The organism is Planomonospora alba, from assembly GCF_039534085.1.
GTDB lineage: Bacteria > Actinomycetota > Actinomycetes > Streptosporangiales > Streptosporangiaceae > Planomonospora_B > Planomonospora_B alba.
In genome coordinates, this window is record NZ_BAAAUT010000024.1 from 1 (window position 1) to 55,745 (window position 55,745).

Sequence of the window (55,745 nt, forward strand, 5' to 3'; positions counted from 1 at the left end):
GGCCGGCTCCGGCGCCGGGACCGGGGCGGCGCCCGTCCCGGCGGCGCCCCCGGCCCGGACGCCGGGGAACCCGCCCGCGCGGGGCGGGACCGCGCCGAACTGGCTCCAGCCCTCGCCGCCGGACGCCGCCTCGGCCGGGGTGGTGCCCTGCTCGTTCTTCTTGTCGTCCATCTCGTCCATCCCCCAGGTGCTACGTCCCTCCGTGGACACCACGGCGACGACCGGTTTCCCCCGGTGCGTCCCATCCTGCGCGAGAGGGCGTAAGAGCTGGTTAAGGGCGTGATCGGGATGGTCCGCACCCCCTGACAGCGGCTTTATCCGCCGTGGTCAGGGGGTGCGGCGCGGCCTCGGCGGGACGGGAAAAATCATGGTTCGGCGGGCCAGTACTCGTCGCGGAGGAGCCGCTTGTAGAGCTTGCCCGTGGGATGCCGGGGAAGCTCCGGGCGGAAGTCGACCGACTTCGGGCACTTGTAGGCCGCGAGCCTGGAGCGGCAGTAGGCGATCAGCTCGGCCTCCAGCCCCGGCCCGGCCAGCTCCATGGAGACCGGCTCCACCACGGCCTTGACCTGCTCGCCCATCTCCTCGTCAGGCACGCCGATGACCGCCACGTCGGCCACCTCGGGGTGGACGGCGAGCACGTTCTCGGCCTCCTGGGGGTAGATGTTCACCCCGCCCGAGATGATCATGTAGGAGCGCCGGTCGGTGAGGTAGAGGAAGCCCTCCTCGTCGAGGTAGCCGATGTCGCCCAGGGTCGTCCAGCCCCGGCCCTGCGGGTCCCGGGACGCCTGCGTCTTGGCCTCGTCGCCGTGGTAGACGAACGCCGGCCCCTTGTCGAAGTAGACCGTGCCGTGCTCGCCCGGCGGCAGCTCGTCGCCGTTCTCGTCGCAGATGTGCACCACGCCGAGGAGCGGCCGGCCCACGGTGCCCTTGTGCGCCAGCCAGTCCTGCGGGCCGGCGTAGAGGAATCCGTTGCCCTCGGTCCCCGCGTAGTACTCGTGGACGATCGGGCCCCACCAGTCGATCATCCGCTCCTTGACCGGGACCGGGCAGGGCGCCGCGGCGTGGATCGCGCACGTCAGCGAGGACAGGTCGTACTTCGCCCGGGTCTCCTCCGGGAGCTTGAGCATCTTGATGAACATCGTCGGCACCCACTGGGAGTGCGTCACGCCGTACCGCTCGATGAGCGCGAGCGCCTGCTCGGCGTCGAAGCGCTCCATCACCACGACGGTCGCGCCCAGGCGCTGGAAGCTCATGCAGTAGCGCAGGGGGGCGGCGTGGTACAGCGGCGCCGGGGAGAGGTAGACGCTCTCGGCCGACGGGGCGAACAGGAACTGGATGAGCTGGAGCAGCGGGCCCGGCTCGTCGAGGGGGGCCATGCTCAGGGCCGGCTTGACACCCTTGGGGCGGCCGGTGGTGCCGGAGGAGTAGAGCATGTCGGCGCCCTGGCACTCGTCCTCGACGGGCGTCACCGGGTGGGCGGCGACCGCATCCTCGTAGGAGGCGAAGCCGGGGGCGGTGCCGTCCAGCATGAGCCTGGCCTCGACCCGGGGGGTGGCCTCGGTGATCGAGGTGGCGACGCCGGCGAGCGCGGCGGAGGAGATGAAGACCCTGGCCTCGCAGTTGTCCACGATGTAGGCCAGCTCCTCGGTCGTGAGCCGGGAGCTGATCGCGGTGTAGTAGAGGCCCGAGCGGTGCGCCGCCCAGGCCACCGCCAGGAAGAGCGGGTGGTTCTCCAGCATGAAGGCGACGTGGTCGCCGGGGCGCAGGCCCGCGGCGCGGAAGAGGTGGGCGAGGCGGTTGGACTCCTCGTCCAGCTCGCGGTAGGTGACGACCCTCCCGGAGCCCGCCATGATCACAGCGGGCTTGCCGGGCGAAACTGCTGCGATGGCTCCCGGATGCATAACCGAACGCTACTCGGTTCGATGATCCCCGGGAAGTGCTCACTTACCCGTCATCGTGGTAGGGACATCAAGAAGACGGGAGGATCGGGCGGCGGACGGCGCAGCCCCCGCACGGAAAAGGGCCGCGACCCCCCGGGGAGGTCGCGGCCCGCTTCACCGGCCGCCGCAGGACGGCGCCGTCGCGCCGTCAGGAGTGGCTGTAGATCTCGTGCCAGCCGGCGTAGCCCTTGGGCCCGTGGTGGTTGCCGCGGCCGACCTTGACGTAGATCGCCTCGGCGTTCTCACCGCTGAAGGAGTGGTACTCCGTGCCCTTGCCGCAGTTCCTGGCGCTCTCGAAGGAGACCGAGCCGTCGAAGCCCACGATCCGGAAGGTCTCCCACGCGCAGCGGTACTTCGGGTCGCCCCACCACTTGTAGTTGGTGAGCTTGCTGTTGACGGTGTAGTGGTAGGTGTGCTCCCACTTCCAGACCCACTTCTTCTTCCAGGTCTTGATCCAGGAGCACTTCTTCTTGCCGTCCTTCCACCAGCACTTCTTGACGGTCACCGGATACTTCTTCCAGTAACCCTTCTTCTCCGACTTCTTGTGGACCTTGACCGTGCCCGAGGCCTTGGCCTTGTGGTCACCGGAGAAGTAGGGGCCCCAGTGGTCGAAGGAGGAGGACGAGGCGCCCGCGGGAGAAGTGGTGTGGGTGTTGACCGGCTCGGCGGCCGATGCACTGGCGGCGACCGGGGCGCCCACCGCGAGGAGGGTGGCCGCGCCGGCGCCGACGAGGATACGGGTGGCGATTCGCATCTGAGGGGTCCTCTCGGGAATGAGGATTTCTTGACGCTCCCTTTGTAGGTCCCGGCGATTGCCACCCGCTTACAGCCCGCTTAAACGGCGAGGTCGCGCCGGAGATCCGATAAGCGGTTTTTCCCGATATATCGGTTCACCGCGAAAAAGGATCACCGGCGCGGCCTCGCCGCCTCCCGCCCCGTTTCTCAGCCGGCGTTCGCGGCGATGACGGAGCCGCCGTAGGTGCGCTCGATGTACTGCTTCACCTCGGCCCCGCCCAGCAGCTTGGCGAGCTTGACCACGCGCGGGTCCTGCTCCTGGCCGGCCTTCACGACCAGCCCGTTGGCGTAGGGGTTGCCCTCGGCCTTCTCCAGCACCAGCGCGTCGGAGGCCGGCTTGAGGTCCGCCTCGATCGCGTAGTTGCCGTTGATGACGGCGGCGTCCACGTCCTCCAGGGAGCGGGGCAGCTGCGCGGCCTCCAGCGGCTGGAACTTCAGGTTCTTCGGGTTGCCGGTGACGTCCCGCTCGGTGGCGGCGGTGCCGACGCCCTCCTTCAGGGTGACCACGCCGTTGTCGGCCAGCAGCTTCAGCGCCCGGCCGAGGTTGGTGGCGTCGTTGGGCACCGCGACGGTCGCGCCGTCGGCGAGCTCGGTCACGGCCTTGATCTTCTTGGAGTACAGGCCCAGCGGCTCCAGGTGCACGTCCTGGACGTAGACCAGCTTGGTGCCCTTGGAGGAGTTGAAGTCGTCGAGGTACGGCCGGTGCTGGAAGAAGTTGGCGCCGAGCTGCCCCTCCTCGAGCTGCACGTTCGGCTGCACGTAGTCGGTGAACTCGACGATCTCCAGGTTCAGGCCCTCGGCGGCGGCGAGCTCGTCCTTGACGAACTTCAGGATCTGCCCGTGCGGGACGGGGCTGACGCCGACCTTGAGCACCTCGCCCGCGGCGGGCGCGGCGGACGTGCTCTCGGCGGCGTCGGATCCGGTCGAGCCGCAGGCCGCCAGCGACAGGACGAGGGCGGTGGCGGCGGACGCGACGGCGAACAGCTTTCGCACTGTGCGCTCCTTGATCTCGATATAAAACATGGTTAATTGATAGGAATTATATGAATAATGCCGGCGGCGGGACGCCAGGGGGGGTGGCGGGCGCTCAGCGGCGCGAGAGCCTGCGGGCGACGGCGTCGCCCAGCATCTGCACGAGCTGCACGATGACGACCAGCGCGACGACCGTGACGATCATGAGTGTGGTCTCGAAGCGCTGGTAGCCGTAGCGGATGGCCAGGTCGCCGAGGCCGCCGCCGCCGATCGCCCCGGCCATCGCCGAGTAGGAGATCAGCGCGACCACGGTGACGGTGAGCCCCGCCACCAGGCCGGGCATCGCCTCGGGGAGCAGGACCTTGCCCACGATGGTCCACCGGCCGGCGCCCATGGCCTGGGCGGCCTGGACCGTCTCCCGGTCGACCTCGCGCAGCGCCGTCTCCACCAGCCGGGCGAAGAACGGCGCCGCCCCGAGGGTGAGCGGGACGACGGTGGCGGCCGTGCCGATGGTGGTGCCCACGATGAGCCTGGTCAGCGGGATCACCGCGATCATCAGGATGATGAAGGGCAGCGACCGGCCGATGTTGACGAGCAGGCCGAGCACCCGGTTCAGCACCCGGGACGGCAGCAGCCCGCCGTCGTCGGTGACGACCAGCGCGACGCCGAGCGGCAGCCCGAACAGCACCGTGAACAGCGTGGACACCAGGACCATCTGCGCGGTCTGCCCGGTGGCCTCCCACAGCAGGGGGCCCATCTCCTCCCACGTCATGCCGCCACCTCCACCAGCAGGCCGCGCTCGGCCAGGTAGCCGAGGGCCGCCTCGCGCTCGCCGCCGGTCAGGTGCACCCGCAGCCGCCCGGCGGAGATCCCGGCCACCTCCTCCACGGCGCCGCCGAGGATGTTCACGTCGACGTCGAACCTGCGCACGATCTCCGAGACCACCGGCTCGTCGGCGCGCCCGGTGAAGGTGATCGTGACGTTCCCGGGCTCGGGCGCGGGCAGCGGGAACAGCTCCGCGGCGAGCCGGGAGCCGGGACGCGCGACGAGCTCGGGGATGGTCCCGGACTCCTCGACCCGGCCGTCGCGCATGACGGCCACCGAGTCGCAGATCCCCTTGACGACGTGCATCTCGTGGGTGATCAGCAGGATGGTCAGCCCCAGCTCGCGGTTGAGGCTCTTCAGCAGGGCCAGGATCGACTGCGTGGTGGCCGGGTCGAGCGCCGAGGTGGCCTCGTCCGACAGCAGCACCGCCGGGTTGCCGGCCAGCGCGCGGGCGATGCCGACCCGCTGCTTCTGCCCGCCGGACAGCTGCGCCGGGTGCGCCCCGGCCTTGTCGGCCAGTCCGACCAGCTCCAGCAGCTCGGCGACCCGCCGGGCCCGCTCGGCCCGCCCGACGCCCATCACCTCCAGGGGGAAGGCGACGTTCCCGGCGACCGTGCGGGACGACAGCAGCGCGAAGTGCTGGTGGATCATCCCGATCCGGCGGCGGGCGCGGCGCAGCTCGGCCTCGCCCAGCGCGGTCAGCTCCTGCCCGGCCACCCGGACCGTCCCCGCGGTGGGCCGCTCCAGCAGGTTCACGCAGCGCAGCAGCGTGCTCTTGCCCGCACCGCTCTGCCCGAGCACGCCGTAGATCTCACCCTCGCGGACGCGCAGGTCCACGCCCTCCAGCGCGACGACCTCGCGCCCCCGGTCCCGGTAGACCTTGCGCAGGCCCGACACCTCGATCACAACACTTCTCCCCAACACGACCGGCCATCAGCGACGGAAAAACCTCAGGCGGGTGCGGCTAGCGCGTGCCGGGATGGAAGGGCAGGTGGCTCAGACGGCGCAGGACAAGGGTGTCCGCGGGGCAGCTCATGATCGCAGGGCCTTCTTCGACGGGGGGAGGGACGGGAGGGGCGGGACTTCAGAGTGCGCGGGGCGTCCCTGAGCCCCCGCGCATCCGGCGCATTCGCACGCCACGACAGGCGGCCCGGCCCTGCTGCTGGGTCGCCTCGGTGTCGTGTGCCGCGTTCATGTCGGCGGTAACACGCCCCTCATGTCACTTCATTCCCGTCACATCCTGTGATACCGGTCACATCCGGAGCCGGACCGGCATCTCCTTGATCGAGTTGACGAAGTTGGAGCGGAGCCGCCGGGCCGTACCGGCCGGGGCGATGCCGGGGGCGCGCTCGGCCAGGACCTCGAAGAGCACCCGCACCTCCATGCGGGCCAGGTGGGCGCCGAGGCAGAAGTGCGGGCCGCCCCCGCCGAAGCCGATGTGCGGGTTGGGGTCGCGGCCGATGTCGAAGACGTCGGCGTCCGGGAAGACGTCGGCGTCGCGGTTGCCCGACGGGTAGTAGAGCACCACCTTGTCCCCCGCCGGGATCGTCTTGCCGCCGAGCTCGGTCTCGGTCAGCGTCGTGCGGCGCATGGTGACCACCGGCGACACCCAGCGCACGACCTCGTCGGGGAGGGTGCGCAGCAGCGACCGGTCCGCCAGCAGCCGCTCCCACTGCTCCGGGTGGTCGAAGAACGCCTGCAGCCCGCCGGAGGCGGCGTTGCGGGTCGTCTCGTTGCCCGCGACGGCCAGCAGCACCACGAACACGCCGAGGGCGAGGTCGTCCATGCCGGAGCCGTCCTCGCCGGAGGCGACCAGCTTGCTGACGATGTCGTCGCGCGGCTCGGCGCGCCGCTGCGCGCCGAGCGCGACGGCGTAGTTGATCAGCTCGAAGATCGGCTCGGTGTCCTGGGTGGCGAAGTCGGGGTCGTCGGCGCCGATGAGCGCGTTCGACCAGGTGAAGACCTTCTCCCGGTCCTCGGCCGGGGCGCCGAGCAGCTCGCAGATCACGTACAGCGGGAGCGGGGCGGCGATGTCGGCGACGAAGTCCACCGTGCCGCGGGCCAGCGCGGCGTCGACGAGCTCCCGGCAGATGTCGCGGATGTGCTCCTCCAGCTTGCCGATCATCCTGGGCGTGAAGCCCCGGTTGACGACGGCGCGCGTGGCGGTGTGCTCGGGCGGGTCCTGGAAGAGCATCATCAGCCGGTTACGGGACAGCTGCTCCTCGGTCGGGTCGGGGACCATGACACCGCCCGCGGCCGAGGAGAAGACCTCCGGGCGGCGGGAGACGTACTGGATGTCGGCGTGGCGCATCACCGCCCAGAAGCCGGGACCGCCGGGCTCGGCGTGCCGGTGGACGGGGTCACCGGAGCGGAGCCGGGCGTACCGGTCCCAGGGCATGCCGGCCTCGTACAGCGAGGGGTCGTAGATGTCGGTCTCAGGGCTCATGGGATGTTCTCCGCTCGGTTCGCGTCCGCCGACCAAGATTCTTTCAACTCCCCGGCCCGGACGGGACTCCGTACGGCAAATCGTGATCTTCCCGGCGGTCCTGTACGGCCGCCGCCTCCCGGCTCCCCCCGGCGGGTACGGCCCCGGGCGCCGCACCGGGCACGGCCCCCGACGCGGCGCGGCCCGCGCTCCCCCCTCATGGAGCGCGGGCCGCGGGAGGCGGACCCGGCGCAGGCCGGCTCCGCCCCGTCCGGGGGTCAGGCCGCCGCGGGCTCGGCGACCTTCGCCGGGGTGAGGGCGATCTCGAGGACCTCCCGCACGTCGCTCACCGTGTGGATGGTGAGCTCCTCGCGCACGGACTCGGGGACGTCGTCGAGGTCGGGCTCGTTGCGGGCCGGGATCAGCACCGTGGTGATGCCCGCCCGGTGGGCGGCCAGCAGCTTCTGCTTGACCCCGCCGATCGGCAGCACCCGGCCGGTGAGGGAGACCTCGCCGGTCATCGCCACGTCCGCGCGGACCGGGCGGCCCGACAGCAGCGAGGCCAGGGCCGTGGTCATGGTGATGCCCGCGGAGGGGCCGTCCTTGGGGACCGCGCCGGCCGGGAAGTGGATGTGCACCGAGCGGTCCTTGAGCGAGGCGACCGGCAGCTCCAGCTCCGCGCCGCGCGAGCGCAGGTAGGAGAGCGCGATCTGCGCCGACTCCTTCATCACGTCGCCGAGCTGGCCGGTCAGGGTCAGCCCGGTGGGGCCGGTCTCCGGGTCGGCCAGCGACGCCTCCACGTAGAGGACGTCGCCGCCCGCGCCGGTGACCGCCAGGCCGGTGGCCACGCCCGGCACCGCCGTACGCTGGCGGGACTCCGGCAGCGAGGACTCCGGGACGTGCCGCGGCCGGCCGAGGTAGGCGACCAGGTCGTCCGCGGCCACCGTCACCGGCAGCCCGGCCTCGCCGAGCGCCGCCTGCGCGGCGACCTTGCGCAGGACCCGGGCGATCGAGCGCTCCAGGGAGCGGACCCCGGCCTCCCGGGTGTACTCCCCCGCGATGCGGCGCAGCGCGTCGTCGCCGACCGCGACGTCCTCGGCGGTCAGCCCGGCCTTCTCCAGCTGGCGCGGGAGCAGGTGGTCGCGGGCGATCGCGACCTTCTCGTCCTCGGTGTAGCCGTCGAGCGTGACGACCTCCATGCGGTCCAGCAGCGGGCCGGGGATCGCCTCCAGCACGTTGGCGGTCGCCAGGAAGAGCACGTCGGACAGGTCGAGCTCGACCTCCAGGTAGTGGTCGCGGAAGGTGTGGTTCTGCGCGGGGTCGAGCACCTCCAGCAGCGCCGCGGTCGGGTCGCCCCGGTAGTCGGAGCCGACCTTGTCGATCTCGTCGAGGAGCACCACGGGGTTCATCGAGCCGGCCTCGCGGATCGCCCGGACGATCCGGCCGGGCAGCGCGCCGACGTAGGTGCGGCGGTGGCCGCGGATCTCGGCCTCGTCACGCACGCCGCCGAGGGCGACCCGGACGAACTTGCGGCCCATCGCGCGGGCGACGGACTCGCCGAGGGAGGTCTTGCCGACCCCGGGAGGGCCGGCCAGGGCGAGCACGGCGCCGCTGCGCCGCCCGCCCACCGCGCCGAGGCCCTTGGCGGCGCGGCGGCCCCGGACGGCGAGGTACTCGATGATGCGGTCCTTGACGTCGTCGAGACCGGTGTGGTCGGCGTCGAGGACCTCGCGGGCCGCGGCGATGTCGTAGGAGTCCTCGGTCCGGGTGTTCCACGGGATGTCGAGGACGGTGTCGAGCCAGGTGCGGATCCAGCCGGTCTCGGGGGACTGGTCGGAGGTCCGCTCCAGCTTGGCGACCTCCTTGAGCGCGGCCTCGCGCACCTTCTCGGGCAGGTCGGCGGCCTCGACGCGGGCGCGGTAGTCCTCCTCCTCGGTCTCCGGGGAGGAGCCGTTGAGCTCGGCCAGCTCCTTGCGGACCGCGGCGAGCTGCTGGCGGAGCAGGAACTCGCGCTGCTGCTTCTCCATGCCCTCCTGGACGTCCTTGCGGATCGTCTCGGCCACGTCCAGCTCGGCCAGGTGCTCGCGGGACCACTCGATCAGCATCGCCAGGCGCTCGGCCGGGTCGGCGGTCTGGAGGATCTCGACCTTGCGCGCGGTGGTGAGCCAGGGCGCGTAGCCGGAGTTGTCAGCCAGCAGCGACGGGTCGTCCATCTGGTTGAGCGCGTCGACCACCTGCCAGGCGCCCCGCTTCTGCAGGATCGTGGTGGCCAGCGCCTTGTACTCCCTGGCGAGCTCCTGGGCGCGCTCGCCCGCCTCGACGGGGTCGATCCTGCTCGCCTGCACCCACAGCGCCGCGCCGGGGCCGGTGGTGCCGGCGCCCACGCGGATCCGGTCGACGCCGCGCACCACGGCCACGGGCTCGCCGCCGGGCAGCCTGCCGATCTGCTCCACGACCGCCCGGACGCCGACGGCGCCGTAGTGCCCGTCGATCCGCGGGACGAGGAGGACCTCGGGGGTGTTCTCGTCGAGGGCCCGGGCCGCGTCGATCGCGGCCCTGACCTCGTTCGCCGACAGGTTCAGGGGGACCACCATGCCCGGCAGCACGACCTCGTCGTCGAGCGGAAGGACCGGGAGGTTCAAGCTCTCACTCATCTGCGCTCCATGGGGTTGAGTTATACCGACTCAATTAACAGGAGCCTCCGAATGTTCCCGGACTTGAGTCTTTTCGCTGTGAGCGATCGTAATCCTGTAATCATCACCCCGTGGAGGGACGCGGCGAGCCCCTCCACGGGGTGATGCGGGGCGATGATCACCGTCCCTAGACTGGCCGGATGACCTCCCCTCCCGCCCCGCGGGACCGGGCCCGCAGCCCGCTGGCCCGGCTGGCGCACGCGCTCGCCGCCGCGCTGTGGAAAGGCAGGGCCGACCCTCCGCATCCCCGCTCCCGGTGGCTGGCCCCCCGCGTGCCGGGCTTCCTGGGACTGCTCCCGTTCCGCACGGTCGACCTGGTCCTGCTGGCCGACCTCGTGCTGGCCTTCATCCTGTTCAGCGCCGTGCAGTCGATGCTGTGGAGCGACACGGCGCACCTGCCGGAGCCGCTGGGCTGGGGGGAGATCCAGTTCGCCGCCGCCTGCTCCGCGCTCCCGCTGGCGCTGCGCGACCGCCTCCCCCTGGCGGCCTGGCGGCTCGCCGCGGTGCTGACCCCGGCGGGGGTCCTCACCCGTCTGCAGGCCCTGGACACGCCTTACTCCACCGACACCGTGATCTCGTACCTGCTTGTCGTCTACGCGGTCGCGGTCCGCTGCGAGCGGCACGTCACCATCGGCGTGTGGCTCTTCTCCGCCGCCGGCGTGTGGTTCGTCCAGGTGCAGAGCGACCAGACCGGCGTGACCGTCGTCGGCATGGGCCTGGTGACCGCGGCCGTCCTGCTCGGCTACAACGTCCGGGCCAGGCGCACCGCGGTCAGGCGTCTGGTCGAGGAGGAACGGCGCAGCGAACGGGCGCTGGCCGGGCAGGCCGTGCTGGAGGAGCGGGCCAGGATCGCCCGGGAGCTGCACGACATCGTGGCCCACCACATGTCGGTGATCGCCATCCAGGCGGAGGCCGTGCCGCTGAGGGCGCGCGGGGACGCGCGGCTGCTGGAGGAGGGGCTGGCGGAGATCCGCGCGCTCTCCCTGACCGCCATGAACGAGATGCGGCGGGTCCTGGGCGTGCTGCGCGACGCCGACGGGGCGCGCGACACCGCGCCGCAGCCGGGGCTCGGCCGGCTGGAGGAGCTGCTCGCCACCGCGCGCTCGGCCGGGCTCGCCGTGACGCCCAGGCTCGGCGGCGGCCTGACCGGGCTGCCCGAGGCGGTGAGTCTGTCGGCCTACCGGATCGTGCAGGAGTCGCTGAGCAACGCGATGCGGCACGCGCCCGGCTCGGCCGTCACGGTGGAGATCCGCAGGTCCGCCGACGAGCTGCACATCCACGTGGCGAACGGCACCGCCGGACGCCCGGCCGCCGGGCCGGGCCCGCGTGCCGGCTCCGGCTCCGGCTCCGGCTCCGGCTCCGGCTCCGGCTCCGGCTCCGAAAAAGCGTCCCCGCACGCGGGGCACGGCCTGATCGGCATGCGGGAGCGGGCGGCCGTGCTCGGCGGGCGGCTCTGGGCCGGACCGGTGGGCAACGGGTTCGCCGTCACCGCCATACTGCCGATCACACAGGACGAGCCGGCGGCCACGGTCTGACGGCCTCAATCCCCCCATTGGAGGCGATCGGTGACGATCCGGGTGCTCATCGCGGACGACCAGGGCATGGTGCGGACGGGCTTCACCGTCTTCCTCGGCGCCCAGCCGGACATGGAGGTCGTGGGCGAGGCCGCCGACGGCCGCGAGGCCGTGGCGCGGACGGCGGAGCTCCGGCCCGACGTCGTGCTGATGGACGTGCGCATGCCCGTCATGGACGGCCTGGCCGCGACGCGGGAGATCCTCTCCTCCGGACAGTACGGCGAGCACGCCCCGAAGATCCTGATCCTGACCACCTTCGACCTCGACGACTACGTCTACGAGGCGCTGCGGGCCGGGGCCAGCGGGTTCCTGCTCAAGGACGCCTCCGCGCAGCAGCTGGCCGAGGCCGTCCGGGTGGTGGCGGCCGGGGAGGCGCTGCTGGCGCCCTCGGTGACCCGGCGGCTCATCGCGGAGTTCGCCCGGGTCGGGCCGAGCCGCCCGCGCGTGCGGCCGGGCGACATCACCGAGCGGGAGACCGAGGTGCTCGCCCTCGTCGCCCGCGGCCTGTCCAACCAGGAGATCGCCGCCGAGCTCGTGCTGTCCGAGCAGACCGTCAAGACGCACGTGGGCCGGATCCTGGCCAAGCTCGGCCTGCGCGACCGGGCGCAGGCGATCGTGTACGCCTACGAGACCGGCGTGGTCCGCCCCGGCGACTGACTCCCGGCCCCGTCCGGGCCCGCGCCCGCGGCTCCGGAGCGGGACGGCGGGCGGGGAGGCTCCGGCCCTCCGGGAGCCGCGTTTTGACGACAAGGTGTCGTCATCGTCTTGACGCGCGGCCGGATTCTTTGTGACACTCCGTCATGAAAACACCTCTTCGATACGGAGTGATCATGAGCGAGGCGCCGTTCTCCGAAGCGCTCAGGAGCGCCACCTGGAGCGACCACTCCTCGGCCGAGGACGGCGCCTACCTCACGGCCCTGATGGCCGGGAGGCTCGGCCCCGAGGCCTACGGCGAGCTGGTGGCCCAGCACTACTTCGCCTACGTCGCGCTCGACGGCGTCTCCCGGGCGCTCGCCGGGGACCCGGTCGCCGGGCCGTTCGTCGTCCCCGAGCTCTACCGCGAGGAAGCACTGGTCCGCGACCTGGAGACGATCTACGGCCCCGGCTGGGCCGACCGGATCGAGCCCTCCGCGCCGACCCGCGCCCTGGTCGCCCGGATCGAGCGGACCGCCGGCTGGCCGGGCGGCTACGTCGCCCACCACTACACCCGCTACATGGGCGACCTGTCCGGCGGGCAGTTCATCCGGATGGAGCTGGAGAAGATCTACGGCTACGGCCCGGGCGGCGGCGTCGACTTCTACCGCTTCGACCGGATCGGCAGCCTGCCCAGGTTCAAGAACGCCTACCGCGCCCGGCTGGACGCCCTGCCCGTGGACGAGGCCGAGAAGCAGCGCATCATCCGCGAGACCAAGCTCGCCTACCGGCTCAACACCGAGGTCCTGGCCGACCTCGGCCGGGTGGTGCGGACCGAGCCCGCCGCCTGACCGCGCCGCGCACGGCGGCCCCGGCGGCTCCCCCGCCGCCCGGCCCGCCGTGTGCGACCATGGGTCCATGCCCCGCATCTCGGCCGCGACGATCGGCGAGCACCGCGCCCAGACCCGGGACCGCATCCTGCAGGCGGTCTCGCGGCTCTCCCGCGACCAGGGCATCGACGCCATCTCGATGACCGACGTGGCGAGCGAGGCGGGCATCACCCGGACCGTCCTGTACAACTACTTCCCCGACAAGGCCGCGCTGCTGCTGGCCTTCACCGAGCGGGTGACGCAGTACTTCATCGAGGCCTACGAGCGGGAGCTGCCCGAGGACGCCTCGCCCGCCGAGCGGCTGCGGGTGTTCGTCCGGCTCCAGCTCGACGGGCTGCTCGCCCACCCCCACCCCGGTCCCGCCGACCTGTCGGCGGCCCTGGGGCCGGACGCCTACCAGCGCCTGGCCGAGCACGTCGCGCCGATGCAGCGCATCCTGACCGGCATCCTCGACACCGGCGTGGCCTCGGGTGACTTCCAGGCCCCCGACGTGACCGCCACCGCCCGGATCATCCTCGCCGTCATCGGCGCCGAGCGGCTGCCGCTGCTCGGCGGCACGGTGACGGTGCAGGAGGCCGAGGAGATCGTCTCCGGCTTCGTGCTCCGCGCGCTGGGCGCCCGGCCGGAGCCCGGTGCCGTCACGCGACCGGCGGACGCCGCGGACCGAGGGCCGGCAACCGGAACGACCGGATAAACCCGGAATGCATTTCATACGCCGCCGAAGCGGAGAATGCGGCGGCGAACACCAAACAATCATCGCCATCCTTTGATCAAACATGGCGTTCGTTCGCTGAAACGGCACCTCCGATACGGGATGCTTGTTCGCGGCCACGGGCGGCCGGCCGGACGCGGTCCGCCGCCGGGGCCGCAGAGAGTTCCCCGTTCCGTTCCCATGGAGGAAGAACATCATGATCCGTCGTATTCTCGTCGGCGCGGCCATCGCAGGTCTCGCGGGCGTCGGCGCCCTGGCCGTCGCCGGCACCGCTTCGGCGGGCGACTACGGCTACGGCCACGGCCCGTCCCTGACCTACGTCAACGACGGCAACCACAACGAGGTCCTGAACGACCTCCTCGACCTGGCGCTCCTCGGCATCATCGAGAACTGACCTTCCACAGAGGCGATGACGCGCCCGGCGCCGTCGCCCCGGAGATGATTCACCCTGGATATTCCTGCTAGTCGGAAATAGTCGCGATGTGAATCGTCCGGAAACCGGGACACCGCCTTCCTGACAAGGCACCATCCCCTGTCCGGGGGAAACTTCTGGTGAGTCGCTCGTTGGAGAAGCGGCCCCGCGGCCACGGCCGCCGGGCCGCTTTCTTCGTTTTCTCCGCGTTCCGCCGGTCCCGTCCTCCCGCCGGGAGGAACCGCGCCACCGGGCCCCGGGAACTGTCGGTGACTGCGGCTAGCTTCTGATCGACCTCGGACCGCGAGGTCGGATCGCGAGGAGCCAGCCATGTACCGCCAAGGTGACATCCTGATCGTGCCCGTCCCCGAGGACGCCGTGCCCGAGACCGTCCGCGCCTCCCCCTCCGCGCCGCGCGACGCGGGCGGCCGCCTGGTGCTGGCCCTGGGCGAGGCCACCGGCCACGCCCACGCCGTCGTCGGCCCCGGCACCCTGATCCGGTCCCCGCGCCCGGCGGACCCCGACTTCCTGCACCTGCCCTCCGGCGGCCGTGTCGTCCACGAGGAGCACGCCGCGATCCCCCTGCCCAGGGGCTGGTACCGGGTGCGGCGCCAGCGCGAGTACGTCCCCGGCGCCTTCCGCGTCGTCGCCGACTGATCCGGGGGCCCGCCGAGATGACCGTCACCGTCACCGTCGGACTCTCCGACGCCCTGACCGCCGCGGCCCGCCGCTGGGAGGAGATCGCCTTCCGGTCCGGACCGGCCGACCGCCCCGAGGCCGAGGCCGGCGTACGGCTCGCCTACCGCAGCGCCGGGCTGGCCGAGCCCGAAGAGATCGTCTGGGTCGGCTCGCCGCTCGCCGGCGCCCGGCTCGCCACCGCGCCCGGCCTGGGCGAGCCGGTCCGCGAGCGGGTGCGGACCCGGCCGTGGGAGCGGGCCAGGGCCGCCGTGCACGCCTCGCTCGGCACCGCGGACTGGCCGCTGGCCTGGACGCTGACCGGCGGCCGGCTCTGGGGACCGGTCAACGACCTGGCCGCCCGGATCCGCCGGGACATCGCCGCCGCGGAGGAGGACGAGGGGGCCGGGGCCGCGCTGCGCGCCGCGACGCTGGACGCCGTGCTGGGCCAGCAGGACGCGCCGTGGCTGTCGCTGTTCGACGCCCTGGAGCGGCCGGAGACCGAGGGGCTGGCCCGGGTCGCCCGCTCGGCGGGCTGGTGGTGGCCGTTCGAGCGGGTGGCCGTCGTCTGCGAACGCCCCGCCGAACTGCACCTCGACGCGCTCTCCCGCCTGCACCGCGCCGACGGGCCGGCGCTGCTGTTCCCCGACGGCTTCGCGGCGCACGCCTGGGGCGGCATGCCGGTCCCGGCCGGGTTCTCCGCCGCCATGGCGGCCCTCACGCCGGAGCGCATCCGCGCCGAGCGGAACGCCGAGCTGCGCCGGGTGATGCTGGAGCACTTCGGCTACGACCGCTACCTGTCCGAGTCGGGCGCGGCCCCGGTGCACCGGGACGAGACGGGCGTGCTGTGGCGGATCGACCTGCCCGACGACGAGCCGGTGGTGATGGTCGAGGTGGTCAACTCCACCGCCGAGCCCGACGGCACCTTCCGGAAGTACTGGCTGCGCGTCCCGCCCGCCACCCGCACCGCCCGGGCGGGCGTCGCCTGGACCTTCGGCCTGTCCGAGACCGACTACCGCCCCGAGCGGGAGACCTGACCCGGCGCGCGGTACGGCGGGGCCCACCGGACGGCGGGCACCACCCGGACGGCGCACTCAAAACAGTGAGGACCGCCAAAAAAGCATCACCAGAGCTTGGTCGAACACGGCGGGAGTTCACCGAACCGGAGTCCACGGGAAAGCGATGCTTGTTCACGACGAGCGGCCGCCGGAAAGACCGGCCGCGGAGTCACCGATCAACTCCGTTTCTTTCCCATGGAGGAAAAACCCATGATCCGTCGCATTCTCGCCGGTGCGGCCATCGCAGGCATCGCGACCCTGGCCACGACCGGACCGGCCATGGCCGGCGACTGGGACTACGGCAGGGGCTATGGCGACTTCACCTACATCGACAAGAGCAACCACAACGAGGTCCTGAACGACCTCATCGACATCGCCGTCCTCGGCATCATCGCCAACTGACCGGGGAGGCGGCGCCTCCGGTCTCCCGCACCGCGCGCCGCCGGACCCCACCCGTCCCGGCCGGCTCCACCGGCCGGAAACGGCCGGGACACGCATCGCCGAAAACGAGGGGCCGCCTTCCCGCGGGAACACCCCCGTTTCGGGGAAACTTCTGAGGAACGCTGGGCAGAGCGGTTCCGCGGCCTTTCCGGGCCGCGGGGCCGCTCTTTCCGCGCCTCCCCTTCCCTCCGCGCTCTCCGCGTTTCCCCTCCTCCCGCGGCTTCCCCTCCTCCCCTGCTTCCGCTGCTTTCCCGCGCCGCACCGGAGACGTCCCGCCTCGCCCCTCCCCGCGGCGGGGAGCGGCCCGGCGTCCCCCTCCGCACCGGGCCGGGTCAGCGGCCGTGCCCGTGCGGGATGCGCTCCAGGACGCCCCCGGCGAACACGTCGTACAGGCCGGTCGGCTCCAGGTGCACGTATCCGATGTGGCAGTCGCACAGCGCCGCCGGGCATGGCCGGGCCCGGCGGCGGAACGTCCCGTCGTAGATGTTGCCGAGCACCGCCGGGACGAAGTGGCAGCGCCGCACGGTGCCGTCGCCGTCCACGGAGACGACGCTGTCACCCGTACGGCAGGCCTGCCCGGCACTGCGGTGCGGGAAGCGGCTGTAGGGGAAGAGCGGGTCGAGCGCCGTCCAGTCGGCCGCCTCGGCGTCGGTGTAGACGTGGCCCTCGGCGGCGTTCACCCACAGGTACACCTCCGGCGGCAGGTCGGCCCGGAGCCTGCGGGCGTGGCCGAGGTGCCCGGGCAGCCCGACGACGCCGACGCTGAACCGCACCCCCCGCCCGGTCAGGTCGCGGCACCTGCCGAGGAAGCGCTCGTAGGCGACCTGGCCCGGATGGTAGGTCGCCCAGAGGGCGAGCGTGTCCAGGTCCGCCTCGGCCAGCCAGTCCGTGCGGCTGCTGAGGTTGGTCTGGATGGCGACCCGGCGGACGTGCGGCATGCGGCTGAGCTCCACCATCGCCCGGCGGTACCAGGACCGCACCAGGCCCTCCCCCCAGGGGGTGAACAGCACCGACACCTCGTGGGCCCGGGTGGCCGCCCAGCCGGTGAAGCGCTCCAGCGCGGCCCGGTCGGCCCGCAGCCGCTCGGGACTGTCGCGGCGCTTGGCGAACGGGCAGTACGGGCAGTCGTAGTCGCAGCTGGCCAGCGGTCCCCGGTAGAGGATCGTCAGGTGCTCGCGGTCGCCGGGCTCCGCTCCGCCCGGCGCGAGCAGGCCGGTGCTCACCGGGCCTCGTACTGCGCCATGAGCTCGCGGACCCGGCCGGAGAAGAGCGCCGGGCCGATCGCGTCGGAGCGCGCGAGGCCCTCGGCGGTCAGCCGGAGCCGCCCGGCGCCCGCCTGCTCCAGCCAGCCCCGCTCGGCCAGGCGTGCCAGCTCCTCGGCGAAGTCCTCCGCCGCCCCGGTGCCGAACCGGTCGCGGTAGCCCGCCTCGTCCAGCCCTTCGGCCCGCAGCAGCGACTGGAGCAGGTGGCGGCGGCGCCGCTCCTCGCCGTCCAGCCGGAACCCCACGTTGGCGACCCCGAACTCCTGCGGCGCCAGCCGCACGTAGTCGTCGATGATGGCGCGCACCTGGCCGGCGGCCACCGCGTACTCGTAGGAGTAGTGGAGGCGGGAGGTGTAGGAGCGCGCCCCGCAGCCGAGGCCGACCATGCCGTCGCGCTGGCAGCAGTACTCGGCGCCGCCGCTCCCGGAGCCCGCCCCGGCGGCGCCCGCTCCGGGCAGCCGGAACATCCGCATCGACACCTGCTCGTATCCGGCGGCCAGCAGGTGGTCGCGGCCCTGCCGGTAGAGGGCGAGCCGGTGGTCGTCCCAGTCGCGCGCGCGGCGGCCGAGGCCGGTGAGCGGGCGCACGTACAGCGGGTAGAGGTAGAGCTCCTCCGGCTCCCACTCCAGCGCGGCCTCCAGGGAGCGGCGCCACGTCCGCTCGGTCTGCCCGTCGATGCCGTAGATCAGGTCGAGGTTGAGCGTCCCGAACCCCGCCTCCCTGATCCGGCCGAGCGCCGCGGTGACCTCGGCCCGTTTCTGCGGCCGGACCGCGGCGCGGACCTCGGCGTCGACGAAGCTCTGCACGCCGATGGAGATCCGGGTGGTGCCCCGCTCGGCCAGCACCGCGAGCCGGTCGGCGGTCGCGGTGGCCGGCGAGGTCTCCACCGACAGGGGTACGGCCCGCAGGTCCACCCCCATGGTCCGCTCGGTGAGGTCGAGGAGCCGGGTGAGCTCGCCCGCGCTCAGGTAGGTCGGCGTGCCGCCGCCGATCGCCGCGGTGACGAACCTCGGGGAGTCCAGGGCTCCGGCCACGGCGCGCGCCTGGCGCTCCAGGGCGTCGAGGTAGGCCGTGACGAGCTCCCCGGGCGCGCCGGTCCGGGTGAACAGGTTGCAGAACCCGCAGCGCATCTCGCAGAACGGGATGTGCAGGTAGAGGAAGAGGCTGTCCTGCGGCTCGTCCGCCCACACCTCGCGGAGCGGCGGGCGCGGCTCCAGCGGCCGGTAGGCGGTCTTGTGCGGGTAGGCGTACACGTATCCCTGGTAGGGGCCCGCGTCCAGGAGGGCTCCGGGCCCGCCGGGCTCCCGGCCGCGCCGTCCCGCCGACCGGCCGGTCTCCGCCGGGGAGGCGCTCCCCCTGCGCCCCGGGCCCGCCGGGGTCATCGGGGTCATCGCGGACGCCGGGCTCGCCGGGGTCGTCGGGGTCGTCGGGATCACCGCCACCCTCCCTGTTCGAGTTCGAACTCTCCGTAGGGCACGGTCCAGACCACCTCGTGGCCGATCCTGTGCCCGGTGTATCCGTCTTCGCCGTAGGCGGTGCCGTGGTCGGAGCAGACGACGGCGAAACCCGGCCGCCTCTCGCTGACCAGCGCGAACAGCCTGCCGATGTGCCGGTCGACGTACTCCAGCGCGGCGGCGTGGCTCGCCGGGCCGTCCCCGTGCCCGGGACTCGCGCCGGGCAGGTGGAACCAGTTCGGCTGGTGCAGCGCCGCGACGTTGACGAACAGGAACACCGGCCCGTCGCCGCGCGCCGCCGCCCGCGCCACGGCCCGCTCCGCGCACGCGACCTGCTCCTCGAACGAGGTGGGGGAGGTCACCCCGAACTCCGGGGCCCAGTGGCTCTCGGCGAACCTGCCCGGCAGCACCGACCCCAGGGGGGTGAGCTTGTTGAAGAAGCCCACGCCGCCCACGCAGATCGTGTGGTAGCCCGCCGCCGCCAGTCCCGTCGGCAGGTCGGGGGCGTCGAACACCCACGTGCCGTCCGCCGTGGTCTCGCTGCCGGGGAACGTCGCCGCGAACAGCCGGGGGTGCGGTCCCGGCGCGACCGGGGTCGGCAGGAATCCGGCGAGGATCGCGGCGTGCGCGGCGTAGGTGAAGCTGCCGGGGCTGTGCCTCCGCTCCCACCGGCCTCCGGGCAGGGCCCGCGCGAGATTGGGCAGCCGCCCCGCCCGGACCAGCTCGTCGGCCACGTCGTAGCGGAGTGTGTCGAGCGTGACCAGCAGCAGGTCGTGGCTCCCCACGACCGCGTTCATGTCCCGCACCGCGCTCACCTCTCCCCGCCGCGTCCTGCCCGTGCCGGAACGGCCGGCGCGGGGACCGGCACCGCCGGAACGGCCGGCGCGGGGACCGGCACCGCCGGAACGGCCGGCGCGGGGACGGCCGCGGCGGAGGGGAGCGGGCGGGCGGCCCCGGGCCGCCGGCCGTGCCGGGCGAGGAGCGCCCTCACCTGGGTCCCGTAGGTGTCCAGGTCCTCCGCGCCGCTCCCCGGGAACCCGGTCAGCCGGGGCAGCAGGTCCCCGAAGGCGTTGACCTCGGCCACCGCGACACTCCGCCAGTCGGCGCCGACCATCAGGTCGACGCCGACGGCCGGGCTCCCGGGGAAGCACGCCGCCGCCCGCGCGCACGCGTCGAGCGCCCGCTCCCAGCCCCGCTCGCCGAGCCGTCCCCGGACCGCTCCGAGGTCGCCGCGGACGCCGCCCAGGTGCAGGTTCGTCATGGGCGTACGGCTGGCCCGCACGACCGCGTGGGTGGGGACGCCGTCCACGACCACCACCCGCAGGTCGAACACGCGCCCGGCCAGACCCGCCTTGGGGAACCAGCGCTCGACGTGGAGCCCGTCCCCCGCCAGCCGGTCGACGATCACCGCCAGCTCGGTCTCGCCGTAGGAGCGCACCCGCAGCGAGTTGTGCAGCCCGCCGGGGGACACCTCCACCGACGTGACCCCCCTGACCCGGCTCCCGGCCGCGTGCAGGGCGATGATCCCGGAGGCCGAGGAGCCGTGCGCGGGCTTGACGAACACGCGGGCCCATCCCGCCCGCGCCATCCGCTCGCGCAGCGCGGCGTAACCCTCGACCGGCCCGGGCAGCGCCGGCGGCACCGGCACCCCGGCCGCGGCCAGCCGCGCGTGGCAGAGCCGCTTGTCGAACATGACCGCGATCTCGTCGGGGTCGCCGAGCAGCACCGCGCCGGGGGTGCGCCGTACGGCCCGGCGGATGCGGGCCGTCCCTGCGGTGAAGGCCGCCTGCCAGCGCGCGCCCCCGCCCACCCGGGACGGCTCGCCGGGCCCGCGCAGCAGCGCGTCGGCCTCGGGGTCCTCGCCGGGCGAGTCGATCCGCACGAGCGCCCCGGGCTCCAGCCGGATCTCCTCGCCCCGCAGCACCCGCGTCCACGGGACCACCCGGGGCGCGCGCAGGCCGTACCGGGCGCAGGCGTCGGCGAACATCGTCACCCGCCGGTCCCCGGGCGTGCCGACGACCGCCAGGGGCGGGGCTCCCGCGGGCGCCCCGGCCTCACTCGGCGACGGCGACATAGCGCCACTCCTCGTCGGGCTCCTCCTTCTCCGACAGGTCGACCGTGACGCCGGGCAGGGCCCGGCGGATCCGCTCGGCCATGGCGTCGCTCAGGTAGTGGTGGTGCAGGTCGAGGAGCGCCAGGTGGGTCAGCGGCTGGCCCGACAGCAGCGCCTCGGCGCCCTCGTCGGTCAGGGTGCCCATCGACAGCGCGAGGGCCTCCAGCCGCGCCACGACCGGCGCCGCCGCCACCGCCGCCGCGATCTCGTCCTGGATCTCGCTGTCCTGCAGCCCCAGGCGGCGCAGCGCGGGCAGCCGCTCCCCGGACAGGACGCCCTCCAGGTCCGCCACGGTGGCGTCCCCGCCGTAGTCCGAGACCCCCAGCCACAGCTCCAGGTGCTCCAGCGCGGGGAACTCCGAGGCGCCGACCGCCCGGACGACCTCGGCGGGCAGGCCCCCGCTCTCGAAGCGCAGGACCTTGAGCGCCTCGTGGCGGACGGGCCGCAGCCGCAGGCCGCTGCCGCCCCTGACCTCCAGCCGCTCCAGCCGCGGGAACGCCTCCAGCAGCGGGGTGACGTCGGCCTGCCGGATCCAGGAGATCTCGCACCGCTCCGACGGCATGTCTCCCAGGAACAGTGCCCTGAGCTCGGGGAACGCGGCGGCCTTGCCGGCCAGCGCGGCGACGACGTGGTCGGCGCTCTTCTCGTAGGCGTCCTCCCACTCCCCCACGACGAGCGCGCGGACCCGGGTGGTGTCGACGTGCTCGGTGAAGTGCGCGAACCGGGACTCGAAGCGGCCGTCGGGACCGTATCCGTACCCGTATCCGCGCACGACCCATGCCGCCTCGCCGGGGGGCGGCTGCTCCGTGCCGGGGCCGTAGGCCTCGCCCAGCGGCAGCCCGGCGTAACCGCTGCGGTGGCTCTCCAGGTCGGGCGGGAAGACCCCGTCGACGCCGTCGAAGATGTTCATCTGCGGATCCTCCGTGCGCGTGTGCTCCTGCGTCCGGCCCCATCGCGCTGGCGGAGACGGTCGCCGTCGTGCCCTGCCGTCCATCCGGCCGCCGCCCGCGTGACGGACCCGCCGTGTCCGTCCGCGGCCCCTGTCGGGCGAGATGTGATGGCCCCTGTTCCTACCAGAGATCGCCGACATTTCGTCATCGGCGCGGCGGGCGGTGCGCGCCGCCGGTCCGGTCTCCACCGGAGCGACGGCCGCACGGCCCGGCCCGCCGGGGTGTTTGCGCGGCGGGATCCGGCTCGGATAGCGTTTCGACCCGGCAGTGATCGACTCGAGGAGGTGGGACCCATCAGCGCCAGGTCAGGCAGGGTGCTCCCGCCTCGCGGCCCCGCGATCCGCCCGGTCTAGGGGGCGGGGGAGCACCGTCGGCACCGTCGGAAGGCTCTCTCGTTGACTTCTCCGTCCTCTCTCCCCCTGTCCGCCGTCGTCACCAGGCTCCGGGCCGCCGGCTGCGTCTTCGCCGAGGACGAGGCGCATCTGATCGTCACCACGGCGCGGACCCCGGCCGACCTCGCCGCCATGGTGGAGCGGCGCGCCGCCGGCCTCCCCCTGGAGCACGTCCTCGGCTGGGCGGAGTTCTGCGGCCTGCGGATGACCGTGGAGCCCGGGGTCTTCGTGCCCCGCCGCCGCACCGAGTTCCTCGTCCGCCGGGCCGTCGCCCTGGCCCGCCGCTCCGCCGCGGGCTCCCCGGACCGGCCCCCCTCCCGGCCGCCGGTCGTCGTCGTGGACCTGTGCTGCGGCTCGGGCGCGGTGGGTGCCGCGCTGGCCGCCGCCCTGGGCCGGGCCGAGCTGCACGCGACCGACATCGACCCCGCCGCGGTGCGGTGCGCCCGCCGCAACCTCGCCGCCGCCGGCGGCCTGGTGCACCGGGGCGACCTGTACGCGCCGCTGCCCGCCGCGCTGCGGGGCCGCGTCGGCCTGCTGGTCGCCAGCACGCCGTACGTGCCCAGCGAGGCGATCGGGTTGCTGCCCGCGGAGGCCCGCCTGCACGAGCCCCGGGTGGCGCTCGACGGCGGCGCGGACGGGCTCGACGTCGTGCGGCGGGTGGCCGCCGAGGCGCCGCGCTGGCTGGCGCCGGACGGCTTCCTGCTGGTCGAGACAGGCAGGCACCAGGCGGAGCGGGCCGCGGAGATCGTCTCCCGCAGCGGCCTGGTGCCGGAGGTGGCCGTCTCCGACGAGCTGGACGCCACCGTCGTCATCGGCACCGTCGTCGTCGTCGCCGTCGTCGACGCCGTCGGCACCGGCCCGCGGTCCGGGCCGGATCCGGGGCCCGCCCGGCCCTGAAGCCGCCGGTCCCGGACCGGCCGGGCGGCGCCGCCGTACGGGGACCGCCGCGGTCCCCGTACGGCGCCGCCCGCGTGTCCGCGCGGTCCGCCCCTCGGCGGTCCGGGCGCCGGCGGCGTGCGGGCGGCCTCCCACACGGCGGCGACCGCTCCCCGGCGTGGCGAAGGCCCGGGACGCCTTCCCGTATATGGGCTCTGACCTGTGGGTATGTGGTGAGGGGAATCGGCTGCGGAGGTCGTTTCCCGTTGCCGAGCCCGGAAGGGGATGCGGATGACCGAGGTGCGAGGTTCCCTGCGGTGCGGGACGTGCGGGGAGACGAACCTGAAGATCCTGCGCTTCACGCCCGCCGACGCGGACGCTCCGGAGGGGGGAGCCCCGCCGCACGTCTACTACCACTGCTTCAACTGCGGCGGCGAGGGAGAGACGCCCGTGGATCCCGGGTGGTCCCCGCCGCCGGAGGCGCCGCAGGGGCCCCCGTTGGAGTGAGCGGGCCCCGCGCGGCGGCGGGGTGGGCGGGCCGTCGTCCGCCGGAGGCGGCGCGGCGTGCCCGGCTCCGGCGGGTCCCGGTCCGGTCGGCGACGTCCGGCGCGTTCCGCTCAGCAGCCGTGGTTCTCTGCCGATGGGGTGGTCACTCACATCTGCGAACATCGGGAGAAACCTGTGATACGGCTGTCCGACCTCGGGGTCGCGAAACGGCTGGGGCTCATCGTCGCCGTCGGCATGCTCAGTCTCGGCACCGTCTCCACCATCGGCATCGTGAGCCAGAACCGGCTCAGCGACCAGGCCGAGCTGGTCAGCGCCCTGAATACCGCCACCGGGATGCTCAACCACCTCGACACCCGCGAGGCCGAGCTGAAGGTCGACGCCTACCTCGCCGTGATCGGTGACGACGTGGACGAACTGGCCACCGAAGTGCCCGAGGACGTGGAGACCGTCAACGAGGCCGTGGCCCGGTTCGACGCGCTGACGCTGCCGGCCGACCTGGAGGCGAAGTTCGAGGAGGTGCGCCGCAACGTCGAGCCGATGAACCGGTTCATCCTCGACTTCGTCGCCCAGGCCCAGAGCGACCCCACCGCCGCCCGCGCTCGGATGAGCGAGGTCGACGTGCAGAACGACGCGCTCATCGACACCCCGATGGACGCGCTGAAGGAGGCGCTCGTCCCCCGCACCGAGCAGGCGCAGGCCGAGCTGCACGACATGGTCGCATCCACGCGGACGCTCTCCCTGGTGATCACCCTCATCGCCGCGGTGCTGCTCGTGCTGCTGTCCGTCCCGCTGGTGCGGTCGATCATCCGGCCGATCGAGCGGGTGGGGCGGGCCGTCGCGGCCCTGGCCGCCGGTGACCTCACCAGCCGGTCGGGAGTGGACAGCAAGGACGAGCTGGGCCGGATGGCCGCAGGACTGGACCAGGCGATCGAGTCGCTGCGCGCGTCACTGCGCCAGATCTCCGGGAACGCGGCCACGCTGGCCGACGCCTCGACGGGCCTGACCACCGTGGCCGGTGACATCGCCGGCGCGGCGAACGACGCCGACGCCCGCACCCGGGCCGCGTCCGCGCAGTCGGAGGAGGTCTCCCGGCACGTGCAGATGGTGGCGGCCGGCTCGGAGGAGATGGGGCTGTCGATCAAGGAGATCGCGCAGAGCACCGACGAGGCGGCGCGGATCGCCGGCTCGGCGGTGACCGAGGCGGAGCGGGCCACCCGGACGATCGCCGCCCTGGGCGAGTCGTCGGTCCAGATCGGCCAGGTGCTGAAGCTGATCACGTCGATCGCCGAGCAGACCAACCTCCTCGCCCTGAACGCCACCATCGAGGCGGCCCGCGCCGGCGAGATGGGCAAGGGCTTCGCCGTGGTCGCCGGCGAGGTCAAGGAGCTGGCCCAGGAGACCGCCAAGGCCACCGACGACATCAGCACCCGGGTCGCGGCGATCCAGCGCGACACCGAGGGCGCGGTCGAGGTGATCGACCGGATCAGCGAGGTGATCGCGAAGATCAACGAGTACCAGACGACGATCGCCAGCGCGGTGGAGCAGCAGACCGCCACCACCCAGGAGATGAGCCGCGGGATCGCGGACGCCGCGGCGGGCTCCGACCGGATCGCCAGGGACATCGCCGAGGTGGCCTCGGCCAGCGACCAGTCGCTGCAGGGGATGCGCCAGGCCGAGCAGGCCAGCGGCGAGGTCGCCCGGACGGCCGACGAGCTGCGGGCGCTGGTCGGCCGGTTCCGGCTGGACTGAGTCCGGCCGGGAAACGACGGGAGCCCGCCGTCTCCCCCACGGAGGCGGCGGGCTCCCGTGCCGCCGCACAGGCCCGGGAGGCGACGCTCCAAGGGGCGGGAGACCGGACCGGCCAGGCGGGTGGCGTCCCCGCGCGTTCAGTCCGCGCGTTCAGAAGGTGAACTTCTGGCTCCGCACGCTGTTGTCGAAGTTGGACAGCAGCAGCTCCGGCTCGCCCACCGTCTGGATGCCCGGCAGGCGGGTGAACAGCTCGCGGAACATCGTCCGGATCTCCTGGCGGGCGAGGTTGGCGCCGAGGCAGAAGTGCGGGCCCGGGCCGCCGAAGCCGACGTGCCCCTTGGCGTCGCGGGTGATGTCGAACCGGTCGGGGTCGGGGAAGACCGTCTCGTCCCGGTTGGCCGAGCCGTAGAAGAGCACGACCTTGTCGCCCGGCTTCAGGTGCAGGCCGCGCAGGTCGTAGTCCTCGGTGACGGTGCGGCGGAACTGCATGATGGGCGAGACGTAGCGGACCATCTCCTCGATCGCGCCGCCGATGCGCCCCTCGAAGTCCTCGCAGAGCAGCCGCCGCTGCTCGGGGTTGTCGGTGAGCAGCTTGATGCCGTGCGCCATGGTGTTGCGGGCGGTCTCGTTGCCGGCGACGAGCAGCAGCGCGAAGAACGAGCCGAGCTCGCGGTCGGTCAGCTTCTCCCCGTCCACGTTGGCGGTGACGAGCGCCGAGACCAGGTCGCCGCGGGGCTCCTTCGCCCGCTGCCGGCCCAGGTCGATCACCATGCGCTGCAGCGCCAGCAGGGCGAGCATGTTGCTCGCGGCCATCTGCACGGTCCGGCCGAGGCTGGGCCGGACCCCGGTGTAGGCGGTGGAGACGTCCACGTGCCGGTGGACCCGCTCGCGCAGCTCGTCCGGGACGCCCATCATGTCGCAGATGACGTGGATGGGCAGCCGGGCGGCCACCTGCGTGACGAAGTCGCCCCCGGGGCCCGCCGCCACCACGTCGTCGACGATCCGGGCGCATGCCCTGTCGATGTCGCCCTGGAGGTTGGAGAGCATCTTCGGGCTGAACGCGCGCGAGACGATCCGGCGCAGCCGGGCGTGCCGCGGGTCGTCCATGTTGACCATGGACTCGCCGAACACGTGCTTCACCCAGCCCGGGGGCTCGGGGCTGCTGGCCGCGGGCTCGCTGGAGAAGACCTTGGGGTTGCGGCTGGCCTCCACCACGTCGGCGTGGCGCACCAGGGCGTAGAACCCCTTGCCGGAACGGAGCAGCGGCACCCGCTTCTCGGTGAAGAACACCGGCCGGTCCAGCTCCCTCAGCCTCGCGAACGCCTCGTGCCGCTCCTTGAGAGGACGGCGCCAGAACTCCAGATCAGCCAGGTCGATGTCCATCTGCTCATAGTGGCACGCGCTCTACCGGTACCGGCCGCATATCGTTCACGTGGCGGTCGGGCCGCCGTGTGAATCGGTGGAGAACATCCCGGTTATGAGAGCAATGCTCCTTACCGCCACCGCCACCGCCACCGCCGTGCTGGCCGCCGCTCCCCCGCTCCCCGCCGCCGGCCCCACCACCCCGTTCTCCGCCACCCCGTTCTCCGCCACCCCGGCGGCTCCCGGCGCCGCGCGCCCCGCCGCCCCGGTGCCCGGTACACCGCTGTCCGCCGGCCGGGCGTGCTCCGGCGCCCCCTCCGACTTCGACGGCGACGGCCGCGCCGACCTCGCGGTCGCCGCGCCGTACGCGGCGGTGGGCGGGCACGCGCGGGCGGGCTCGGTCACGGTCCTGTACGGCCTGCGCACCGAGCGGCTGCTCACCCGGGACGAGCCGGGCGTGCCCGGGGAAGCCGGCACCGCGGACGCGTTCGGGTCGGCGCTGGCGGTCGGCGACTTCGACGGCGACCGCCGCGCCGACCTGGCCGTGGGCGTGTCGGAGGAGGGCCGGCCGCGGCCGGGCGCCGACGGGCGCGGGGCGGTGCAGCTCTTCCACGGCTCGCCCACGGGCCTGCGCCCCGGCGAGGTGATCGACGCCGGGGACGCGGGGCGGCGGCGCGGGCCCGACCGGTTCGGTGCCGCGCTGGCCGCCGGGGACCTGGACGGGGACGGCGACGACGAACTGGCGATCGGCGTCCCGGGGCTGGGCGGGGGCGGGGTCGCGGTGTACGGGCTCGCCGGCCGCGCGCCGTACATCCTCACGCAGCGCAGCGGCTGGGTGCGGCAGGAGGAGAAGGCGACCGACCAGTTCGGGGCGGTGCTCGCGACCGGCGACTTCGACGGCGACGGCCGGGCCGAGATCGCCGTCGGCGCGCCCGGCGACACGGTCACCCGCAAGGGGCAGGGCTCGGTGACCGTCCTGGACGTACGGCGGCGCCGGGCGCTGCGGCTCACCCAGGACAGCCCGGGGGTCACCGGGCGCGCCGAGGCCTGGGACGGTTTCGGCGCCGCGCTGGCGACCGGCGACTTCAACGCCGACGGCCGGGCCGACCTGGCGGTCGGGGTTCCGGGCGAGGGGCTGACGGCGAACCAGCGGGCGATGGAGTACGGGGACGGGACCGTGGTGGCCGTCTACGGTTCGCGCTCCGGACTGCGGGGCGGGGTCTCGGAGGCGTGGTCGCAGCGGGGGCTGAAGGGGGCGCCGCGCTACTCCGACCGGTTCGGCGCCGCGCTGGCCGCCGGGGACCTCAACGGGGACGGCGACGACGAACTGGCGATCGGCGTCCCGGGCGAGGGCGCCGTCCAGGTGCTCGCGGGGACCCGGTCAGGCGGCCTGACCAAGCGCAACGACCTGCTCGTCACCGGGAAGGGGGGCGACTTCGGCGCGGCGCTGGCCGTCCTGCCCGGGCGGCGCCTGGTGGTGGCCGCGCCGGGCGCGGGCAGGCTCGTGCTGCTGCGCGGGAGCGGGCGCACGGGCCCGTATCCGGGCGTGCGCCCGGGTACGGCGCGGACCCTGGCCACCGCGGCCGGGCGCTCGCTGTTCGGTTACGCGCTCACCGGGCGCTCCGGGTGAGCGCCCTCCCGGGTGGGCGCCCTCCGGATGGGCGCGCCCCGCGCGGCGCGTGCACCCCGCGCGGCGCGGGACGGCGTCACAGGATCCGGGTGCCCTTGATCTTCTTGAAGCGGATGGTGTCGAACAGCTTCCCGCGGTCGGTGCGGCGGTCCGCGGTGTAGGCGATCCCGAACCTCGGGGCGTACGTGCCGCGCGCGGAGCGCTTCAGCGAGACGCGGAGCGTCACGGAGGTGGTGTCGCCGTTGTCGAGGGAGGCGACCCAGCAGCTCAGGTCGCGGCCCTTGACCTTGCAGCTGACGCTGCGCGGCTTGGCGACCACCTTGATCCGGTGCGTGCCCGCGGGGAAGCGCCCGCCGAGCAGGCCGTAGGCCTGGCCGTCGTAGCCGCCCTTGTTGGCGACCCTGACCTTGTAGGTGATGGTGCCGCCCCGGCGGGCGTACTTGTCGAAGTAGACCACGGCGGTGAACTTCGGCTTGGCGGCCGCGGCGGTGGCCGGGGCCGCCGGGAGCATCGGGGCCGCCGGGGTGGCGGCCGCGGCGGGACTCTGCGTGAGGAGGGCACCGCCCAGCACGGCGGCGAGAGCCGCGGCGCCGAGCCTCGCGAGGGGGTGACTCATACGCCGCATTCTCCACCAGATCCCCCGAATTTTCCGGTGGGTCAGCGGGGATCGAGCGTCCTCTCCCCCGCCGGAACGGTGAAGCGGGCGCCGCTGCGCGCGGGCGCGCCGCGGCGGCTGATGTACTCCAGGACCCGGAAGTCCGCCTGGAGCTCCTCCCCGGTCAGCCGGCAGACGATGTAGCCGCGCCGCTGGTCCAGATAGGAGATGTGCGGGTTCTCCGCGACCAGCTCCGCGACCCGGTTCTCGTCGCGGTAGCCGTCGCCGTCGCTGGAGACCGAGGAGGTGACCAGCTCCACCGCGACCCGTTCCGCGTCCGGGTCGTCGAAGTCGAGCGTGAGGTCGGCCGCGTGGTGCATGTGCGCGTCGCCGGTCAGCACGACCGGGTTGGCCGCGCCGGAGTCCCGCAGGCCGGTCAGCAGGCGGGTGCGCTCGGCGGCGTAGCCGTCCCAGGAGTCCAGGTTGACCTCGCTGCCGGGACCGGTCCTGTGGTCGCGCTGCGCCATCAGGATCTGCTGGCCGATCATGTTCCAGCGGGCCGTCGAGGCGGCCAGCCCGTCGAGCAGCCAGCGCCGCTGGCCGGCGCCGAGCAGGGTGCGCTCCGGTGCGAGGCGGTCGTCGCAGCCCGCGCGGAGCCCGTCCTCGCACGCCTGGTCGTCGCGGAACTGCCGGGTGTCGAGCAGGTGGAAGCGGGCCAGCGGCCCCCAGTCCACCCGCCGGTGCACCCGCATCGACGCGCCGCCGGGCACGCTCGCGCGCCGCAGCGGCATGTTCTCGTAGTAGGCGGTGAAGGCGTCGGCCCGGCGCCGCGCGAACGCCGGAGCGCCGGTGCTGGAGACGCCGGCGGCCCAGTTGTTCTCGACCTCGTGGTCGTCGAAGGCGACCAGCCAGGGCGCGGCCGCGTGCGCGGCCTGCAGGTCGGGGTCGCTCTTGTACTGCGCGTGCCGCAGCCGGTAGTCGGCCAGGGTCTCGCACGTGCCGGGCGTGTGCCGCCGCACGGCGCCGGCCAGCGCGGTGTAGCCCTGCGGGCCGTACTCGTACATGTAGTCGCCCAGGTGGACGACGAGCTCGGGCTCGGCCTCGGCGAGCCTGCGGTAGGCCGTGTAGTAGCCGTGCTCGTAGTGCGCGCAGGCGGCGACGGCGAAGGTGAGCGCGGCCGCCGGGGAGGCCGCGGAGGGCGCGGTCCGGGTACGGCCGGCCTCCGACAGGTGGCGGCCGGTGCGGAAGCGGTAGAAGTACTCCCGGCCGGGCTCCAGGCCCTCGATCTCGACGTGCACGCTGTGCGCCCGCTCCCACCGCGCGGTCGCGGTGCCGGAGCGCACGATCCGGGTGAACCGCTCGTCGGCCGCGACCTGCCAGCGCACGTCCACGTCCCGGCGCGGCATGCCGCCGCGGCCGTCGGGGGCCAGCGGGTCGGGGGCGAGGCGGGTCCACAGCACGAACCCGTCGTGCGACGGGTCCCCGGAGGCGACCCCCAGCGTGAACGGGTCGGCGACCGGGGAACGCGCCGGGGCGGCGGGGGACGCCTGGGCGACGGCACCGCCGGCTCCGGTGAGCAACAGGCCGCCGGCGCCTGCGGCCGCGGCGGACAGGAACGTTCTGCGTGACGGCTTCTGCTCCACGCCCCCAGTGCAACCGGCTCACCTGACCCCGCCGTGGCCTGCGCGTCAAGGCGGGGTGAACAGCCGCCGCACGGCTGCCCCCGCTCCGCCGGGCCGGCCCGCCCGGCACGCCGCGTCCCGGCCGGTCCGGGCGGGAGCCGCCCCCGCGCGCGGGCTCAGGCCAGGTACGGCCTCAGCTGCTCGCCCAGGGCGGGGCAGCCGAGGTACTTCTCCACGGTGTGGAAGTCGAGCCAGTCGAGGTCCACCAGGCACTCGTGGTCGATCCCGGTGAAGCAGGACCGCAGGGCCGGCGGGATGGCCGCGACGTCGTGCCGGTCGGCGATGTTGACCCACCGCCGCACCCCCGGCGGCCGGGTGCCCCTGCCGTTCACCGGGGCGGGCAGCAGGCGCTCGAAGACCACGTTCCGCATGCCGAGGGGGCTGCCGAGGGTGACCAGCAGCTCCACCTCCAGGTCCTGGTGGGCCCAGAGCGTCTCGTAGGCCACCACGCTGCCGAGGGAGTGCGCGACGACCACCCGGGGGCGGTGGCGCCGGATCACCTCGGCCACGGCCTCCCGCGCACCGGCGCGGGCCTCGCCCCCGGCGGCGAGGTAGGCCGCCACCTCGGGGGCGAAGAGCGCGGCGAACCGGGCGGTCTGCTCCGGCATGCGCTCCAGCAGCCAGCCGGCCGCCCGGTGCAGCGCGCCGGTCAGCCCCTCCCCCACCGCGTCGAGCTGGACGGCCCAGGCGACGAAGACCTCCTGCGTCCCGGCGTCCATGCGCTGCACCGCGCGGGCCTCGTCGTCCTTGTGCTCGCCGAGCAGGTGCGCGTAGTAGGCGATCTCGGTGATGTAGCGCTCCCCGGCGTGCGGCGCGCCGCCGGACAGGCCGCGGTGCAGGTAGCGGTCCCACTTGGCGCGCATCGCGGCCTGCGCCCCGGCCACCGAGTTGCCCGCCTCGCGGTAGTACCGGTACTTCCCTATCCCGTGCACGCCCACGATCGCACCCATGCGCCCCCGCCCTCCATCTGATGACATGTACGGCATGCCTTACGGAACGTCACTGTGGCGGAAGGCGGCGGGCGCCACAAGCCCGCCGTACGGGCATCGAGCCGGTGGAACACCTCAGACCGGGCATAAACCGGTTGATGGGCGGGTAGGCGCCCCGGTTACCCTGGGCACGCATCCCCCGCCTTCGAAGGAGTCGTCCGCCATGCCCGGCCCACTGCGGATCAGCGGCTCGCTCTCCATCCCGGAGACCGAGCTCAGCTGGCGTTTCTCCCGTTCCTCGGGGCCCGGCGGCCAGGGGGTCAACACCACCGACAGCCGTGCCGAGCTCAGCTTCGACCTGGCCGCCACCGAGGCGCTCCCCCCGCCGCTGAAGGCCCGCGCGCTGGAGCGGCTGGCCCCCCGGCTGACCGGCGGCGTCCTGACCATCGCCGCCTCGGAGTTCCGCTCCCAGCTGCGCAACCGCGAGGCGGCCGAGACGCGCCTGGCGCAGCTCCTGCGCGAGGCGGTCGCGCCGCCCCAGAAGAGGCGCCGCCCCACCAAGCCGAGCAGGGGCGCCGTCGAGCGCCGCATCGCCGCCAAGAAGCACCGCTCCGACCTCAAGCGGCTCCGCCGGGAGATCTGAGCGCGGGATCCGGGAGGGCGTCCGGCGCGCTCCCACCGGACCGTCCGGGTGCGCCCGGCCCCTCCAGCGGGTCCCGGCTGCTCCGGGGGCGCACCCCGGCAGCCGGTGGACGTGCGCCCCCGTCTCCCCCGGGACGCCCCCGCACGGCGGCCGCTCGCCGCCGCCGCGGGTCTGCGAGGATCGCGGTGATGATCACCGATCTCCTGCTCGCCGTACTGACGGCCGTCGGCACGGTCACCGGGATCGCCGCCGCGGGCGCGCCCGTCACCTGGGGCGGATCGCTTCCGCTCGCGGTCGTGCTCGGCGGGGCGCTGCTCGCCCGGCGCCGCCACCCGGTCCCGGTGCTGCTGCTGTCGGCGGCCGTGCTGGCCGCCTGGCGCACCGCGGACCTGTTCGAGGGCGGCTGGGTCTGGCCGGTGACGTTCGCCCTGTTCACCGCGGCGGTCTCCGGCAGGACCCGGTGGGCGGCGGGCACCGGCGCCTTCCTGCTGCTGTACGGCACCGCCTGGGAGTGGACCGCCGCCGGCGCAAACGCCGCACGGGTCCTCGCCCCCCTCGGCGCGGAGACCCTCTGGACCGCCCTGGTGCTGGCCCTCGCCGCCGCCTACCGCAACACCCTGCGCTGGCGCGCCGAGCACGCCGCGCGCCTGCGCGAGCTGGAGGAGACGCGCGAGCTCGACGCCCGCCGCAGGCTCGCCGAGCAGCGCCTGGAGATCGCCCGCGAGCTGCACGACATCGTGGCGCACACGCTCGCCGTGGTCGGCGTGCACCTCAACGTGGCCGCCGACGCGCTCGACGAGTCGCCGCAGGAGGCGCGCGAGGCGCTGCGGACCGCCATGGACGTGCGGAACCGGGCCATGGGCGATCTGCGCTCCCTCGTCGGGATCCTCCGGGAGGACCCCGGCGGGCGGGGACAGCCGGGCGGTGGACCGGACGGTGGACCGGGCGGTGGGCCGGGCGGTGGGCCGGGCGGGCCGGACGCCGGCCGGGCCCCGCACCCCCTCGCCTCCCGGTCGGGACCGGCCGCCCTCGCGCCCCAGCCCGACCTGGCCGCCCTCGCTGATCTCGTGGAGCGGGCGCGCGCGGCCGGGCTGGAGGTCGTCCTGGACGAGCGGGGCGACCGGGACGCCGTCCCGGCCGCCCCGCCGTGGCCGTCCACCGCATCGTGCAGGAGGCGCTCACCAACACGCTCAAGCACGCGCGCGCCACGGCCGTGACCGTACGCCTGCGGTACGCGCCGCAGGCGGTCACCGTCACCGTCACCGACGACGGGCGTGCCGCATCCGCCGCCCCCGGCCCGGCCGCCTCCCCCGCCGGTCCCACCCCCCTCGCCGGTCCCGCCTCCTCCGGCCCGGGCGCGGGGCACGGCATCACCGGGATGCGCGAGCGCGTCGCCGCGCTCGGCGGCTCGCTCACCGCCGGCCCCACCGGGGAGGGCTTCACCGTGCACGCCGTGATCCCTGTGGCAGGCTCCTGACATGACGATCACGGTTCTGCTCGCCGACGACCAGGCCCTCGTCCGAGCCGGATTCCGCAGCCTGCTCGGCCGCTCGCGCGACATCACCGTCGTGGGCGAGGCCGCCACCGGCGACGAGGCGGTACGGCTGGCCCGCCGGACGCGGCCCGACGTGACCCTCATGGACATCCGCATGCCGGGCGCGGACGGCATCACCGCCACCCGGCGGATCACCGGGGAGCTGCCCGGCTGCCGGGTCGTCATCCTCACCACCTTCGACACCGACGAGCACGTCTTCGCGGCGCTGCGCGCCGGGGCCAGCGGCTTCCTCACCAAGGAGGTCGAGCCCGGCGAACTGCGCCGCGCGGTCGCGCTGGTCGCCGCCGGAGAGGCGCTGCTCTCCCCCGGCGTCACCCGCCGCGTCATCGAGCGCTTCGCCCACCGGCCGCCCGTCCCGGCCGCCGCGGACGGCGGCGGGCGGCTGGCGGTGCTGACCGAACGCGAGCGGGAGATCGTGCGGCTCGTCGCCGAGGGCCTGTCCAACGACGAGATCGCCGCCCGGCTCGTGATCAGCCCGCTCACCGCCAAGACCCACGTCTCCCGGGCCATCACCAAGCCGGACGTGCGCGACCGCGCGCAACTGGTGATCCTCGCCTACGAGAGCGGCCTGGTCGTCCCCGGCGCCTGACGTCCCGGCGCCTCCCCGCCCCCGCGTGCGCGCCCGCCGCCGCGCGGATGCGAGAATCCGAGGATGCCGCCCGTACCCAGCGTCCGCGCCGTCCTCCTCGACGGCGACCGGATCGTGCTGTTCCGGCGCACCGTGCCCGGCAGGGAGACGTACTGGAGCGCCCCCGGCGGCCACGTCGAGCCCGAGGACGGCTCGCTGGAGGACACCCTCCACCGCGAGCTGATGGAGGAGCTCGGGGCCACCGTCTCGGCCGTCACCCCGCTCACCACGCTGCGCTGCCCCCGCGCCGGGGGCGTCAAGCTCCAGCACGTGTACGGCTGCCGCCTGGTCTCCATGGACCCCGCCCTGCGCTGCGGCCCGGAGTTCACCGAGCCCGGCCGCGGCGTCTACGAGGTGGTGCGGCTCCCCCTCGACCCCGCCGGGATCACCGCCCTCAACCTCGTCCCCGCGGAGCTGCGCGCCTATCTCGCCGGGACCGTCACCCGGCTGCCCGACCTGATCAGCGGCTGAGCGGCCCCGCCCGCCGGACCGGGCCGCTCAGCCCGGGGGCCGGGCCGGCCCGCTCCGGGACGCCCCCGAGGGCGGGACGGGCAGCGTGATGCGCACGGTGGTGCCCTTGCCCAGCTCGCTGTCGATGCGGATGCTGCCCCCGTGCAACTGGATGATCTTGTCGACGACGGGCAGGCCCATCCCGGTCCCGCCGATCCCGCGCTCCTCCGCCTGCGGGGTCCGGTAGAAGTCCTCGAAGACCCGCTCCACGTCGCCCGGCGGGATGCCGATCCCGGTGTCGCGGATCCAGATGCGGCGCGCGGGGTCGGCGGTCACGCGGACCTCGATCGTGCCGCCCTTCGGGGTGAACTTCAGCGCGTTGTTCAGCAGATGGCCCAGGGCGTGCTGGAGCCGCCGGGGGTCGGCCCAGGCCGTCACCGGCTCCGGGGCGTGCAGCCGCAGCGTGTGCCTCCTGCGCTCCGCCTCGGGGGCGGCGTCGTCGACCGCGCGGCGGACGAGCGCGACCAGGTCGACCAGCTCGGGGGTGAAGACGGCGGTACGGGCGTTCAGGCTGGCCACCAGGAGCAGCTCGTCGATCAGGCCCAGGATGTGGTTGCTGTTGCGCTCGATCACCCGCAGGAAGCGCTGCTGGGTGGCGGGGTCCAGCCCGCCCTCCCTGAGCAGCTGCAGGTAGCCGCGGATCGAGGTCAGCGGGGTGCGCAGCTCGTGGTTGACGGTGCTCAGGAAATGGTCCTTCAGCTCCTGGACCTCCTGCAGGCCGTGGATGATCCGGTCGGACCGGCAGGCGTAGCGGTACATCTCCAGCAGCGCGGTGGCGCTGCCGGCCAGGCTGCGCAGGGTCTCGCGCTGCTCGTCGGACAGCTCCCGCGGCCGGTGGTCCATCACGCAGACCACGCCCAGGGGATGGCCCCGGGCGCCGATCATCGGCACGCCCGCGTAGAAACGCACCCCCGGCTCCCCGGCCACGGCCGGGTCGGCGCGGAAGCGCTCGTCGGCCGAGGCGTCCGGGACCTCCAGCAGCCCGCGCTGCTCCAGGGTGCAGGGGACGAACGACAGCGCCTCCTCGTCCAGGGCGCCCGCTCCGGCGCCGGCCCGGCCGGTGAGCCGCCTGTCGCCGGTCCCCACCAGGCCGACCAGCGCGATCGGGGCCAGGCAGGCCCGCGCCGCCGACGCGGCGACGGCCGACAGGTCCGGCTCCACGAGGACGCCGCCCGCCCCCCGCTCCTGCGGCTCCACGGAGGCGCCGCCCGGTCCCTGCTCCTGCGCCCGCGCGCGGGTGCCGCCCAGCTCCTCCTGGCGGCCCGGCTCCCGGGGCCGGTCCGTCCCGGCCAGGGGGTCCCTCGCCCGTTCCCCTCCGGCCGAGGGGTCCCGCGGCCCCGCCGTCACGGGCCCGCTCCGCGCGCGGCCGCCGGCCGCGGGCCGGTGCGGGCGGTCCCGCCGTACCGGGCGGTCATGCGTCCTCACCGATGTCGGGCACCCGCAGGGCGATCAGGGCGAGGTCGTCGGCGCCGCCGCGGGGCACCCGCTCCAGGAGCCGGTCGCAGAACTCCTCCAGGGGGTGCCGGGCCAGAGCGGCGGCGTGGCGGCGCAGCCGCTCCATGGCCGCCCCCAGGTCGTCCCCCGGCGCGTGGACGAGGCCGTTGGTGTAGAACAGCACGGTGCTGTGCGCCGGGAGCGGCTCGACGGCGTCGTGGCGGTCGCCGATGTCGTGCCACTCCACCCCGAGCATCAGGTTCTGCCCCGCCTCCAGGTGGCGGGCGTCGCCGTCCTCGGTGACCAGCAGGGGCGGCGGGTTGCCGGCGCTCGCCCAGTGCAGCTGCCAGGGCCCCTCCTGCGGCCCCTCGATCCGGGCCATGGCCACGGTGGCCAGGGCGGGGTCGCCCACGGCGAGCACGGCGTGCTCCAGCCGGTCGAGGATCAGGCTGGGCGGCTCCACCCGGTCCCAGGCCACGGAGCGCAGCATGTTGCGCAGCTGGGCCATCCGGGCGGCGGCCCGCAGGTCGTGGCCGAGCACGTCCCCGACGACCATCGCGGTCACGCCGTCGGCCAGCACCAGCGCGTCGTACCAGTCGCCGCCGGCCTCCGAACCCTCCGGGGCGGGCCGGTAGCGGGCCGCCAGGCGGAGCCGGCCCGGCTGCGGGAGCGGGGAGAGCAGGTGCCGCTGCATGGTCTCGGCGACCTCGCGCTGCCGTACGGTCAGGCGGGCGCCGTCCACCGCCAGGCCGGTGCGCCGCCCGATGTCGTCGAGCAGGGCCAGCTCGGCGGCGTCGAAGGGCCGCGACGGGTCGGTGCGCGCCACGGTGAGGGCGCCGAGCACCCGGCGGGCGGTGCGCAGCGGCGTGATGATCACCGAGGTGGCGCCGAAGACGGAGAACAGCTCGCGCTGCGCCTGCGCCAGCGGCGCGTCCGCGGGGGCCGCGATGTCGTCGGGGCCGAGCAGCAGGGCCTCTCCGCCGCGCAGGGCCCGGGCCAGCGGCGCGCCGGAGCCCTCGCTGACCGGCGGGAGCGGTCCCTCCCAGACGGGGTCGCCCGAGTAGCCCTCGGGAGGGACCACCACGGCCCGGCGGACCTCCTGCGGGCCGGTGCACAGGTCCACCACCGCCCACTCGGCCAGCCGCGGCACGAGCAGCCGGCCCAGCCGCCGCAGCGCCTCGTCCACCTCCGGGATCTGGGCCAGCACGGCGCCGGCCTCGCTCGCCACCGCCAGCCGCTCGGTGAGCCGCTCCAGCGCGGCCAGCCGGTCGGACCGGCGGCCGGCGGCGGCCCGCTGCGCGGAGGCGTCGGCGAAGAGCACCGCCGCGGCGCGGACGCGCCCGTTCCGCCGGATCGGCGAGGCCGTCCAGGAGACCGGGAGCAGGTCCCCGTCGCCGCGCAGGAAGGCGGCGCACTCGCCGCAGGCGGGGCGGCCGCGTTCGAGCACCCCCCACAGCCCGCAGGCGGAGCGGGGGATGATCCCGCCCTCGGCGTCCCGGTGGAGCAGGTCGTGGGCGTCGGCGCCCAGCATCGTCTCCGCCGGCCGGCCCAGCAGCTCGGCGGCGCGGGGGTTGACCGCGCTGATGCGCCCGGCGCCGTCGGTGAGGTAGAGGCCCGTGCCCAGGTCGGCGAACATCGCCTGCAGCAGCGCGCCGTCGGGCGGCGTCTCGGCGGACGGCGTGCCGCGGCCCCCGGTCTCGTCCGCGGTACCGGCCCTGTCGGTCATCGCCGCTGCGCCCCTCTGCGTGTCGCCGTGAGCGGGACAGCCCCGCCCTCCGCGGCCGGGGCGGTGCGGCCCCGTGGTCGCCGCGGCCCCGGTGCTCCGCCCGGTCCGCCGTCCGGCCCCGCCGCCGTCGCGGAACTCACGGCCATCATCACCGGCGGCCGGGTGCCTCTCACCCGGGCGGGGCGGATTTGAGGCAGTCCGCAGCCGCGCCTGACCGGATCGTGACCCGCCGCCCGGCGGCGGGCGGCCCGTCCCCGCACCGGGCCGGGCGGTCGGACCCCGGACACGGGACCCGTGGACCGCTCAGGGCGGGAATGATCGGTACGGTCAGCGTCCCGGTCCCCCGGCCGGTTCCGGGCCGGGGACGGTCAGCCGGACCCGGGTTCCCTCACCCGGACGGCTGTCGATGTGCACGCCGCCGCCGTGCATGCGGACGATCTTGTCCACGATGGGCAGGCCCACGCCGGTGCCGCCGATGCCCTGGTCCTCGACGCTGCGGGCCCGGTAGAAGTCGGTGAAGACGCGCCGCAGGTCGCCGGCGTCGATGCCGATGCCGTCGTCGCGCACCTCCACCGCCGGGGCGGGATCGGTGGTGACGGTGACGTCGATGCTCCCGCCGGACGGGGTGAACTTGACCGCGTTGTCGAGGACCTGCCACAGCGCGTGCCGCAACCGGCCGGCGTCGGCGTGGACCGGTGCGCGGGCGGGGGCGTGCAGGGTGAGGGTCTGACCGGCGGCGCGGGCTGCCTCGGCGATGTCGTCGACCGCGGTGCGGGCGATGGCCACCAGGTCCTCGCCGGCCGGGGTGAAGGCCGCGGTCCGGGCGTTGAGGCTGGCCAGCAGCAGCAGCTCGTCCAGCAGGATGCGCAGCCGGTGGCTGTTGCGGGCGATGACCTGCATGAACCGCCGTTCGGTGGCGGGCGGCAGGTCGCCGTCCTCCATCAGCTGCAGATAGGTGGTGATGGAGGTCAGCGGGGTGCGCAGCTCGTGGTTGACGGTGCGCAGGAAGGCGTTCTTCAGCTCCTCGGCCTCGCGCAGGCGGGCGATGACCTCCTCGGACCGGTGGTGGTGGTGGCGCAGCTCCAGCAGGCCGGTGGCGCAGGAGGCCAGGGTGGCCATCGCCCGGTGGCCGGCGGCGTCCCAGCGGCGCGGCCGGTGGTCGAAGACGCACACCACCCCGACCGGCACGTCATGGCTGGTGATCATCGGCGCGCCCAGGTAGGAGCGCACGTACGGCTCTCCGGCCACCACCGGGTCCTCGCGGAAGCGCGGCTCGGCCAGGGCGTCGGCCACCTCCACCACCCGGCGGGCCTCAAGGGTGTGCGGGCAGAACTCCACCCGCCGGCTCATGTGGGCGGCGGTGGTGCCGACGTGGCCCTTGAAATACTGCCGGTCGGCGCCGATCAGGTTGACCAGCGCGATGGGCGCCCGGCAGATGTGCGCGGCCAGCTCGGCGATCGCCTGGAAGATCGGTTCGACCAGGACGTCCAGGGCGTCGAGGTCGTCGAGTTCGCGCAGCCGCGCGTCCTCGCCGTGGTCGTGGTCTGCGGATCGTGCCGCCATCGCCGGTCACCGGCTTCCCGCGGGGGTCGGCGGACCGGGTGCGGCCCGCCCCACCGGTCGTGGCCGCCTTCCCCGCCGGGCCAGGACCGCGGTACCGGACGGCCGCCGGCGTCGGGTGGCGCCGCGGCAGCCCAGCAATCTCCCACACTATGCCGCCGGACCGGCATCCCGCCTCTTGTTCCGGCCGTGATACGGCAATGACCGGCATTGCCCGGGCGTCCGGTGGAGGGCGGCGGGCGGCCGGGACGGCACCCCGGCCGCCGAGCGGCCGGGAGCCTCCCTCAGCCGATCGCGTCGATGAGGTCGGCGATCGAGTCCACCACCTGGGACGGGCGGAACGGGTAGCGGTCGATCCGGTCCCGGGTCATCACGCCGGTGAGCACCAGGATCGTGTGGAGCCCGGCCTCCATGCCGGAGACGATGTCGGTGTCCATCCGGTCGCCGATCATCGCGGTGCTCTCGCTGTGCCCCTCGATGGCCCGCAGCGCGCTGCGCATCATCATCGGGTTCGGCTTGCCCACGAAGTACGGCTCGACGCCCGTCGCCTTGGTGATCATCGCCGCGACCGCGCCGCAGGCGGGCAGGGAGCCCTCGGTGGAGGGGCCGATCGGGTCGGGGTTGGTGGCGATGAACCGGGCGCCGCCCTCGATGAGCCGGATCGCCCGGGTGATCTGGGTGAAGCTGTAGGTGCGGGTCTCGCCGAGGACCACGTAGTCGGGGGCGAGGTCGGTCAGCACGTAGCCGATCCCGTGCAGGGCGGTGGTCAGCCCGGCCTCGCCGACCACGTAGGCCGAGCCGCCGGGCCGCTGGTCGGCGAGGAACTGCGCGGTGGCCAGCGCCGAGGTCCAGATCGACTCCTCCGGCACCTCCAGGCCCACCGCGCGCAGCCGTACGGCGAGGTCGCGCGGGGTGTAGATGGAGTTGTTGGTGAGCACCATGAACCGCCTGCCCGTCTCGCGCAGGCGGCGGATGAACTCGTCGGCGCCCGGCACCGGGTGGCCCTCGTGGACCAGGACCCCGTCCATGTCCGTCAGCCAGCACTCGATCGGCTTGCGCGTGTCCGCCATGACCTTGGAGACCCCCCGTTTCCCGACGTGCGCGGAGCAGTGTGTGGAGCCTTTCGCGGAGACGACCAGGATGACAGGTGCGGGCGGGAGGGCGGGGTGCGGGGTGCCCGCCGTGCTCCGTCCGTCAGGGCGCCAGGGCCTCCAGCGCGGCCTCCGCCCGGCGCATCGACTCGTCCGGATCGGCGTCGGGCGAGCCGATCTCCGGATCGAAGTTGAGGTCGTGGAAGACGTCGGTGACGCCCTGCTCCGCCAGCGCCGCCACGTCCCGGCGGATCTCCTCGAACGACCCGGTCAGCGGTCCGCGGTCCGCCGCGCCCGCGGGCCGGACCCGCGTGACGCCCCGGGCGACGAAGCGCAGCGCCTGCGGGTCCCGCCCGGCGTCGCGGGCGGCCTGCCGGACGACGGCGATCTTCTCTCCGATGCGGGACAGGTCCTCCCTGCTGGCGCTGACCCAGCCGTCCGCCAGCCGCCCCGCGCGCCGCAGCGCCACCTCGGCGCCGCCGCCCAGCAGGATCGGCGGGACCGGGTCCGGCCGAGGGTCCTGGTGCACCGGCGGGAGCCGGTAGAAGGCGCCCTCGTGCGCCACGGTCTCCTCCGACCAGAGCCTCCGCAGCAGCCGGACGTACTCCTCGCCGCGCCGGCCCCGGTGCTCGAACGGCACCCCGGAGGCGGTGAACTCCTCCGGCAGCCAGCCCAGCCCGAGCCCGGCGTCCAGCCGGCCGCCGGAGACCGCCTGCAGGCTCGCCAGTTGCTTGGCCAGCAGCGCCGGCGAGAAGAACGGCATGTTCAGCACCGCCACGCCCAGCCGGACGCGGGTGGTCGCCCCCGCCAGGTAGGCGAGCGTGACCACGGGGTCGTGCACGCTGCGGTAGACCGGGCCCATCGGGTGCCCCCGCGGGTACAGCAGCCGCTGGAAGGTCCACACCTCGTGGTAGCCGAGCTCCTCGGCCCGCCGGGCGACGCGGACCATGTTGGCCGGTGTCGCCCACGATCCCGACACCGGCACCGCGAAACCGATCCTCATGGAGGCTCACCCTACGCGCCGGGGCGGCGGCGCGGCGGGCGGCGTCCCGGGGCGCGGGCGGACGGTGGTTCACTGTGGACGGTGGCCCGTGTCCCGGGCGGGCGGGGCTCCCGGGCGGGCGGTGTTCCAGGCAGGCGGGAGGCGGTCAGGTGGGAGACGGTGACGGGCTGGTCGGCGCCCTGGAGCGGATCGCCGCGCGGTACGGCGACGCGCCGCCCGCGGTGCTGCCCACCCGCCCGGACGTGACGATCGTGCGGGCCGGGTCCGTGGTGGTCAAGGCGCACGTGCCCGAGGTCGGGCGGGAGGCGCTGGCGGCGCGGATGCGGGCGGTGGCCGACCCCGCGCTCCGCGGGATCCTGCTCGAACCGGTGACCGGGGAGGTCATGGCCGCCGGAGACCGGCTGGTCACCGTCTGGCCGGCCGGGGAGCCGGTGGACCCCGACGACCCGGACGCGGCGCCCTGGGAGGAGGGGGCGCGCCTGCTGGCCCGGCTGCACGCCGTACCGGCGGGGTCGCTCCCGGCGCTGCCGCCCGCGGGCGGGCCCGCGCGGGTCGGCAGGACGGTCGCCCGGCTGGACGGCGGCTCGGCGGCCGAGCGGGCCGTGCTCCGCGCCTTCGCGTGCCTGCCCGGCCTCCCGCCCCCGCCTGCGGCCTCCGCCGGCGCGGACGTCTCCCCCCGGCAGCACCCGTCGCGCGCGGACTCCTCCCCGCCCGGGCCCTCCGGCGTGCCGGCCTCCGCGGGGCCCGGCGGGGACCGCCCGCCCGGGCCCTGCTCGCTGGCGCACGGGGACTGGCACCTGGGGCAGATGGTCCGCCGCGGCGGTGCGTGGATCCTCATCGACGCCGACGACCTGGGCGTCGGCGACCCGGCGTGGGACCTGGCCCGGCCCGCCGCCTGGTTCGCGGCCGGGCTGCTGGACCCGGCGGTCTGGCACCGCTTCCTGTCGGCCTACCGCGCCGCGGGCGGGTGCGCGGTGGGGACCGCCGGCGACCCGTGGGAGCGGCTGGACCTGCCGGCGCAGGCGCTGACCGTGCAGCTGGCGGCCGCGGCGGTGGCGGCGGCGAAGCGGGAGGGGCGGGCGCTGGACGAGGTCGAGCAGGTGCTGGTCGACTCCTGCCAGAGGATTGTCCGGTTCCGGAGCGCCTGCCATAGTGTGGCAACGCAGTAGGTTGTCGGTAACGACGGCCCGATGCCCAAGCAAGGAGACCGACCACATGCAGTGTCCGAAGTGTCGGGGCAACATGCGCACGTATGAGCGCAATGGTGTCCACATCGACCAGTGCGACGGTTGTCGCGGGATCTTCCTGGACTACGGCGAGCTCGAGACGCTGACCCGCATGGAGAGCCAGTGGGCCCAGCAGCACTCCGCCCCGCCGCCGCCGCCCCCGCCGCCGCCCGCCCACGGCGCGCCCGGCTGGGGAGCCCCCGCCCCGCACTACGGCGGCCACTACGGCCACCACCACCGCCGCAGCTGGGTCGGCATGCTCTTCTCCACCTGATCGGTCCCCGACCGTCCCAGGGGGGGACGACGAGACCGCGGTCCCGCACGGGATCGCGGTCTTCGCGTCCGCGGCGCCTCAGCCCGGGAACTTGTCCGGATCGACCGGCTTGGAGCGGACGGTGCCGTTCTTGACCGCGTGCAGGGTGAGCGTCCAGTTGTTCCAGCGGACGTAGCCGCCGGAGTAGGTGGTCTTGAACCGCACGCTCTTGCCGAACTCGGTGAACCCGCACGAGCGGCTGAAGGCCCGGGCGCCGGAGTCCCAGTCGGTGCCCGTGGTGTAGAAGATCTTGTAGGAGCCGTCGCGCACGCCGGGGACGGTGGCCCTGGACTTCTTGCGCACGTAGAAGGTGACGGCCTTCCTCTTGCCGCGCATCACGACGACGACGGCGTCGCGCGTGCCGCCGTTGTGCACCTTCAGCGAGCCCCGCCCGGTGCGGCTCTCGGACTGGATGATCCTCCCGTTGGGCAGGCGGCGCGTCTTCTGCTTGGCGGCCTTCACCGGCACGACGTCGGCCGGATAGCCGGCCAGGCCCGCGGCGGCCTCCTTCATGTCCGCCAGGTCTCCGGCGCGGTCCAGCCTGGTCAGCACGGCCGGTCCGGTGCACGCCTCCTGGGCCCGCACGTCCTGGCGGGCGCCGTCGAAGGCGGCGCCGAACATGCGCAGCGCGTCGAGGTAGGTCGCGTGCTGGAGCGCCACCTCCGGCGGGGGCGTCAGCGTCTCCAGCCGGGCCACGGCGTCGCGCACCGCGGTCGCGGTCCGGCCGATGCGCTTGTCGAGGCCCTTGAAGCCGCCGGTGCGGGACAGCTTCCGCAGCTCGTCCCGGACCGGGCCGCGCGCCTTGTTCAGCTCGGCCCGGTACGCCTCGGCCGTCAGGGCCGCCGGGGACGGCGTGGTGCCCGCCGCGCCGCCGGACGGGGAGCCGGCGGACCGCCCGCCCACGGCGCCCACCGCGCCGGTCGCGGCGGCCCCGCCGCCGACGGGCCGGTCACCGCCGGAGCTGCAGGCGGCCAGGGTGAGGGCGGCGGCCGTGGCGAGCGCGGCGCCGGACAGCAGGCGTGGGGCGGCCGGGGGAGTCCTCATCCGCCCCACTATCGCCCGATTGATCAGCTCACGTCAAACCTCCTCCTCGGCCACCGGCCCGGCCTGGTCCGACAGCGCGCCCGACCGGTCCAGGGTCAGCCGGCGGGTGATGCCGACCGACGCCAGGAACGGCAGGTCGTGGCTGGCCACGACCAGCGCCCCCCGGTAGGCCTCCAGCGCCTGCGCGAGCTGCCGGACGCTGGCCATGTCCAGGTTGTTGGTGGGCTCGTCCAGCAGCAGGAGCCGCGGCGGCGGCTCCGCGGAGAGCAGCGCCGCGAGCACGGCGCGGAACCGCTCGCCGCCGGAGAGGGTCCCGGCGGGCCGGTCGGCCCGCGAGCCGCGCAGCAGGAACCGGGCCAGCCGGGCCCGGATCGCGTTGGCCGTCGCCGAGGGCGCGAACCGCCGGACGTTCTCCACCACGCTGAGCGCGTCGTCCAGCACGTCCAGCCGCTGCGGCAGGTACCGCACGCCGGCCACGCCCAGTGCGACGGAGCCCTCCGCGGGCTCCAGCTCGCCGACGAGCGTGCGCAGGAGCGTGGTCTTGCCCGACCCGTTGGGGCCGAGCAGCGCGATGCGCTCCGGGCCCCGCACGACCAGCTCCTCCACCGCGGTCCCGCTCACGGTCCGCAGGCCGGTGGCGGTCAGCACGGTCTTGCCCGCCGGCACGGCCGTCTCCGGCAGCTCGACGCGGATCACCGGGTCGTCCCGGACCGCCGCGGCGGCCTCGCCGAGCCGCTCGCGCGCCTCGGCGAGCCTGCCGGCGTGCAGGTTGCGGTGCTTGCCGGCGGCGACCTGCGCCTGGCGCTTGCGCTCGTTCATGATGATCTTCGGTTCGCGCTTCTGCTCGTTCATCTTGTTGCCGTAGCGCACCCGGCGGGCCAGCTTCACCTGGGCCTCCTCCCACTCGCGCTGCTGCCGCCGCACGTCGGCCTCGGCCACGCGGACCATGCGCTCGGCCGCCTCCTGCTCGGTGGCGAGCGCCTCCTCGTAGGCCGTCAGGTTCCCGCCGTACATGCGGATCGCGCCGCCGCCGAGGTCGGCCACGGTGTCCACCAGCTCCAGCAGGACCCGGTCGTGGCTGACCACCACGAGCACGCCGCCGTACGACTCCACCGCCGCGTACAGCCGGCGGCGGGCGTCCAGGTCGAGGTTGTTGGTCGGCTCGTCCAGCAGCAGCACCTCCGGGCGGCGCAGCAGCAGGGCGGCCAGGGCGGTCAGCACGGTCTCGCCGCCGGACAGCGTCGCCACCGGGCGGTCGAGACCGAGGCCGTCCAGGCCGAGCCGGTCGAGCTCGGCCCGGGCGCGCTCCTCGACGTCCCAGTCGTCGCCGATCACGGCGAAGTGCTCCGCCAGCTCGTGCTCGGCGACCTCACCCCGCTCCAGGGCCAGCAGGGCCCTGCGCCTGGCCGTGATGCCGAGCAGGTCGGAGACGCTGCGGCCGGCGTCCAGCAGGAGGTTCTGCGGCAGGTAACCGACCTCGCCGGTGACGCTGACCGACCCGGACGCCGGGACGAGCTCCCCGGCGACGAGCTTGAGCAGGGTGGACTTGCCCGAGCCGTTGACGCCGATCAATCCGGTACGGCCGGCGGGGAAGGCGGCGTCGAGCCCGTCGAGCACGACCGTGCCGTCCGGCCAGGCGAACGAGAGGCGGTCGCAGACGATGGAGGATGGCGTGGGGGATGACATGGGCGGCTCCCGGTGAGGTGTCGTGGTCTTCTTCGCTGACACGGGAGACACCGCGGGCGCGCACGCCCCGCAAGGGGGAACCCAGGAGGGAAGCCGCCGCCGGAGACGGGGAGCGTTCCGCTGAGGTCGAAGCGCGCCGGGCCGTGAGACGGCTCTCGCAGGCGCGGTGTCCGAACCTCAGAACTCCACCGGACTCCCCAAGGGACGACGACAGGACGCCGATGACTCTATGTCGCCGATCCGGTCGCGTCAACGCTTTTTCCCCTCCGCCCGCCGGGGCGGTTCACTCGGCGGGACGGAAGACCAGCAGCGAGCGGGGGCGCTTGGTGAACTCCACCTCGCCGGAGACGGTGAACACCTCCCCGTCGCACGCCAGCCGCAGCCGGCCGCCGGAGGGTGCGGAGACCCTCAGGGTGTCGGCCTGCCACTGCCGGTAGTGCCGGGAGAGCTTGAACCGCCCGGTCAGGACGCTGAGGAAGACCCGGGCCCGAGGCAGCCGGTCGGCCGCGGCCAGGATCCGGATGTCCAGCAGGCCGTCCTCCAGCCGCTCGCGCCGGGTGGGCGCGGCGCCGCGCACCTCGTAGCGGCAGTTGCCCACGAACACCAGCCAGACGCGGCGCGGCACGCCGTCCACGACCAGGTCGACGGGGCGCGCGTCCCGCCCGAGCACCTCGGCCATCGCCCACAGCAGCGCGGGCCACTTGCCGATCCGGCCCCGCCGCCGCTCCCGGCCGGCCAGCACCTCCGGGTAGACGCCCAGGCTCGCGGAGTCGACGAACGTCCGCCCGGCGGCCTCGCCCACGTCGACGCTCACCAGGTCGCCGGAGCGGTAGGCGGCGACGGCCTCGTCCGCGGTCAGCACGCCCAGCGCGCGGGCGAAGTCGCCGGGCGGGCCGGAGGGCACGACCAGCAGCGGGGTGGCGGTCTGCGCCACCTGCCCGGCGGCCCTGCTCACCAGCGCGTCGCCTCCTGCCACGGCGAGCACCTTGGCCTGCGAGGCGGCCCGGCGCACCACCTCGCCGAGGTCGTCGCCGGGGCCCGGCTCGCGGATCTCCGCCCGGGGCAGCGCGGCGCGCAGCACGTCCGCCGCCCTCGCCCCCGCCTGGGCGGCGCCCGTGCCGGCCCCCTCGTCGACCACGGCGACCAGGCCCTCGCCCTGCGGGTCGAGCCGGACGGGAGGGGCGGTGACGGCGGCCCGGGCCCGGCCCGCCTCGGCGGCCTCCGGCCACAGGCGCAGGGTGAGCGCCCCGGCCGCCACGCCGACCGCCACCCCGGCCAGCACGTCACCGGGGTAGTGCACACCGGTGTAGACGCGGGAGAAGCACACCCCCGCGGCGAGCAGCCCCACGGGTACGGCGACGGCCCGGGGCGCCTCCACCGCCACGGCTGCGGCGAACGCGGCGGCCGAGGCGGAGTGGCCGGAGGGGAACGACGCCGACAGCGGCATCCTGACCAGCCGTGCGAGCGGGAGCCCCTCGGCGGACGGCCGCCTCCGCCGGAACGCCTGCTTGCCCACGAGGTTCACCAGAGGGCTGGCCAGGCTGACCGCGAGCAGCCCGCGGGTCGCCGCCCGGCGCAGCGGCCGCCGCCCGCTGACCGCGAGGGCGCCGGCGATCCCGGCCCACAGCAGGGAGTTGTCCGCCGCGCGCGACAGGGCGGGCACCACACGCTCGAAGCCGGGCAGCCGCGCGCCGGCCACGGCGGCGAACAGCCGCCGGTCCATCCTGCTCAGCCGCTCCGCCCACCGCATCCGCCCACACCCTTTCCGACGACGAGCAACCGGACAGGTACGTGATCCTGCCGACCATCCCCATATCCTCCGCGCGTCCCTTTCATTCGCCGGACGATCCGGGGGACGATCCGCGGCGGAAGGGGGTTCACGGCGCCGTCCCCGCGCGGAGTCCGCAGGCCCCGCGGGCGGACGGCGTTTGTCCTTCCTCCACCGGGATAGGTGCCGTTGTCGTCCGAGAGAACACGACGACCGAGGAGGGACGACCGTGGGCACCGAAGACAAGATCTCCAACAAGGCCGAGGAGCTCAAGGGCCGGGCCAAGGAGAACCTGGGCTACGCCACCGGTGACGAGGAGCTGCGCGCCGAGGGGCGGGCCGACCGGACCGAGGGCGGCCTCAAGCAGGCGGGCGAGAAGGTCAAGGACGCCGGGAAGAAGATCAAGGACGCCTTCGGGAGCTGACGCGCCGGCGTGCGCGTGGCGGCACGGCGGGGACCCGGACCGGCGGGTCCCCGGCGTGCCCGTGCGCTCCCGCCCGCCACCAGGCGACGATCCACGCCGCCTCCACGGCCGCGTCGAGCAGGTAGACCGGCCGGATGCGCCGGCGCGCCACGTAGACCACGTCGATCACCGCCAGGGTCGCCGCGGTCGCGACGCCCACCCGCCGCGCGTGCTCGCGCCCCTCGGGCGTCGCGGCGCCCCGCAACTGCGACCAGCCGATCCCGACCAGCAGCCCGCCCACCGTGCGGACCAGCCAGTCGTCCTCCTTCGGACCGGAGACCTTCTCGAAGCTCGGCAGGTGCACCAGCGGCCACAACCCCGACAGCACGTTGAAGGCGCCGTGCCACAGCGCCGGCCCGGCCGCGCCGGATCTCTTTCCCGAACCTTCTCCCATGCGTGGCCGGTGCCCGGGCTCCCACCGGGCAAACACCCGCCATGCGGCGGCGGGCCCGGTGGCGGGTTTCGCCCCCGGCACACGGGTAGCCCAGCGGTACACCGAAGGGAGAACGACATGACCGAGCGCCAGACGGTGCCCGAACTGATGGAAGAGAACGACGTCGTCGACCTGCTCATCCGGCAGCACTCGATGATCAGGGACCTGTTCGACGAGGTCGAGAAGGCCTCCGCCAGCGAGCGGGAGGAGGCTTTCCAGCGCCTGGTCCGGATGCTGGCCGTGCACGAGACGGCCGAGGAGGAGATCGTGCACCCGTACGCCCGGCGCAAGCTGGAGGGCGGGGACGCGGTGGTGGACGACCGCCTGGCCGAGGAGCACGAGGCCAAGAAGCTGCTCATGGCCATGGACAAGGCCGGTGTCGAGGACTCCCGGTTCATGACGAACCTGGCGGTGCTGCGGGCCTCCGTGATGGCCCACGCGCGCAGCGAGGAGCGCTACGAGTTCATGCAGCTGCGCGCCCGCACCAGCCCGACGGAGCGGCGCGCGATGGCCGCCGGGCTGAAGGCCGCCGAGGCGATGGCCCCCACCCACCCCCACCCGGGCGTCGAGTCGGCGACCAAGAACATCCTGGTGGGCACGCCGGTCGCGATGATGGACCGGATCCGCGACGTGATCCGCAACGCGATGAAGGCGGACTGAGCCGGCCGCGGCGGCCCCGCGCCCGGCGCCGTCCCGTGCCGCCTGCGCCACGGCACCGTCCGGCGCCGCCGGTCCGCCGCACGGCCCGTCTCCCGGCGGCCCGCGCACGGGTGCGGCCCGCACCCCGCGAGGGGTGCGGGCCGTACGGCGTGCGGGCCCGGCGGCCGCTCTAGCGGATCTCGCGGAGGCTGGGCACCGGGTGGTCGCCCTCCATCTGGTGGCGGTACTCCCGGCCGGACTTGGCGCGGTTGTCGTCGATGACCAGCTCGCTCGGCGGCTTCTCCCCGCCGTGGACGGCCGCCTGCAGCTTCTCGAACCGCTCGTGCATGTCCTGCACGTAGCCGGTGCCGATGGTGGTGTAGTCGATCTGCGTGGCCAGCAGCTCGCGCAGGTAGGCCTTGTTGGGCTCGAAGGTCACCGGCGCCGGCAGGTGCGGGGCCAGCACCTCCTGCGGGTCGCGGCCGTCGTGCCGCTTGAACAGCTCCGCGGCCAGGCGCAGGTGCTCCAGCTCCATGTTGAGGTGGAGCTCCCAGATCGCCTTCACCTTCGGGTCGGACTCGGTCTCCATGAACGAGTGGTACAGGTAGCACTCGTTGTACTCGTGGTTGAGCAGCATCTCCCACCAGGTCTCCCCCGGGTCGACCAGCGACTCGTAGTGGGTGACGTGCTCCTCCTCGATCATCCCGATCTCCTGGTAGAGCTGGCGGGCGATCGGCTCCATGTACAGCGGGCCCACGTTCATGTAGAAGTTCATGGTCTGCTGCTCGGCCGCCATGATCGTCAGCGCGTGCATCTTGGAGATCGGCTCGGTCGTGCTCCTGTCGTACGGCTCGCGCACGTTGTCGATCGGGTGCCGGTGGTGCAGGTAGGTCGGCCGGCCCGGCATGACCTCGGTGAGCCCGTCGACGATCTTCTCGGCCTTGCGGTGCTCGATCATCTCGAACAGGTTGGCGTACCGGTACAGGTGGTCGAAGTCCTCCAGCACGCCGAACTGGTAGGCCTGCTTGAGGTAGGGGTCCGGCTCCATCCGCGCGACCCACGCCGTCAGGTCGACCGCGACCTGCTCGTAGGCGAGCGTGGTCTCCAGCACCGACGCCAGGCCGGGCAGCAGCCAGTTGACGGCCTTCTGCTGCTGCGCCTCGATGTAGCGGACCTCGGCCAGCTGGTGCTTGACCGCCATGTCGGGGCAGTGCCGGGCCATGTGGTGGCTGAAGAAGACCGCCTCGGTCTCGATGCCGTTCATCGTGATGATCCGGCACCGGGTGTAGGGGTCGGAGTGGTCGGGGTCGATCGGCATGACGTTCAGCTCACGCCAGTTGCGCAGCTGCCGGTCCAGCGGGATCCCCCGCTCCTGCAACGGATTGAAGGTCATTCGCCTCTCCTCGTTCGGTGGCTGTAGGCGTGGATCGGCTGCCCTACCCTCTGGTCTCGCGGAGCAACCCGGCCTCATCCGCCACCTTCCCCGGCCCGCCCCTCCCCCCTGGTCGGCGCAGGAAAAATCATCGTCAACCGGCCGCCCGGCCCCGCCGGCTCAGTCCTCGTCGCTCCCTCCGGGCGCCGGGTCGCTCAGGTCGTAGCCGCGGGCGGCCAGCTCGGCCTCGACCGCCGCGCAGACCGTCTCCACCACCGTGACCCGGGCCAGCCGCTTGTCGTCGGCGGCCACGACGTGCCAGGGCCCGGCCTCGTGGCCGGTGCGCTCCAGCATCTCCTCGACCGCGATCTCGTACTCCGCCCGCCTGTCCCGGTTGCGCCAGTCCTCGGCGGTGAGCTTCCAGGCGCGCAGCGGGTCGCCCGCCCGGGACTGGAAGCGGCGCAGCTGCTCCTCCTCCGAGACGTGCATCCAGAACTTGACGATGATCATGCCCTCGGCCGCGAGGGTCCGCTCGAACTCCACGATCTCGCCGTAGGCGCGCCTCCACTGCTCCTCGGTGGCGAAGCCCTCCACCCGCTCCACCAGCACCCGCCCGTACCAGGAGCGGTCGAGCACCGCCATGCCGCCCCAGCCGGGCAGGACCTTCCAGAACCGCCAGAGGAAGTGGTGGCGGGCCTCGTCGGGGGTCGGGGCGGCGAACTGGGCGACCCGGACGTGCCGGGGGTCGAGCGGCCGGACCAGGCGCTTGATCGCGCCGCCCTTGCCGGAGGCGTCCCACCCCTCGAACACCACGCAGAGCGGCGGGCCGATGCGCTTGTCGCCGATCTGCCCGCCGAGCATGAGCCGGAGCCGGAGCAGCCGGTAGAGCGCGGCGTCGAGCCGCTCGGCCGCCTCCTTCTTCGGAAGCCTGCGGGACAGGTCGATCTCAGCCAGTCGGTTCATACCTCCACCCTGGCACGTCCGCCCGCGCGGTGATCCGCGCGGCCTCCGGCGGCCCGGGGATCCGTCCGCCGCGGCGGTGCGGTCACCTCACGGTGATCCGGAAGGTCGCCTCGCCGGAGCGGCGGCGGCTCTGCTCGTCGGCGGGGACGCGGCCGGCCGGGCAGCGCCAGCAGTTGGAGACCGTGACCGAGGCCGTGCCGGGGCGCTTGGCGTTGAACACGTAGTAGCGGGTGCCGCCCCCGCCGGTGGTGTCGGACCCGCCCTCGTGCTCGTACTCGTCGCCGATGTACGACAGCAGTGCCACGTCGGGCAGCTCCTCCAGCTTCCAGCTGTCGCCGACGGAGGCGTTCTCGGCCACCGCCAGGGAGAACCGCTCGCCGGGGGCGACCTCCACCTCCGCCGTGGCGCCGATCCGCCCCTCGGTGACCTTCCCGTAGTCACCGACGGCCCTGCCGCCGCCGCAGCCCGCCACCAGCACCGCCAACGCCACCGGCACCACCGCGGCGGCGCCTCCCGTTCGGAACCTCACGCGGGCCAGGGTAGCGAGCCGGAGCGGCGCAGCCTGCTCCGGTACACCTCGCGCGCCCGCTCGTAGAGGGCCAGGTGGTCGTCGAGCTGCCCGGGCGCGTCGAACCCGCCCTCCTCGCGGACCATCGCCTCCAGGCGGTCGAGCCACTCCAGGCACCAGCGGACGTCCTCGGGGCGGGCCACGTGGCGGCCGTCCACGTCGAGGTGGACCGGGCTGGTGTGGGCGTGCACGCCGGTGGGGTGGAAGCTGCGCTCGTGCGGGGCGCCGGAGGCGACCGCGACCACGTAGGTCGGCCCGTCCACGACCAGCCCGGCGGTGACCTCCAGGACGGGGGCGCCCCCTCCGCCGGCGGTGACGGACGCCTCCACGCCCGGAGCCGCGGTGGCCGCGCCGTCGGCGGCCGCGGCGACGACCCCGTCGGCGGTGCGGATCTCCAGCCGCTCCACCTCCGGGCCGACCGCCCGGGCCGTCACCGTGACCCGGTCGCCGGACGACAGGTTCAGCGTGTCGCCCGGCCCGCGCCCGTCCACCGCCAGCTCCAGCCAGGGGCCGGTGGTGGCGAAGGTACGGCCCCGCCGGATCGCCTCGGCGAACGCCTCCGCCGACAGCGGCCCGTCCAGGCGGGCGTAGACCCGCTCCCAGCCGGGCGGGCTGGACTGGCTGCCGCGGCGGGCGAAGGAGACCATGGAGTCGGTCCCTGCGGTGACCGCCAGCCGGTTCCCGGCCCCGATCAGGCGCCGGTAGACCACGGCGGTCGCCTGGACCGACGAGTGGTTGAGCACGTCGAGGGCGTCGACCAGGCCGAGCGCCGCGTCCGCGACGATCTCCCGGGCCGAGCAGTTGCGCCGCCACAGCAGGGCCGCCTCCGGGCCGTCGGTCTCGGCGACCGGCGCGTGGAAGGGGTGGCTGTAGCCGGTGACCGCGCCGAGGCCGCGCAGCTCCTCGCAGGCCGCGCTGTTGGGCGGCCAGTCGGCGGTGCCGAGGAACCCGGTGTGGAAGCGGGAGGGCGGCGCGGCGGGGGTGAAGGCGAAGAAGTGGCCGAGCAGGTCGTTGCGGTACTCGACGCCGATCCGCGCCAGGTGGGTCGCGTCCGACCAGGGCAGGTCGCGGCCCGCCCAGTGCTCCAGCGCCTCGGCGTCGTAGACCCGCGCCGAGGAGACGTTCCCGGCGACCAGGTTGAGCACGTGCAGGTCCTCGCCGTGCTGCATGGCCGCGGCCAGGCCGGGGGTGCCGACCATGTCCCCGGCCCAGTTGAGGTGGACGTGCATGTCCCCGCCGTACCAGCCGCGGGCCGCGGCGTCGTAGAGCCGCTCGGGGACCAGGTCGACCACCGTCTCCCGTCCCGGGACGGGGGTGACGGCCGCCTCGGCCGTGCCGTACTCCATGCCGCGGGCCACCCGGACGGTGAGCGGCTCGGCCGGGACGTCCAGGACCAGGTCGTCGCCGTGGAAGTAGGGCCGCACGTGGGCGTCGCGCCGGTGCGGGGCCCCGGCCGGGTACCAGCCCTGGCCGTGCTCGCCGTACACGCTCCACCGGCACGGCATGCCGGCGCGCACCCGCAGGCGGGCGGCGGGCGCGCGGCGGGTCAGCGGGGCCAGGTCGACCCGCGCGCCGTCCACGACGACCTCGACCGCGGAGGTGACCGGGATCAGCGCGGCGCCGCGCGGCCCGATCCGGTACGGCCTGCCGTCCACCAGCACGGTCGCGGGCTCGGCGCGGGCGGAGTCCACCAGCAGCGTCGTGCGCAGCGGCCGGTCGTCGAGCACGGCCAGCGCCTTCGCCTCCAGCACGGCCTCCGGCGCGCCGGCGCCGCCGGACAGGCGGAGCGCGGCGAGGTTCTCCAGCACCTCCCCGGCAAGGACGTCGCGGACCACCTCCGCCATGTCGAGTTCGCGCAGGTGCTCTTCGAGCTTCCTGACGTCGGCGCCCGGGTGCCGCTCGGCGACCTTGCGGTGGCAGACGCCCCAGAAGTCGCGCGGGCCCATCAGGTAGGCGTCGGCGGCCATCGACTTCACGTAGAAGATCGGGTCCTCGCCCCAGGTGACCCCGTGCCGGGCCAGCAGCGCCCGGTAGTCGTCGAGGGCCTCGGCCACCGCCTGCGGCAGGGCGGAGCCGGTGCAGGCGGGGTCGTCGCACATGCGTCCTCCTCGGGGCGCTCACTCAGGGGCTCGCCATGATCACCGCAATCGTGGCACGGCGGGCGCGGGCCGCGGGGACCACGCCGCCGCGCCGGATGGCTTTCTCCCCACCCGGGCGGACATATGTGATCACTGGATGGGCTCCAGCCGCCCCGGGGCGGCGGCCTGCCCCCGGCCGAGGCGGACCTTCATCGCGTGCTCCACCAGGGTGATCAGGACCTCCTTGCCCGACTGCCGCCTGCGCGCGTCCCCGAGCACGATCGGCACGTCCCCGGGGAGGGTCAGCCCGAGCCGCACCTCCTCCAGGTCGTAGCGGCGGGCGCCGTCGAAGCAGTTCACCGCGACGATGAAGGGGGTCTGGCGCCGCTCGAAGTAGTCCAGCGCGGGGAAGCAGTCGGCCAGCCGGCGGGTGTCGGCCAGCACGACCGCGCCGAGCGCGCCGAGCACCAGCTCGTCCCAGAGGAACCAGAACCGCTCCTGCCCGGGGGTGCCGAACAGGTAGAGCCGGTAGGCGTCGCCGATGGTGATGCGGCCGAAGTCCATCGCCACGGTCGTGGTGCCCTTGCTCTCCACACCGGACAGGTCGTCGACGCCCACCCCCCGGTCGGTCAGCGTCTCCTCGGTGCGCAGCGGCTCGATCTCGGAGACCGCGCCCACCAGGGTGGTCTTGCCGGCCCCGAACCCGCCCGCGACGAGGATCTTGATCGCCTTGGGCAGCACCGCCCGCCCGGCGTCGCGGCTAGAGCGCACGGAGTCCATCGAGCACCGCCCTGTAGAGCCTCTCGTCGTTCATGTCCGTCTCCGTCTGGGGTTCCTGCAGGGCGATGTATCCCTGGTCGAGCAGGTCGCTGAGCAGGACGCGCACGGTGCCCGCCGGCAGGTTGACGTGCGCGGCGAGCTCCGCCACCGACTGCGGGTACATGCACAGCCGCAGGATCTCCAGGCACTCCGGGCCCAGGCCCATCTCGCCCGGCACGGCGGGACGGACGGTCACCGCCAGGGTGATGAGGTCGAACCGGCCGCGGACCGGCTCGGTCCTGCCCCGGGTGAGGACGTAGGGCCGGACGATCGGCCCCGCCTCGGCGTCGACCCACTGCGCGTCGGGATGCTCGTCGCGGGGGTTCATGGCGCGCCGTCGCCCTTGACCGGGGCACCGGAGGAGGCCGCCGCCCGGGCCGGCGAGGTGAGGTACTGCCCGACCCGGGTCACGAGCATGGCCATCTCGTAGGCGACGAGACCGACGTCGGCCTCGTGCGTGCAGAGCACCGCCAGGCACGCCCCCTGCCCCGCCGCGGAGACGATCAGGTAGGCCGAGCGCATCTCGATGACGGTCTGGCGCACCGTGCCGCCGCCCACCCGCTCGCTGACCCCCCTGCCGAGGCTCTGGATCGCCGAGCCCACCGCGGCCAGGTGCTCGGCGTCGGCCGGGCCGAGCCCCGCCGAGGCGGCCATGAGCAGGCCGTCGGTGGAGAAGA

Annotated in this window: 53 protein-coding genes and 1 pseudogene (1 of these 54 running past the window's edge); 21 read left to right on the forward strand and 33 right to left on the reverse strand. The window is 74.4% G+C overall.

Going from position 1 to position 55,745, the window contains the following annotated elements:
- From ABD823_RS15950 to lon, 8 genes and pseudogenes are all read right to left on the reverse strand, one after another.
- Positions 1-180 (reverse strand): annotated as a pseudogene (locus ABD823_RS15950) (trypsin); the annotation flags it as partial.
- Positions 181-365: 185 nt separating this feature from the next.
- Positions 366-1,901, reverse strand: a complete 1,536-nt coding sequence (locus tag ABD823_RS15955; protein ID WP_344860248.1) for an AMP-binding protein — start codon at positions 1,899-1,901, stop codon at positions 366-368.
- Positions 1,902-2,088: 187 nt separating this feature from the next.
- Complete coding sequence (locus ABD823_RS15960; RefSeq protein WP_344860250.1) at positions 2,089-2,694, reverse strand: hypothetical protein; 606 nt, start codon at positions 2,692-2,694, stop codon at positions 2,089-2,091.
- A 188-nt stretch (positions 2,695-2,882) separates the two neighbouring features.
- Positions 2,883-3,728: a MetQ/NlpA family ABC transporter substrate-binding protein gene (locus ABD823_RS15965; RefSeq protein ID WP_344860252.1), complete on the reverse strand. Its 846-nt coding sequence runs from the start codon at positions 3,726-3,728 to the stop codon at positions 2,883-2,885.
- 94 nt (positions 3,729-3,822) lie between these two features.
- Positions 3,823-4,479: a methionine ABC transporter permease gene (locus ABD823_RS15970; RefSeq protein WP_344860253.1), complete on the reverse strand. Its 657-nt coding sequence runs from the start codon at positions 4,477-4,479 to the stop codon at positions 3,823-3,825.
- Entirely contained in the window at positions 4,476-5,438 is a 963-nt protein-coding gene (locus tag ABD823_RS15975) for a methionine ABC transporter ATP-binding protein (protein WP_344860255.1), read from the reverse strand. The genes ABD823_RS15970 and ABD823_RS15975 overlap by 4 nt, the downstream gene beginning before the upstream one ends.
- Before the next feature lie 346 nt (positions 5,439-5,784).
- Positions 5,785-6,978, reverse strand: a complete 1,194-nt coding sequence (locus ABD823_RS15980; RefSeq protein WP_344860257.1) for a cytochrome P450 — start codon at positions 6,976-6,978, stop codon at positions 5,785-5,787.
- Between the two features lie 257 nt (positions 6,979-7,235).
- Complete coding sequence (gene lon / locus ABD823_RS15985; protein ID WP_344860259.1) at positions 7,236-9,611, reverse strand: endopeptidase La; 2,376 nt, start codon at positions 9,609-9,611, stop codon at positions 7,236-7,238.
- Between the two features lie 179 nt (positions 9,612-9,790).
- On the opposite strand from lon, the gene ABD823_RS15990 reads away from it, so the two are divergent.
- The 8 genes from ABD823_RS15990 (at position 9,791) to ABD823_RS16025 (ending at position 16,006) form a co-directional block, all read left to right on the forward strand.
- Positions 9,791-11,185, forward strand: a complete 1,395-nt coding sequence (locus ABD823_RS15990; RefSeq protein WP_344860261.1) for a sensor histidine kinase — start codon at positions 9,791-9,793, stop codon at positions 11,183-11,185.
- A gap of 30 nt (positions 11,186-11,215) precedes the next feature.
- Positions 11,216-11,881, forward strand: coding sequence for a response regulator (locus tag ABD823_RS15995; RefSeq protein WP_344860262.1), 666 nt, complete (start codon positions 11,216-11,218; stop codon positions 11,879-11,881).
- 173 nt (positions 11,882-12,054) lie between these two features.
- Complete coding sequence (locus tag ABD823_RS16000; RefSeq protein ID WP_344860263.1) at positions 12,055-12,708, forward strand: biliverdin-producing heme oxygenase; 654 nt, start codon at positions 12,055-12,057, stop codon at positions 12,706-12,708.
- 67 nt (positions 12,709-12,775) lie between these two features.
- Positions 12,776-13,441, forward strand: a complete 666-nt coding sequence (locus ABD823_RS16005; protein WP_344860265.1) for a TetR/AcrR family transcriptional regulator — start codon at positions 12,776-12,778, stop codon at positions 13,439-13,441.
- Between the two features lie 214 nt (positions 13,442-13,655).
- Entirely contained in the window at positions 13,656-13,853 is a 198-nt protein-coding gene (locus tag ABD823_RS16010) for a hypothetical protein (protein ID WP_344860267.1), read from the forward strand.
- A gap of 348 nt (positions 13,854-14,201) precedes the next feature.
- Entirely contained in the window at positions 14,202-14,528 is a 327-nt protein-coding gene (locus ABD823_RS16015; protein WP_344860268.1) for a hypothetical protein, read from the forward strand.
- A 17-nt stretch (positions 14,529-14,545) separates the two neighbouring features.
- Positions 14,546-15,583, forward strand: coding sequence for a DUF6745 domain-containing protein (locus ABD823_RS16020; RefSeq protein WP_344860270.1), 1,038 nt, complete (start codon positions 14,546-14,548; stop codon positions 15,581-15,583).
- A 231-nt stretch (positions 15,584-15,814) separates the two neighbouring features.
- Positions 15,815-16,006 carry a hypothetical protein gene (locus ABD823_RS16025; protein WP_344860272.1) on the forward strand — a complete coding sequence of 64 codons (192 nt, stop codon included), beginning with the start codon at positions 15,815-15,817 and terminating at the stop codon, positions 16,004-16,006.
- A 371-nt stretch (positions 16,007-16,377) separates the two neighbouring features.
- Here ABD823_RS16025 and ABD823_RS16030 read toward each other — a convergent pair whose 3' ends face one another.
- From ABD823_RS16030 to ABD823_RS16050, 5 genes are read right to left on the reverse strand one after another with little or no spacing between them, the layout of a single operon-like run.
- Positions 16,378-17,268 carry an STM4011 family radical SAM protein gene (locus ABD823_RS16030; RefSeq protein WP_344860273.1) on the reverse strand — a complete coding sequence of 297 codons (891 nt, stop codon included), beginning with the start codon at positions 17,266-17,268 and terminating at the stop codon, positions 16,378-16,380.
- Positions 17,265-18,743, reverse strand: coding sequence for an STM4012 family radical SAM protein (locus ABD823_RS16035; protein ID WP_344860275.1), 1,479 nt, complete (start codon positions 18,741-18,743; stop codon positions 17,265-17,267). Before ABD823_RS16035 ends, ABD823_RS16030 begins: the two co-directional genes overlap by 4 nt.
- Entirely contained in the window at positions 18,740-19,558 is an 819-nt protein-coding gene (locus ABD823_RS16040; RefSeq protein WP_344860415.1) for an STM4013/SEN3800 family hydrolase, read from the reverse strand. The genes ABD823_RS16035 and ABD823_RS16040 overlap by 4 nt, the downstream gene beginning before the upstream one ends.
- 14 nt (positions 19,559-19,572) lie before the next feature.
- On the reverse strand, positions 19,573-20,835 hold the full coding sequence (locus ABD823_RS16045) for an STM4014 family protein (RefSeq protein WP_344860276.1): 1,263 nt from the start codon (positions 20,833-20,835) through the stop codon (positions 19,573-19,575).
- A complete protein-coding gene (locus ABD823_RS16050; protein ID WP_344860277.1) occupies positions 20,816-21,784 on the reverse strand; it encodes an STM4015 family protein in 969 nt (322 codons plus the stop codon). Before ABD823_RS16050 ends, ABD823_RS16045 begins: the two co-directional genes overlap by 20 nt.
- Positions 21,785-22,219: 435 nt before the next feature.
- On the opposite strand from ABD823_RS16050, the gene ABD823_RS16055 reads away from it, so the two are divergent.
- From ABD823_RS16055 to ABD823_RS16065, 3 genes are all read left to right on the forward strand, one after another.
- Positions 22,220-23,113 carry a putative protein N(5)-glutamine methyltransferase gene (locus ABD823_RS16055; RefSeq protein WP_344860279.1) on the forward strand — a complete coding sequence of 298 codons (894 nt, stop codon included), beginning with the start codon at positions 22,220-22,222 and terminating at the stop codon, positions 23,111-23,113.
- A 270-nt stretch (positions 23,114-23,383) separates the two neighbouring features.
- Complete coding sequence (locus tag ABD823_RS16060; protein WP_344860280.1) at positions 23,384-23,599, forward strand: hypothetical protein; 216 nt, start codon at positions 23,384-23,386, stop codon at positions 23,597-23,599.
- 174 nt (positions 23,600-23,773) lie between these two features.
- Positions 23,774-25,348, forward strand: a complete 1,575-nt coding sequence (locus tag ABD823_RS16065; protein WP_344860281.1) for a methyl-accepting chemotaxis protein — start codon at positions 23,774-23,776, stop codon at positions 25,346-25,348.
- A 150-nt stretch (positions 25,349-25,498) separates the two neighbouring features.
- Here the strand turns inward: ABD823_RS16065 and ABD823_RS16070 are convergent, their stop codons facing one another.
- Positions 25,499-26,731, reverse strand: a complete 1,233-nt coding sequence (locus ABD823_RS16070; RefSeq protein ID WP_344860283.1) for a cytochrome P450 — start codon at positions 26,729-26,731, stop codon at positions 25,499-25,501.
- Positions 26,732-26,825: 94 nt separating this feature from the next.
- On the opposite strand from ABD823_RS16070, the gene ABD823_RS16075 reads away from it, so the two are divergent.
- The gene (locus ABD823_RS16075) at positions 26,826-28,340 is read left to right on the forward strand and encodes an FG-GAP-like repeat-containing protein (protein ID WP_344860284.1); all 1,515 of its coding nucleotides are present in this window, start codon (positions 26,826-26,828) and stop codon (positions 28,338-28,340) included.
- Between the two features lie 76 nt (positions 28,341-28,416).
- On the opposite strand, the gene ABD823_RS16080 is transcribed toward ABD823_RS16075, so the two are convergent.
- The 3 genes from ABD823_RS16080 to ABD823_RS16090 all read right to left on the reverse strand — a co-directional run bounded on the left by ABD823_RS16080 (position 28,417) and on the right by ABD823_RS16090 (position 31,567).
- A complete protein-coding gene (locus tag ABD823_RS16080) occupies positions 28,417-28,956 on the reverse strand; it encodes a hypothetical protein (protein ID WP_344860285.1) in 540 nt (179 codons plus the stop codon).
- 41 nt (positions 28,957-28,997) lie between these two features.
- Positions 28,998-30,578 (reverse strand): alkaline phosphatase D family protein, encoded by a 1,581-nt coding sequence (locus tag ABD823_RS16085; RefSeq protein ID WP_344860286.1) that lies wholly within the window; start codon positions 30,576-30,578, stop codon positions 28,998-29,000.
- 155 nt (positions 30,579-30,733) lie between these two features.
- Positions 30,734-31,567 carry a hypothetical protein gene (locus ABD823_RS16090; RefSeq protein ID WP_344860288.1) on the reverse strand — a complete coding sequence of 278 codons (834 nt, stop codon included), beginning with the start codon at positions 31,565-31,567 and terminating at the stop codon, positions 30,734-30,736.
- Positions 31,568-31,769: 202 nt separating this feature from the next.
- On the opposite strand from ABD823_RS16090, the gene arfB reads away from it, so the two are divergent.
- The 5 genes from arfB (at position 31,770) to ABD823_RS16115 (ending at position 34,843) form a co-directional block, all read left to right on the forward strand.
- On the forward strand, positions 31,770-32,189 hold the full coding sequence (gene arfB, locus ABD823_RS16095) for an alternative ribosome rescue aminoacyl-tRNA hydrolase ArfB (protein WP_344860289.1): 420 nt from the start codon (positions 31,770-31,772) through the stop codon (positions 32,187-32,189).
- Between the two features lie 188 nt (positions 32,190-32,377).
- Positions 32,378-33,406 (forward strand): sensor histidine kinase, encoded by a 1,029-nt coding sequence (locus ABD823_RS16100; protein WP_344860291.1) that lies wholly within the window; start codon positions 32,378-32,380, stop codon positions 33,404-33,406.
- Positions 33,355-33,666, forward strand: coding sequence for a sensor histidine kinase (locus tag ABD823_RS16105; protein WP_344860292.1), 312 nt, complete (start codon positions 33,355-33,357; stop codon positions 33,664-33,666). The genes ABD823_RS16100 and ABD823_RS16105 overlap by 52 nt, the downstream gene beginning before the upstream one ends.
- 1 nt (position 33,667) lies before the next feature.
- Entirely contained in the window at positions 33,668-34,333 is a 666-nt protein-coding gene (locus ABD823_RS16110; protein WP_344860294.1) for a response regulator transcription factor, read from the forward strand.
- A 63-nt stretch (positions 34,334-34,396) separates the two neighbouring features.
- Entirely contained in the window at positions 34,397-34,843 is a 447-nt protein-coding gene (locus ABD823_RS16115; RefSeq protein ID WP_344860295.1) for an NUDIX hydrolase, read from the forward strand.
- 27 nt (positions 34,844-34,870) lie between these two features.
- On the opposite strand, the gene ABD823_RS16120 is transcribed toward ABD823_RS16115, so the two are convergent.
- The 5 genes from ABD823_RS16120 to ABD823_RS16140 all read right to left on the reverse strand — a co-directional run bounded on the left by ABD823_RS16120 (position 34,871) and on the right by ABD823_RS16140 (position 41,696).
- Entirely contained in the window at positions 34,871-36,229 is a 1,359-nt protein-coding gene (locus ABD823_RS16120; protein ID WP_344860296.1) for a sensor histidine kinase, read from the reverse strand.
- Between the two features lie 64 nt (positions 36,230-36,293).
- Entirely contained in the window at positions 36,294-38,042 is a 1,749-nt protein-coding gene (locus ABD823_RS16125) for a SpoIIE family protein phosphatase (protein ID WP_344860298.1), read from the reverse strand.
- 327 nt (positions 38,043-38,369) lie between these two features.
- Positions 38,370-39,605 (reverse strand): GAF domain-containing sensor histidine kinase, encoded by a 1,236-nt coding sequence (locus tag ABD823_RS16130; protein WP_344860300.1) that lies wholly within the window; start codon positions 39,603-39,605, stop codon positions 38,370-38,372.
- A gap of 281 nt (positions 39,606-39,886) precedes the next feature.
- Entirely contained in the window at positions 39,887-40,672 is a 786-nt protein-coding gene (locus tag ABD823_RS16135) for an HAD-IIA family hydrolase (RefSeq protein WP_344860302.1), read from the reverse strand.
- Between the two features lie 124 nt (positions 40,673-40,796).
- Positions 40,797-41,696 (reverse strand): TIGR03619 family F420-dependent LLM class oxidoreductase, encoded by a 900-nt coding sequence (locus ABD823_RS16140; protein ID WP_344860304.1) that lies wholly within the window; start codon positions 41,694-41,696, stop codon positions 40,797-40,799.
- Positions 41,697-41,845: 149 nt separating this feature from the next.
- On the opposite strand from ABD823_RS16140, the gene ABD823_RS16145 reads away from it, so the two are divergent.
- A complete protein-coding gene (locus ABD823_RS16145; RefSeq protein WP_344860306.1) occupies positions 41,846-42,865 on the forward strand; it encodes an aminoglycoside phosphotransferase family protein in 1,020 nt (339 codons plus the stop codon).
- A 46-nt stretch (positions 42,866-42,911) separates the two neighbouring features.
- A complete protein-coding gene (locus tag ABD823_RS16150) occupies positions 42,912-43,196 on the forward strand; it encodes a TFIIB-type zinc ribbon-containing protein (RefSeq protein ID WP_344860308.1) in 285 nt (94 codons plus the stop codon).
- A gap of 78 nt (positions 43,197-43,274) precedes the next feature.
- Here the strand turns inward: ABD823_RS16150 and ABD823_RS16155 are convergent, their stop codons facing one another.
- From ABD823_RS16155 to ABD823_RS16165, 3 genes are all read right to left on the reverse strand, one after another.
- Positions 43,275-44,279 carry a hypothetical protein gene (locus tag ABD823_RS16155; protein WP_344860310.1) on the reverse strand — a complete coding sequence of 335 codons (1,005 nt, stop codon included), beginning with the start codon at positions 44,277-44,279 and terminating at the stop codon, positions 43,275-43,277.
- Positions 44,280-44,312: 33 nt separating this feature from the next.
- The gene (locus ABD823_RS16160) at positions 44,313-45,965 is read right to left on the reverse strand and encodes an ABC-F family ATP-binding cassette domain-containing protein (protein ID WP_344860312.1); all 1,653 of its coding nucleotides are present in this window, start codon (positions 45,963-45,965) and stop codon (positions 44,313-44,315) included.
- A 283-nt stretch (positions 45,966-46,248) separates the two neighbouring features.
- Positions 46,249-47,715 carry a bifunctional phosphatase PAP2/diacylglycerol kinase family protein gene (locus ABD823_RS16165; RefSeq protein ID WP_344860314.1) on the reverse strand — a complete coding sequence of 489 codons (1,467 nt, stop codon included), beginning with the start codon at positions 47,713-47,715 and terminating at the stop codon, positions 46,249-46,251.
- 247 nt (positions 47,716-47,962) lie between these two features.
- Here ABD823_RS16165 and ABD823_RS16170 point away from each other — a divergent pair, with 247 nt between their 5' ends.
- Positions 47,963-48,157, forward strand: a complete 195-nt coding sequence (locus ABD823_RS16170) for a CsbD family protein (protein WP_344860316.1) — start codon at positions 47,963-47,965, stop codon at positions 48,155-48,157.
- Here ABD823_RS16170 and ABD823_RS16175 read toward each other — a convergent pair.
- Positions 48,135-48,590 (reverse strand): hypothetical protein, encoded by a 456-nt coding sequence (locus tag ABD823_RS16175; protein ID WP_344860317.1) that lies wholly within the window; start codon positions 48,588-48,590, stop codon positions 48,135-48,137. The two genes, ABD823_RS16170 and ABD823_RS16175, sit on opposite strands and share 23 nt — an antisense overlap.
- Before the next feature lie 117 nt (positions 48,591-48,707).
- On the opposite strand from ABD823_RS16175, the gene ABD823_RS16180 reads away from it, so the two are divergent.
- The gene (locus ABD823_RS16180) at positions 48,708-49,289 is read left to right on the forward strand and encodes a hemerythrin domain-containing protein (RefSeq protein ID WP_344860319.1); all 582 of its coding nucleotides are present in this window, start codon (positions 48,708-48,710) and stop codon (positions 49,287-49,289) included.
- A gap of 169 nt (positions 49,290-49,458) precedes the next feature.
- On the opposite strand, the gene ABD823_RS16185 is transcribed toward ABD823_RS16180, so the two are convergent.
- From ABD823_RS16185 to ABD823_RS16215, 7 genes are all read right to left on the reverse strand, one after another.
- Positions 49,459-50,661, reverse strand: coding sequence for a hypothetical protein (locus tag ABD823_RS16185; RefSeq protein WP_344860320.1), 1,203 nt, complete (start codon positions 50,659-50,661; stop codon positions 49,459-49,461).
- A gap of 159 nt (positions 50,662-50,820) precedes the next feature.
- Positions 50,821-51,603, reverse strand: a complete 783-nt coding sequence (locus tag ABD823_RS16190) for a polyphosphate kinase 2 family protein (RefSeq protein ID WP_344860322.1) — start codon at positions 51,601-51,603, stop codon at positions 50,821-50,823.
- Positions 51,604-51,685: 82 nt separating this feature from the next.
- Positions 51,686-52,132, reverse strand: a complete 447-nt coding sequence (locus ABD823_RS16195) for a protease inhibitor I42 family protein (protein WP_344860323.1) — start codon at positions 52,130-52,132, stop codon at positions 51,686-51,688.
- Entirely contained in the window at positions 52,129-54,270 is a 2,142-nt protein-coding gene (locus ABD823_RS16200; protein WP_344860325.1) for a CehA/McbA family metallohydrolase, read from the reverse strand. Before ABD823_RS16200 ends, ABD823_RS16195 begins: the two co-directional genes overlap by 4 nt.
- A gap of 129 nt (positions 54,271-54,399) precedes the next feature.
- Positions 54,400-55,029: a GTP-binding protein gene (locus ABD823_RS16205; RefSeq protein ID WP_344860327.1), complete on the reverse strand. Its 630-nt coding sequence runs from the start codon at positions 55,027-55,029 to the stop codon at positions 54,400-54,402.
- On the reverse strand, positions 55,010-55,396 hold the full coding sequence (locus ABD823_RS16210) for a DUF742 domain-containing protein (protein ID WP_344860329.1): 387 nt from the start codon (positions 55,394-55,396) through the stop codon (positions 55,010-55,012). The genes ABD823_RS16205 and ABD823_RS16210 overlap by 20 nt, the downstream gene beginning before the upstream one ends.
- Positions 55,393-55,745, reverse strand: the 3' portion of a protein-coding gene (locus ABD823_RS16215; RefSeq protein WP_344860330.1) for a roadblock/LC7 domain-containing protein. It continues 88 nt past the right edge of the window; the window shows 353 of its 441 coding nt (coding positions 89-441); its start codon lies off the right edge, out of view; the stop codon is at positions 55,393-55,395. Before ABD823_RS16215 ends, ABD823_RS16210 begins: the two co-directional genes overlap by 4 nt.

Coding starts and splice junctions, on each gene's coding strand:
- ABD823_RS16180 (WP_344860319.1), top strand. CDS start 48,708: ATGACCGAGCGCCAGACGGTGCCCGAACTGATGGAAGAGAACGACGTC.
- ABD823_RS16190 (WP_344860322.1), bottom strand. CDS start 51,603: ATGAACCGACTGGCTGAGATCGACCTGTCCCGCAGGCTTCCGAAGAAG.
- ABD823_RS16010 (WP_344860267.1), top strand. CDS start 13,656: ATGATCCGTCGTATTCTCGTCGGCGCGGCCATCGCAGGTCTCGCGGGC.
- ABD823_RS16015 (WP_344860268.1), top strand. CDS start 14,202: ATGTACCGCCAAGGTGACATCCTGATCGTGCCCGTCCCCGAGGACGCC.
- ABD823_RS16060 (WP_344860280.1), top strand. CDS start 23,384: ATGACCGAGGTGCGAGGTTCCCTGCGGTGCGGGACGTGCGGGGAGACG.
- ABD823_RS16160 (WP_344860312.1), bottom strand. CDS start 45,965: ATGTCATCCCCCACGCCATCCTCCATCGTCTGCGACCGCCTCTCGTTC.
- ABD823_RS16175 (WP_344860317.1), bottom strand. CDS start 48,590: ATGGGAGAAGGTTCGGGAAAGAGATCCGGCGCGGCCGGGCCGGCGCTG.
- ABD823_RS16200 (WP_344860325.1), bottom strand. CDS start 54,270: ATGTGCGACGACCCCGCCTGCACCGGCTCCGCCCTGCCGCAGGCGGTG.
- ABD823_RS16020 (WP_344860270.1), top strand. CDS start 14,546: ATGACCGTCACCGTCACCGTCGGACTCTCCGACGCCCTGACCGCCGCG.
- ABD823_RS16110 (WP_344860294.1), top strand. CDS start 33,668: ATGACGATCACGGTTCTGCTCGCCGACGACCAGGCCCTCGTCCGAGCC.
- ABD823_RS16100 (WP_344860291.1), top strand. CDS start 32,378: ATGATCACCGATCTCCTGCTCGCCGTACTGACGGCCGTCGGCACGGTC.
- ABD823_RS16115 (WP_344860295.1), top strand. CDS start 34,397: ATGCCGCCCGTACCCAGCGTCCGCGCCGTCCTCCTCGACGGCGACCGG.
- arfB (WP_344860289.1), top strand. CDS start 31,770: ATGCCCGGCCCACTGCGGATCAGCGGCTCGCTCTCCATCCCGGAGACC.
- ABD823_RS16090 (WP_344860288.1), bottom strand. CDS start 31,567: ATGGGTGCGATCGTGGGCGTGCACGGGATAGGGAAGTACCGGTACTAC.
- ABD823_RS16165 (WP_344860314.1), bottom strand. CDS start 47,715: ATGCGGTGGGCGGAGCGGCTGAGCAGGATGGACCGGCGGCTGTTCGCC.
- ABD823_RS16155 (WP_344860310.1), bottom strand. CDS start 44,279: ATGAGGACTCCCCCGGCCGCCCCACGCCTGCTGTCCGGCGCCGCGCTC.
- ABD823_RS16045 (WP_344860276.1), bottom strand. CDS start 20,835: ATGTCGCCGTCGCCGAGTGAGGCCGGGGCGCCCGCGGGAGCCCCGCCC.
- ABD823_RS16075 (WP_344860284.1), top strand. CDS start 26,826: ATGAGAGCAATGCTCCTTACCGCCACCGCCACCGCCACCGCCGTGCTG.
- lon (WP_344860259.1), bottom strand. CDS start 9,611: ATGAGTGAGAGCTTGAACCTCCCGGTCCTTCCGCTCGACGACGAGGTC.
- ABD823_RS16050 (WP_344860277.1), bottom strand. CDS start 21,784: ATGAACATCTTCGACGGCGTCGACGGGGTCTTCCCGCCCGACCTGGAG.
- ABD823_RS16210 (WP_344860329.1), bottom strand. CDS start 55,396: ATGAACCCCCGCGACGAGCATCCCGACGCGCAGTGGGTCGACGCCGAG.
- ABD823_RS16135 (WP_344860302.1), bottom strand. CDS start 40,672: ATGGCGGACACGCGCAAGCCGATCGAGTGCTGGCTGACGGACATGGAC.
- ABD823_RS15960 (WP_344860250.1), bottom strand. CDS start 2,694: ATGCGAATCGCCACCCGTATCCTCGTCGGCGCCGGCGCGGCCACCCTC.
- ABD823_RS16025 (WP_344860272.1), top strand. CDS start 15,815: ATGATCCGTCGCATTCTCGCCGGTGCGGCCATCGCAGGCATCGCGACC.
- ABD823_RS16005 (WP_344860265.1), top strand. CDS start 12,776: ATGCCCCGCATCTCGGCCGCGACGATCGGCGAGCACCGCGCCCAGACC.
- ABD823_RS15990 (WP_344860261.1), top strand. CDS start 9,791: ATGACCTCCCCTCCCGCCCCGCGGGACCGGGCCCGCAGCCCGCTGGCC.
- ABD823_RS16125 (WP_344860298.1), bottom strand. CDS start 38,042: ATGACCGACAGGGCCGGTACCGCGGACGAGACCGGGGGCCGCGGCACG.
- ABD823_RS16205 (WP_344860327.1), bottom strand. CDS start 55,029: ATGGACTCCGTGCGCTCTAGCCGCGACGCCGGGCGGGCGGTGCTGCCC.
- ABD823_RS16080 (WP_344860285.1), bottom strand. CDS start 28,956: ATGAGTCACCCCCTCGCGAGGCTCGGCGCCGCGGCTCTCGCCGCCGTG.
- ABD823_RS16185 (WP_344860320.1), bottom strand. CDS start 50,661: ATGACCTTCAATCCGTTGCAGGAGCGGGGGATCCCGCTGGACCGGCAG.
- ABD823_RS15980 (WP_344860257.1), bottom strand. CDS start 6,978: ATGAGCCCTGAGACCGACATCTACGACCCCTCGCTGTACGAGGCCGGC.
- ABD823_RS16070 (WP_344860283.1), bottom strand. CDS start 26,731: ATGGACATCGACCTGGCTGATCTGGAGTTCTGGCGCCGTCCTCTCAAG.
- ABD823_RS16150 (WP_344860308.1), top strand. CDS start 42,912: ATGCAGTGTCCGAAGTGTCGGGGCAACATGCGCACGTATGAGCGCAAT.
- ABD823_RS15970 (WP_344860253.1), bottom strand. CDS start 4,479: ATGACGTGGGAGGAGATGGGCCCCCTGCTGTGGGAGGCCACCGGGCAG.
- ABD823_RS16000 (WP_344860263.1), top strand. CDS start 12,055: ATGAGCGAGGCGCCGTTCTCCGAAGCGCTCAGGAGCGCCACCTGGAGC.
- ABD823_RS16040 (WP_344860415.1), bottom strand. CDS start 19,558: ATGAACGCGGTCGTGGGGAGCCACGACCTGCTGCTGGTCACGCTCGAC.
- ABD823_RS16140 (WP_344860304.1), bottom strand. CDS start 41,696: ATGAGGATCGGTTTCGCGGTGCCGGTGTCGGGATCGTGGGCGACACCG.
- ABD823_RS16130 (WP_344860300.1), bottom strand. CDS start 39,605: ATGGCGGCACGATCCGCAGACCACGACCACGGCGAGGACGCGCGGCTG.
- ABD823_RS15955 (WP_344860248.1), bottom strand. CDS start 1,901: ATGCATCCGGGAGCCATCGCAGCAGTTTCGCCCGGCAAGCCCGCTGTG.